The sequence below is a fragment of the Enterococcus dongliensis genome (genome assembly GCF_031927985.1).
In the GTDB taxonomy this organism is placed as follows: domain Bacteria; phylum Bacillota; class Bacilli; order Lactobacillales; family Enterococcaceae; genus Enterococcus_A; species Enterococcus_A dongliensis.
In genome coordinates, this window is sequence record NZ_JARPZC010000002.1 from 1 (window position 1) to 57,671 (window position 57,671).

Below are 57,671 nucleotides of genomic sequence, written 5' to 3' on the forward strand. Positions count from 1 at the left end.
GATTGTTTCCGATTAGCTATTGAACAATCAAAAAAATCTAATAGTGAAAGGTCTATTTGTTGTACTCATTTTTTGGAATTAACTGTTATAAAATATTTTTTTGATTTAGCTAATTTTCACTTGACTCTATATAGTTAGTCTTTCTCATATTGTGATAATAACACAATTATAATTGATGAAAAAGAAATAATCAACCCTACTTTTTTGAAAACCAATTTAAAGCTTTACTACTTTTACTTACATAATAAAGGCAGGTGCAGTATAAACTTTTTTAAATAGGTCTTCTTTAACGAGCAGGTAGCGTCAGTTAAAGTAGATAATTTAAGATCGAAATCATATTATAGATATTCCGAAATTGGGCGTGATTGTTGCAGGTCAAAAGCTTAATTCCTCGATAAAATAAAAAGGAATTAGTTTTTTTATTTGTGGTACATTCTTCTGACCGTAATCAATTGTCATCTAATAATTACATTGTATTTTTTCATTTGATTTAACACGTTAAATATATGTTCTTAAAGTAAAAACATTGATGTTAATGGATTTTTAGTAATTTACTCTTGATAAGACCTACAGCCCTCGCAAAATGATCTGGAATTTACTTATCGTGTGCGAGAATGCGGTGCAATGATGGGAATCGAATTATTGGATCATATTATTGTAGGTGAGAACAAGTATTTCAGTTTACGAGAAGAAAAGTACTTAAAGTAGTTATTGAAAACCCTTGCGCGTAGAATAAAACCAATGTTAAACTATTAATGTAATCTTGTTTGAGTTGCGAGTTGGTATACAGATGTTTCCCTTTTCGTCAGCTAGCAATGTTACAATCAATAAGTGCGCAGGCACGAGGAGGATTTTATTCATGGAAAACGGAACAGTAAAATGGTTTAATGCAGAAAAAGGTTTTGGCTTCATCACTCGTGAAGACGGCAGCGATGTATTCGTACATTTCTCAGCTATCCAAGGTGAAGGATTCAAAACACTAGAAGAAGGACAAGCAGTAACTTTCGACGTTGAAGAAAGCGACCGCGGACCTCAAGCAGTTAACGTAAATAAACAATAAAGACGACAAAGCCTTAGAGAATTTTCTCTAAGGCTCTTTTTATGGCTTAGAAAATAAAAGAGGAGCTTGTTCCAGCAGCGAAGAGTTAGTTTTCCAATGAAAATTGAAAGAAACGATCTTCTTCTAAATCTGGAGTATGATTAGCGTTATTAATAGCTAAGGCAGCTTTACCGATGCAATACTGCCAGAAAAAGTCAAAAAAGAGATCATTGTTCTTCTCCAATTTGTTTGCAGTGAAAACTTCTTTTGTCACTTGTTTGACTAACTGAATAGTGTCAGAATCTTGCAAGAAAAAACGCTGGAATTCTTCTGGATAATCTAAGGCGTAGTTCATAATAGTGTTTGAAAGGGTTTGCAATGATTTAGGCTCTTAGTCTTCTAAAAAATCGGAATATTTTACTAAGATCCGATTGGTTAAAACTGTTTTTAATTCAGCTAGGTTAGCAAATTCGCGGTAGATTGGCTGTGTGGAACAGGCAATGTGTTGGGCGATATTGCGAGCATGAAATTTTTTGAAGCCTTCATTAATGATCAGTTGATAAGCGCCATCAATAATCTGGCTTCGGAGCACACGTTGTGTTCGTACCATAATTAATCTTCCTTTATTCTTAATTGATTATATAATAACTAATAAAAGTCATTACATTTTCTTCGCTAATCTTTATTGTGCAAATAAATGAGTTGTTTGTCAATTATTTTTTAAATATATCTAAAAATAATCTTTTTTATGAAGAATTATCAGTTTTTGGATTAGAAGTAGTTTTTGCAAGTTATAATAAAAAAACACCTATCTGATATTTAGATAGGTGTTTGTCTTAATTAATTATCTGGCGTCATGATCATTGGTAGGATCATTGGATGACGCTCTGTTTGATCAAATAGGAATGGTTGCAAAGCAGCGACCATAGCATTTTTTAATTTTGTCTCCGTACATCCGGCTTCATTTAGCGCTTCACGTAAGGCATGGAACAAAATCCGTTGTCCTTCATTAATCATATCACCAGATTCACGCATATAGACGAAACCGCGTGACAAGATGTCAGGACCTGCAAGGATTTCTTTTTTTGCAATATCAACAGTTGCTACGGCAAGGACTAGTCCTTCTTCAGAAAGAATCCGGCGATCGCGTAAGACGACATTACCGATGTCGCCAATGCCGCTGCCGTCGACATAAACATCGCTAGCATTGAAATGACCTGCACGACGCGCGCTATCTGCTGTTAGAGCGAGCATATCCCCATTTTCCATGATGAAACAATTTTCTTCAGGAACGCCAGTATCTTGTGCGAGACCTGCATGGATTTTCAGCATGCGAAACTCACCATGAATCGGAACAAAATATTTTGGTTTCATTAAACGCAACATTAATTTTTGTTCTTGTTGACTACCGTGACCAGAAGTATGAATGTTGTTCACTTTTCCATGAATCACTTCAGCGCCAGCTTCAGAAAGCAAGTTGATCAAATGATTGACGCTAGTAGTATTTCCAGGAATCGGTGAGCTTGAAAAAATTACCGTGTCATCTGGTTGAATCTGAATTTGTCGATGAGTCCCATTAGCGATCCGTGATAAAGCTGCCATCGGTTCGCCTTGAGAACCAGTACATAAAATCATCAATTCATTTGCTGGCAGATGATTGATCTCGTGAGCAGCAACAAATGTCCCATCAGGAACGGTGATATAGCCTAATTTTTGACCATTAACGATTGCATTTTCCATACTACGACCAAATACTGCGATTTTTCGTCCAGTTGCAACTGCGGCAGATGCAGCTTGTTGCAAACGTGAGATATTGGAAGCAAATGTAGCAAAGATGATTCGGCCTTTGATTTTTTCCATAATCCGTAAGATCGATTGGCCGATTGTTTGCTCAGATTTAGTGAATGTAGGTACTTCCGCATTTGTACTGTCAGAAAGTAAACACAGCACGCCTTCTTCACCAAGTTTTGCCATACGATGCAAGTTTGCAGGTTGGCCGACAGGCGTGAAGTCGAATTTGAAATCCCCTGTTTCCACGACATTACCAGAAGGTGTTTTGACAACGACACCTAAAGGATCGGGAATACTATGGGTAGTACGGAAAAAGCTTACGGACGTTTTGCGGAAACGAATCACAGTGTCTTCGTCAATCTCGTGTAATTCGGCATCACGCAATAGACCGTGCTCATCCAATTTATTTTTGATCAGTGCTAAAGCTAACGCGCCAGCGTAGATCGGGATATTGGCTTGTTTTAATAGATAAGGCACACCACCGATATGATCTTCATGTCCGTGTGTGATTACCACTGCTTTGACTTTATTGATGTTTTGGATAACGTAACTAAAATCGGGAATGACATAATCAATTCCTAGTAGATCATCTTCGGGAAATTTGATTCCGACATCGATAATGATAATCTCATCTTGAAATTGAACCCCATACATATTTTTTCCGATTTCGCCCAATCCACCAATGGCAAAAACCCCAGTTTCATTGTTTTTCAGCGAGAGTTTCATATTAGAACTCCGTTAACTTGAAGTCGGCATTTTCTTTTTCATATTCTAAGTGATTGCCTTCTAAAAGTTGGATATATTCCACGTTATATGGGGTATTATCGCGTAATAAGTTGTGAACCATTTCTTCACCATCTGCTTCTACATAAAGTGATTGTGTTTGTTCGCGTTTTGGGTTACGTTCCTTGGTTTCTTGATAATAAACTTTGTAAATCATTGATCTATCTCCTTTATTTGCATAATAGCAATTTTTTCCACGACAAAATGAGGGGCGACTGCCACCTATTTTTTTATGCTCAACGTCTTAGTTTTAGTAAAGCGCCGAGAAGAAGCCTCGTCTTTGCTTCTTGCTTGAAAAAACAATTTCACCGTTCATTGGGTTGTTCTTACAACAATTACTTGTAGTTTATCACAGAATATATAAGAAGTATAGAAACTAGGAAGTGAAATGAGGATTCCTTAAAACTTTTCAGAAAGTCTAAAAACTAAAATAAAAAACTCATTACTAAGAAGGCAGAAAGAATCTATTTATGCTATATTGGAAACATTACGGTATAGAAAGAGGCGAGAGAAATGAAGTTGATGTTGCGGTATACTTTACGCTATAAAAAGTTATTATTGTTTGATTTTATCAGTGTTTTTGGGTTCATCTTGATTGAATTAGGCTTACCGACGATTTTGGCTAGAATGATTGATCGAGGAATTGGAGAGAACGATTTTAATTATATACAAAAAATGGGCATCTTAATGATTGTGATTACAGTCATAGGCATTATCATGAACATCTCGTTGCGCTACTTCAGTTCTCAGATTACCTCTAGAATGGTCGCAGCGATTCGAGATGATCTTTTTGAAAAAGTTCAGACATTTTCACATTCGGAATATGAGCAAGTCGGAGTATCCTCACTGATCACTAGAACAACAAACGATGCGTATCAAATCATGTTGTTTATGCAAAATATTTTAACAACGGGATTTATGACCCCCATGATGTTTGGGATGAGTTTGTATTTAATCATGCGTACGAGTCCAGGGTTAGGGTTTTATGTATTGTTGGCATTGCCGATATTATTGTTAGCGGTCATTTTGATTGCAAAGTATTCAGAACCATTGTCTACAAAACAGCAAAAAAATCTGGACAATATCAATGGAATCTTAAGAGAAAATTTGTCGGGATTGCGAGTTATCCGTGCTTTTGTTAATGAAAAATTTGAAGAGATGCGTTTTCGTTTAGTGAATGACGCCTACACCAATAGTTCTAAGAGTTTGTTCCATTTGATGGCTGTAGCACAGCCGGGCTTTTTCTTTCTATTTAATATAGTGATGGTCTTGATCATTTGGAATGGGACCGTTCAAATCAGTCATGGAACTTTAGCGGTGGGAACATTAATTGCATTTATTGAATACATTTTCCATGCGTTGTTTTCATTCATGCTGTTTGCCACTGTTTTTATGATGTATCCTCGAGCAAATGTTTCAGCGCAACGGATCCAAGAAGTTTTTGACCTGGATCCTTTGATCAAAGACAATCCTGATAAAACGGCAGACCTAACGATGAAAAGTTCACTAGAATTTCGTGACGTTACGTTTGCTTACCCAGGACATGCGGAAAGTCCTGTCATTCGGAATGTTAGTTTTACAGCAAATCCGGGAGAGACAGTTGCTTTTATCGGCAGTACTGGTTCAGGAAAGTCCACATTGATCCAATTGATTCCGCGTTTTTATGATGTGACAGAAGGCCAAGTTTTAGTGAATGGGCGGGATGTTCGAGACTATCGCTTAAAAGATTTGCGACAAAAAATCGGCTATATTCCGCAGAAAGCTCAATTATTCACTGGAACAATCGCTGAAAACTTACGTTACGGAAAAAAAGATGCAACGCAAGAAGAGATGGAACGAGCAGCTGAAATTGCTCAAGCGGCAGAATTTATTGCGCAAAAACCAGAGGGATATCAAGAAAAATTAGCAGAAGGCGGCAGTAATTTTTCTGGCGGACAAAAACAACGATTGGCGATTGCCCGAGCAGTGATCCGCCAACCAGAAATCTATATTTTTGACGACAGTTTTTCTGCATTGGATTATCAAACAGATGCTAAACTGCGGGCACGGCTAAAAAAAGAGACGACTGAATCGGCTGTTTTGATAGTCGCTCAGCGCGTTGGAACAATCATGCATGCTGATAAGATTGTCGTGTTAAATGAAGGAGATGTCGTAGGGATTGGGACTCATCGTGAACTATTAGAAAATTGTCCGATTTATTACGATATCGCCGCATCACAATTATCGAAGGAGGAATTAGCATGAGAAAATATACTTCTTCTTTGAAACGCTTGATGCATTATATTGATCCTTACAAAAAGACTTTTATTTTGGTTTTGATCCTCGCAATCGGAACCTTGATTCTCGGGACATTGTTGCCCTATTTAACAGGGTTGCCGACTACAGAGGTCAGCAAAAATATTGCTCAAGGAGAAGCGGTCAATTTTGATTATGTCTTTCAATGGCTGCTCGTGATTGTACTTGTTGGGGTCGTTTATTGTGTCACACAGCTAGGAACAGGTTGGTTGATGGCAACGGTCGTTCAATCGGCGATGCGAGATCTACGGGAAGACATCGAAGCAAAAATAAATCGGTTGCCAGTATCTTATTTTGATCGTAACCAACAAGGTGATATTTTATCACGAGTCACAAATGATGTGGATGCGGTCAGCAACGCGATGCAGCAGGCAATCATTAAATCTATCAATGCAGTTTTAGGAATCTTATTAGCCGTTGCGATGATGTTTTATATCAATCCAATGATGGCGATTTTGTCTGTGATCATGATTCCTTTGTCACTTGTCATCTCACGAAAAATCGTTCAAGTCTCTCAAAAAGATTTTCAAGGAATGCAAAATTCCCTTGGCGAGTTAAACGGCTTTGTTCAAGAAAACATGACAGGATTTAGTGTTTTGAAATTATATGGTCGTGAACAAGAAACATTGGCGGGATTTAGCGAGGTCAATCATAAATTGCGTCATTTTGGTTTTCGGGCTGCGTTTGTTTCTAGTTTGATGCAGCCGCTTGTTCAAATGACTGCTTATGCAACCTATATCGCGATGGCGATCCTTGGAAGTTGGAACGTAATCCATGGAGTGATCTTAGTTGGTCAGTTGCAAGCCTTCATTCAATATATTTGGCAAGTTAGTCAGCCGATGGGAGAAATTACACAGCTCTCTTCAATGATCCAAAGTGCCTCGGCTTCTGCTAAACGAGTGTTTGAAATTTTAGATGAACCCGAAGAAGAATTAAACGAGCAAGACATCCCATTGCCAGAACCTGTCCAAGGAAATGTTGTCTTTGATCATGTCAAATTCAGCTATGATCCAAAGAAACCATTGATTGAAGATTTGAGCTTTGAAGTCAAAGCGGGCGAGACAGTAGCAATCGTCGGTCCGACTGGGGCAGGAAAGACAACCTTAATCAATTTGCTGATGCGTTTTTATGACATTAATGGCGGAAAAATCTTGATTGATGGCGTAAATACCCAAGAAATGAAGCGGTCGGATGTGCGGTCATTATTTGGGATGGTTTTACAAGATGCTTGGTTATATGAAGGAACGATTGGAGACAATATTCGTTTTGGACGACTAGAAGCGACTGATTATGAGGTCGTCGATGCCGCGAAGACGGCGAATGTCGATCATTTTATCCGAACGATGCCTGATGGTTATGAAATGTCGATCAATTCAGAAGGAGACAACGTGTCTCTTGGGCAAAAACAATTATTGACGATTGCGCGTGCGGTAATTTCTGATCCAAAGATCTTAATTTTAGATGAAGCAACTAGTTCAGTTGATACCCGTTTAGAAGGTTTGATTCAAAAAGCAATGGATCGTGTGATGAGAGGGCGTACTAGTTTTGTGATTGCCCATCGTCTATCGACTATTCGAGATGCCGATCACATCTTAGTGATGAAAGATGGGCAAATCATTGAGCATGGTACACATAATGAATTGCTAGCACAAGGCGGTTTTTATGAACAGCTTTACAATAGTCAATTTATGGAGGAGTCCGAATAATTAAAGGCTGTGACAGTTGTCACAGCTTTTTTGTGTAATCAAACGACTAGAAGGAAATTTTTGACGCTTTTTTATTAAGGAAGTTGTATTTAATAAATGCTATACTAGTTTTGAAAAATGGTAGAACAAATGATGTGACAGCTTAATAAAGGAGAGATCGTAGTGGATTTTATTGCAGATAGTGCAGATGTGTATGGCGATGTAACGATTGGTGCGGGTTCAACAATTTGGTTTCAAAGCGTATTACGTGGTGACAGTAATCGGATCTCGATTGGAGAAAAAAGCAACATCCAAGATGGTACGATCGTTCATGTGGATGAAGGAGCGCCTACTTTGATAGAAGATGGTGTGACGATTGGGCATGGCTGTATTATTCATGGCTGTACGATTCATTCAGGTGCATTGATCGGGATGGGCTCAACGATTTTAAATAATGCGGTAATTGGTGAGAATAGCTTGATTGGTGCAGGGTCATTAGTGACAGAAAGAACTATCATCCCGCCCAATTCGTTAGCCTTTGGTTCACCAGCACGTGTGATTAGGCAATTGACACCAGCAGAGATCAAAAAAAATCATGAAAATGCGCAACATTATTTTGAACTTGGAAAAGCGTATGTAAATCAAGAAATTCAAGCGGTTAAAGGATCTGCTTATGAAAGAGACTAGTTTTTTACTGCTTCAAGCGCAATTACGTGAGTTGTTTCCTAATGAAGGCTTGCACCAGTTGGCAATTTATGAAGACCAAGCAGGAAATATTCTGATTTTTTCAACACGCGGTCTACATGTATTAGAAGAAGATGATTTAACAAAAAAACCACGAAATATTTATTTTACTCCAGATTGTTTGAAACCCTTTGCACTTAGGCAACGGGACGGTATTTTTGAACTAATTGTGGAAACGCTTAAAAATCGTGTATTTGTTTTAGCGTTTCCTGATCAAACAGATGCACATCAAGCACTTCAGACACTGGTTGATCTGTTGATGGAGAGGACGATTTAGTGTGCTTTTTTTTAGATTCCAGCTATAATCTTACTAAAAGGAAGTGATGGAAATGGACGGAGGTAAATTTGACCAAGAACCAGTAACTGAAGAACAATTATTGGCGCAAGGTTATCGCAAATATCAGGGTGAAGGCATTGATATTTATTACAATAAAGATATTTGCGCGCACATTGGAAATTGTGTACGAGGAAACTCAGAAATTTTTGAGGTGGGTCGCAGACCGTGGATCATTCCTGACAATGGCAGTGTTGCGAATGCTAGTTATGTCGTGGATACGTGTCCTAGTGGCGCCTTGAAATACGTGATCAAAAAATAAATCATTGATGTGAGGAGAAGGACTATGGAAATCAAAGAGGAAAAGGAACGCTTGGTATTATTAAATGATGCGGATGAAGAAGCTGGTGAAATGACTTGGTCAAACGCTGGACCAGATATTATGATTATTGATCATACATTTGTTGATCCGACTTACCGCGGTCAAGGACTAGCTGAAAAACTGGTTGCTGCAGGTGTAGACAAGGCACGTAAGGAAGGAAAAAAAATTATTCCACTATGTCCATTTGCTAAAAAAGAATTTGAAGAAAAGACAGAATACGAAGATGTCCTAAGAAAATAATTGAGAGCTTCGCTAGTCAAATCACTAGATTTATGCTAAAGTTGAGCATGAGGTAGTTTGGAAATAAGGAGGGTCATCTTTTGTATAATTTTATTTTGGGTGTTATCTTAGTTTTATCAGTGATCATCGTTATCACGATCATGATGCAACCTAGCAAACAAAATAGTGCGGCAAGTGCATTCACTGGCGGTGCAGATCAGTTGTTTGGAAAACAAAAAGCACGTGGATTTGAGGCTGTGATGCAACGATCTACCGCAATCTTAGGTGCGATTTGGCTGATTTTACTCTTCGTATTAATGTTTTTATCAAGCAAATAAAACGGCCTCTCAAGTGAGAGGTCTTTTTTATTTTGTATTTGTAGTAAATCAAGTACACTTTAAGATAGAAGACTTGGAAGTTACGAATCTTTAGTAAAAAGCTACGTTCAGCAAAATGGCAAACGAGGAGTGAAGAAAAATGCTTCAAGCACCTGATTCATTGTTTTTCCCGCACGGAAAACAAGCAGTTCTACTTTTACATGCCTATTCAGGGAGTCCAAATGATGTCCGAATGTTGGCACGTTTTTTAGAAAAATTAAACTACACGGTCTATGTTCCTTTATATACGGGGCATAAAACTGCGGATCCGTTGGATATCCTAAAAGAGACAGCTGAAAAATGGTGGCAAGATAGTCAGCATGCAGTAGCATTTTTGCATTCGAAAGGATATCACGACATCGCTGTTTTTGGTCTTTCGATGGGCGGAATCTTTGCTACTCGATTGTTAAGTACAATGCCTGATGAATTTGTTGGGGGTGGCTTTTTCTGTTCGCCGATTGCGCCAGTCAAAACCAATGTAACAGAAAATTTCCTATTATATGCTCGGCAAGTTTTAGAACGGACGGATGGGGAATCAATAGAAGAAAAGATCAACAGTTATCGTCCGCTAGTCGAACAACAATTGGCAACGATCGAAGAGCAGGCCCGCTATGCCTTTGAAAACTTGGCAGTAATCAATCATCCTTTTTTTATGGCACAGTCGGGAAAAGATGAAATGATTGAGGCAAAAGGTGTCTTTCAAACGGCTGAGCGTTTACGACAGACGGCGTTTACCTTAAACTGGTATCCGGAAAGTGGACATGTAATTACTGTTGGACCTGAAAGAAGACAATTTGAACAAGACGTAGCTGATTTTTTAGCTAGTCTTGGCTGGAGAGAAAATAATGGAGAAAAAAACAATTAAAGCAGAGATACTGGCTGGATTGAAGGCAGCCAATAAAAAGAGTCTTTCAATGGAAGAGTTAGCTGAAGCGTTGTCTATGCGTAAAAGCGACGACTTTAAATTACTTGTTCAAACAGTTGCGCAAATGGAACGGGAAAAAACACTAGAATTTAATAAAAAAGGGCGCATCAAATTACCATTCCAACCAATTGAAATTGAAGGGATTTTTCGTCGGAATGAACGAGGATTTGGTTTTGTGACGATTGATCCAGAAGAGCCGGATGTTTTTATACCAAAAGAGGCAACGAATTTTGCGATGGACGGCGATACTGTCATGATTGATATTCAAAAAACGGCGGATCTCTTTTCTGAACGTGGCGCAGAAGGACGTGTCGTTGCTATCAAAGAACGGAAGATTCAACAGCTTGTCGGTGAGTTTACAGCATTTGATGTTGGGGAAATTGCTGAATCTGATCTATTTGGTTATGTGACACCAAAAGATAAAAAAAGTGCGCAGTTTAAAGTTTTTATTGCAGCTGAAGGAATCCAACCAGTCGATGGCAGTATCGTAATCGTTGAGATTACTCATTATCCGGAAAAAGGGTATGCAACGAGTTTGGAAGGCATGGTGACTAAAGTAGTCGGTCATAAAAATGATCCTGGGATGGATATTTTATCCATTGTCATTGCACAAGGCATCCCGACTGCTTTTCCTGAAGAAGTACAAACAGCTTCTGAACAAGTCCCTGACCATATTTCAGAGTCTGACTTAGTTGGTCGACGTGATTTGCGTGATCAGCAGATTGTGACGATTGACGGCGCCGATGCAAAAGACTTAGATGATGCAGTTACGGTACGCAGATTAGAAAATGGGAATTATTTTTTAGGTGTCCATATCGCTGACGTATCTTACTATGTGACTGAAAATAGTTTGCTTGATAAAGAAGCATTTGAACGGGGCACAAGTGTCTACTTGACCGATCGAGTGATTCCGATGATTCCGCAACGTTTATCAAATGGTATCTGTTCTTTGAATCCGAAAGTTCCACGTTTAACGATGAGTTGTGAGATGGAAATTGATCCAACCGGAACGATCTTGAAGCATGAAATTTTTCAAAGTGTCATCCAAACAAGTGAACGAATGACGTATGCTGCTGTGAATGCACTTTTAAAAGAAGATCGTGAAATGATCCAACGGTATGAACCTTTGGTGCCGATGTTTCATTTAATGAAAGAACTTCATCAAATCTTAGAAGAACGCCGGAATCATCGTGGTGCAATTAATTTTGAGGATCGTGAAGCAAAAATCTTAGTCGATCCTGAAGGCCATCCAATCGATATCGAGTTAAGAGAACGAGGTGTCGGCGAACGTCTAATCGAATCGTTTATGTTAGCGGCGAATGAAACAGTCGCCAAACACTTTAATCAATTGAAACTACCGTTTATTTATCGGATTCATGAACAGCCAAAAGAAGAAAAGATGCAACGTTTCTTTGATTTTGCAGCGGCGTTGGGAATCTTAGTCAAAGGGACTAAAAACACGATTACACCAAAAGACTTGCAGCAAGTCATCGATGAGGTGGAGGATAAACCAGAAGCAGCGGTAATCAATACGATGTTGTTACGCAGTATGCAGCAAGCTCGGTATTCAGAAGATAACTATGGTCATTACGGCTTGGCGGCAGAGTACTATACGCACTTCACTTCACCTATTCGACGTTATCCGGATTTGATTGTTCATCGTTTGATCCGCTCATACAGTCAGGATCAAAGTGATGCGACCAAAGATAAGTGGGCAGAGTCTTTACCTGAAATTGCAGATCATAGCTCAAAAATGGAGCGTCGAGCGGTTGAAGCTGAACGTGAAGTTGATAGCATGAAGAAAGCAGAATTCATGGCTGAAAAAATCGGCGAAGAATTTGACGGAATCATTAGTTCAGTGACGAAGTTTGGGATCTTTATTGAATTGCCAAATACCGTTGAGGGACTGATCCATCTAAACGAGTTGAAACAAGACTATTTCCATTTTATTGAAAATCAATTGGCCTTGGTTGGTGAACGCACACGTCAAACGTTTAAAATCGGACAAAAAGTCCGAGTAAAAGTAACTAAATCGGATCCTGAGACACGTGAAATCGATTTTGAACTCTTAGAAGCAGAAGAAGTACCTGCGTTAGAAATACCGGGAAATAATCGTCGGACACAACGTCGCAGACCAATGAATGGTTCTAAAAATAAACAGAATTCTGAAAAGAAAACTGGAAAGAATTTTGAACGCGCTAAAAACGAGAGTGGCAAGAAAAAGAAAAAAGGGAAGAAGGCTTTTTACAAGTCTGTTCCTAAAAAGAAAAAACCAGGTAGAAAGAAGGGATAATATGCCAAAAGGCGAAGGAAAGTTAGTGGCGCAAAATAAAAAAGCGCGTCATGATTATACTATTACTGATACGATTGAAGCAGGGATCGTCTTGCAAGGCACTGAGATCAAATCCATTCGAAACAGCCGAATCAACTTAAAAGACGGGTTTGCACGAATTCGAAATGGTGAGATATTTTTATACAATGTCCATATCAGTCCTTATGAACAAGGAAATATCTTTAATCACGATCCCGTGCGCACACGTAAGTTACTGATGCATAAAAAACAAATCGCTCGTTTAGCTGGTGAAGTCAAAAATGCCGGGATTACGCTTGTTCCATTAAAGGTCTATTTAAAAGATGGGTATGCGAAAGTCTTGATCGGTGTTGCCAAAGGGAAACATCAATATGACAAGCGGGAAAGTTTAAAACGTAAAGATGTGGATCGTCAGATTAGTCGGACACTAAAAAATTACGCTCGGTAACAAAATATTCTTTTTCGCATATTTAGTGAGAATTTCTTTACACCATTATAAATTTTGATACGATTAGTTACAATCCGTACTCTTTATTTTAATGGTCAAATCGACTATTAAAGCCGTTTCAACCAGAATAAAATAACGATTGAAAAAAGTAATCTGAGTTATACGAAAAAATTTTAGGAAAATTCTTTGAAATTTTCTTTTTCTGGTGGTAACATACGATAGTATTTTGAGGAGCAGCGCTAAGCAGGCACGAGCTGACGCGAGTCGCTGGGAAGAGAGGTGAACTAGATTGGATGAAAAATCTTGGGTTTTCCATATTGGTCCCGTATGGTTTGATGGTACGGTTACGACAATGATTCTTGTGACATGTTTGATCGTCTTTTTTCTTGTCTATGCGTTTACGCGCAACTTATCATTGAAACCCAAAGGAAAGCAAAACGCAATTGAGTGGGTCATTGATTTTACTACGAACATTGTTGGTGACAACATGCCTCGTAAAGAAGTCAGAAATTTTAGTTTGTTCTCATTTACGTTGTTCTTATTTATTTTTGTAGCAAACCAAATTGGACTGATCACAAAAATTGTTACTGGTAATGAAGTGACTTATTGGAAAAGTCCGACAGCTGATCCATTTGTAACGATGGGATTAGCACTACTCGTATTGGTCTTAGCAAATTATCTAGGATCAGAAAAAATGGGCTTAGGCGGTTACATCAAAAATTCTTTTTTCACACCTTCAGGATTATTTCCTATTAAGTTGATGGAAGAATTTACGAATGTTATTACATTGGGCCTACGTCTTTACGGGAACATTTTTGCTGGGGAAGTATTGCTTTCGCTTATTGCCAGCATGGTTACAAGCACAGGATGGTGGACTTTGCCATTCGCGATCCCGCTTGAGATGATTTGGATCGCATTCTCATTATTTATCGGTAGTATCCAAGCATTTGTTTTCACTACTCTATCTATGGTTTATATCAGTCATAAAATCGAGGTAGAATAAAAAAATTAACATACTTTTAGGAGGAAATTTATTATGAACTTTATCGGTGCAGGAATCGCAATCATGGGAGCCGCAATTGGGGCTGGTTATGGTAACGGACAAGTAATTTCAAAAGCAATTGAATCAATGGCGCGTCAACCAGAAATGTCAGGACAAATTCGTTCAACAATGTTTATCGGTGTTGGTTTGATCGAAGCTGTGCCAATTCTAGGTGTTGTATTAGGTATGTTGATGGTTTTCCAAGGTTAATAATTGACGCTTTTTTGTTGAGACTCAAAAGGAGTCTACGGGCCGCCTAATGGTCCTCAAATGAGGAAGACGAACAGAAAGGAAGACCGAGTATGCTGAATCTAGTTATTGCTGAGGCTGTCAACACAACGCTCGGTAATTTAATTGCCGTTACAGGAGCTTTTGTGATCCTAATGGCATTATTGAAAAAATTCGCGTGGGGTGCCGTTCAAGACATCTTAAGTAAACGTGAAGAAAAGATCGCCAATGATCTAGATTCTGCCGAACAATCACGAATCAAAGCAGCTGAATTAGAAAAAGAACGTGAAACTCAGCTAGCTAGTTCTCGTAGTGACGCGGCAGAAATCATCAAAAATGCGAAGGAAAGTGGCGAGTTAAGTCGTCAAAACATCATCAAAGATACAAAAGAAGAAGTTTCACGTCTAAAAGATCGTGCAGAAACTGAGATCAAAGACGAACGCGAAAATGCATTAATTTCTGTTAAAGATGATGTAGCAACGCTTTCCCTACAAATCGCAGAGAAAATCTTGAGTAAAGAGCTCTCACAAGGTGCTCATCAAGAATTGATTAACGACTACATGGATAAGCTAGGAAACACAGAACATGAAGCTTGATAAATATACTGTTGGTAAACGTTATGGAAGAGCTTTGTTTGAATTGGCGATCGAAAATAAAGCCGCCGATGCCGTTTATCAAGAGTTGTTGACAATCCGAGAAATCTGTAAAGAAATTCCTGATTTAGGAAATATTTTGACCGATGTTCGTTTAGAAGGTTCTGAAAAAAAAGCGATTATGGATGCTTTTATCGGTGGTTTCGATGGAATCGTCAAAAATTTTCTATTAGTTGTTTTCGAATACAATCGTAGCGATGATCTTCCTTTTATGATTGAAGAATTTGAACGTCGTTATGATGCATTAAATAAAATTGCACACGGGACAGTTACAACAGCCGTGCCGCTCTCTGAAGAAAAGAAACACGAACTTGAAGCAAAAGTCGCTGATGTTTTTGGCTACCAGAAGGCCACATTAACCCCGTTAGTTGACGAATCAATTCTCGGCGGTGTCATTGTTGAAACCGATCATCAAGTGATCGACGGCAGCCTCGCCAGCCAATTAAATGGTCTACGAGCAGCACTTAGTAAAAAGTAGAGAAGAAGAGGTGAAATGAATGGCCATCAAAGCAGAAGAAATCAGTGCTTTAATCAAAGAACAGATTCAAAATTTTGATAATAAACTGTCGGTTGAAGAAATCGGAACAGTCACATACGTTGGGGATGGAATCGCCCGTGCCCACGGTTTGGAAAATGCAATGAGTGGAGAACTTTTAGAGTTTTCTAACGGCTCTTATGGAATGGCACAAAACTTAGAAAGCAATGATGTCGGTATTATTGTACTAGGTGAATTTGAGTCCATTCGTGAAGGAGACAAAGTAAAACGTACCGGTAAAATCATGGAAGTCCCAGTCGGTGACAACATGATCGGTCGTGTGGTTAATCCATTAGGTCAACCAATTGATGGATTAGGTCCAATTGAAACAAGTAAAACTCGTCCGGTGGAAGCTATGGCTCCAGGTGTTATGCAGCGTAAATCAGTTTCAGAACCAATGCAAACGGGTTTGAAAGCTATCGATGCTTTAGTACCAATCGGCCGTGGTCAACGTGAATTAGTTATCGGTGACCGTAAAACAGGGAAAACTTCGATCGCAATCGATACGATCATCAACCAAAAAGGCCAAGATATGATTTGTATCTATGTTGCAATTGGACAAAAAGAATCAACTGTCCGTTCACAAGTTGAGACACTTCGTAAATTTGGTGCAATGGACTACACAATCGTCGTAACAGCTGGTGCTTCTCAACCTGCACCGCTATTATTTATCGCACCTTATGCCGGAACAGCGATGGGTGAAGAATTCATGTATAACGGCAAACATGTATTGGTTGTTTTTGATGATCTATCAAAACAAGCGGTTGCTTATCGTGAACTTTCTTTACTTTTACGTCGTCCGCCAGGTCGTGAAGCTTATCCAGGGGATGTCTTTTACTTGCATTCACGTCTATTAGAACGTGCGGCAAAACTTTCAGACGAATTAGGCGGCGGTTCATTGACTGCTTTGCCATTTGTTGAAACACAAGCTGGAGATATCTCTGCTTACATTCCTACAAACGTAATTTCGATCACTGATGGACAGATCTTTTTAGAAAGTGATCTGTTTTATGCTGGGATTCGTCCAGCTGTTGATGCAGGTCTATCTGTATCACGTGTTGGTGGTTCAGCACAGATCAAAGCGATGAAAAAAGTTGCAGGAACACTTCGTTTGGACCTTGCCAGCTATCGTGAATTAGAAGCCTTCACACAATTTGGGTCTGATTTAGATGCGGCAACTCAAGCAAAATTAAATCGTGGTCGTCGAACAGTTGAAGTCTTGAAACAAAAATTACATGATCCGCTTCCTGTTGAAAAACAAGTTGTGATCCTTTATGCCTTGACCCATGGCGTACTTGATAGTATTCCAGTCAACAGTATTTTAGATTTTGAAGCACGTCTATTTGAATATCTAGAAACCAATCACTCAGATTTATTTGCAACGATTCGTGATACAAAAGATTTACCAGATACAGATAAATTAGATGAGGCGATCCAAGAGTTCAAAGACATTTTTGACGCTTCCGTAGCTAACCAAGAAAAAGCATAATCGAGGTGAAAAAAAATCATGGCATCCTTAAATGAAATCAAAACACGGATTGCATCGACCAAAAAAACTAGCCAAATCACCAACGCTATGCAAATGGTATCAGCATCTAAATTAACAAAGACAGAGGCTTATTCAGCTAAATTCCAACTTTATGCTTCAAGAGTACGTGAGATTTTGACGCACTTAACAGCAAGTGAATTGACTGAGTTAGCTAATTCAGGTCGTGAGTTAGGCGGCATCAATTATCACAGCATGTTGTTGCATCGTCCAGTCAAAAAAACTGGTTATATCGTGATTACTTCTGATGGTGGATTAGTCGGCGGCTATAATAGCTCGATCTTGAAACAAACGATGACGATGCTTGAAGATGATCATGATTCTGCTGATGAATATGTTTTGTTAGCCATTGGTGGAACCGGAGCGGACTTTTTCAAAGCTCGCGGCGTTAAATTAGCTTATGAGTTACGCAATTTATCGGATCAACCAAGCTTTGATGAAGTACGAAAAATCGTTTCGATGACAACTAGTATGTATGAAAATCAAGTCTTCGATGAATTATATGTATGTTATAACCATCACGTGAATTCACTATCTAGTCAGTTCCGAGTAGAAAAAATGCTCCCAATCTCTGACTTAGATCCAAGCGAAGCACAAACATATCGCGAAGAATATCTATTTGAGCCTTCAAAAGAAGCCATTCTTGATCAGCTGCTTCCACAATATGCGGAAAGCTTGATCTATGGAGCCATCGTTGATGCTAAAACGGCAGAACACGCAGCTGGGATGACAGCGATGAAGACAGCAACAGATAATGCAAGTGCGATTATTGATGATTTAACGATTTCATACAACCGGGCTCGTCAAGCTGCGATTACCCAAGAGATTACTGAAATTGTCGGCGGGGCTTCCGCATTAGAATAATTTCGAGATTGGAGGAAGAAACATGAGTTCAGGCAAGATTGTTCAAGTTATTGGTCCCGTTGTCGACGTGGAATTTTCTTTAGATCAATCCTTACCAGACATCAACAATGCGTTGATTGTTTATAAAAAAGATAAAACAAAAGTCGTTCTTGAAGCTGCTTTGGAACTTGGTGATGGTGTTATCCGCACGATCGCTATGGAATCAACAGACGGTTTGCAACGTGGAACAGAAGTTGTCGATACAGGCAAACCAATCTCTGTTCCAGTAGGTAAAGAAACTTTAGGTCGTGTGTTTAACGTATTAGGTGAAACAATCGACAAAGAGGCACCTTTCCCAGAAGATGCAGAAAAAAGTGGCATCCATAAAAAAGCGCCTGCTTTTGAAGAACTTAGCACTAGTAATGAAATTTTGGAAACAGGAATCAAAGTCATCGACTTATTAGCTCCTTATTTAAAAGGTGGTAAAGTCGGACTATTCGGTGGTGCCGGTGTTGGTAAAACTGTTTTGATCCAAGAACTTATTCATAACATTGCGCAAGAACATGGCGGAATTTCTGTCTTTACTGGTGTTGGTGAACGAACACGTGAAGGGAACGACCTTTACTATGAAATGAAAGATTCTGGCGTTATTGAAAAAACTGCCATGGTATTTGGCCAAATGAATGAGCCGCCAGGTGCGCGTATGCGTGTTGCCTTGACTGGTTTGACATTAGCTGAACATTTTCGTGATGAAGCTGGACAAGATGTGTTGCTATTTATCGACAATATTTTCCGTTTCACTCAAGCTGGTTCAGAAGTTTCTGCCTTGTTAGGTCGTATGCCATCAGCCGTTGGTTATCAACCAACCTTGGCAACTGAAATGGGACAATTACAAGAACGAATCACTTCAACGAAAAAAGGATCAATCACTTCTATCCAAGCGATCTATGTGCCTGCCGATGACTACACTGACCCAGCGCCAGCGACAGCATTTGCCCATTTAGATGCAACAACCAACTTAGAACGTAAACTAACCGAACAAGGGATTTACCCAGCCGTTGACCCATTGGCGTCATCATCAAGCGCTCTAGCGCCTGAGATTGTCGGTGAAGAACATTATCGTGTAGCGACAGAAGTCCAACGTGTTTTACAACGTTACCGTGAATTACAAGATATCATCGCTATTTTAGGGATGGACGAATTATCTGACCAAGAAAAAGTAATCGTTTCTCGTGCTCGTCGGATTCAATTCTTCTTGTCACAAAACTTTAACGTAGCAGAACAATTTACTGGTCAACCTGGTTCATATGTACCAGTTGAAAAAACTGTCGAAGGCTTCAAAGAAATTCTTGAAGGAAAATACGATGACCTTCCTGAAGAAGCATTTCGTAGCGTAGGTACAATCGAAGACGTAGTAGAAAAAGCGAAAACTTTAGGCTACTAGAAAGAGGTGCCCGATGGAACAAGAAAAAAACAAAGTTCTAAAAGTGAACGTTGTTACTCCAGATGGTAACGTCTATGAACATAATGCAGCCATCGTCATTGCAAAAACGGTAGCTGGTGAAATCGGGATTTTACCTGACCATGCGCCAATCATTGCACCTCTTGCAATTGATGAGGTTCGTATTCGTCGAACGGATTCTGATACTCACGTAGACTGGATTGCAGTCAATGGGGGAATCATGGAAGTCCGAGACAACGTATTGACGATTATTGCCGACACAGCAGAACGTGAACGCGATATCGACGTCTCTCGTGCCGAAAGAGCAAAACAACGTGCGGAAGCACGGATTCAAGAAGCTCGGGAAAAGCAAGACATCGACCAACTTAGCCGTGCCGAAGTTGCTTTACACCGTGCCATGAATCGTATCAAAGTGTCAAAACATCGTTAATTATTAAAACAGCCTTTTCAGAATATTCTCTGGAATGCTGGATAGTTTGGGCTGTGTCATTTATTTGACACAGCTTTTTTTACAATAAAAAGAATTATTATTTACCAATTCATCGAACTGTCTGCTCCTTCGTTACTAGATCCAACATTTGTACGAAAGAAACTCTTGGAAAGTCGAAGTAGATCAAAATGATAGGTGAGAACAAATAGAAATTAAGTTTTTTAAAAGTTTCTGAACAGTTCTTTACGTGATCAATGTGTTCTTCTTTGTAGAAATCTGTGATATAATCCAAATGTTGATTTTTTTGAAAGGAAATAGATTATGCAAGTTTTTGGAATTGATGCAATCGTTAGAATCATCTCGCATTTTTCTTTTATTTATCTAGCTTTCTGGGCGCTAAGATCATTGCGGATTGAAAACTTATTCAAAGCTTTTAAAGAAGTGCAGGTTCGCATCGCGATTGTCATGTTAGCAATCGTCATAGGCTTTACTTGCAGCACATTTTTCCTAGAAATCATTCTTTTGAGTAAAAATATATTTTTGACGTTTAACTAAGGTACATATACGAGAAATCGATTAGCTTTTTTGGAGGGAATACAATGGAAGAAATCATCGTTCGTGGTGGCAAACAATTAAAAGGAACGGTACATATCGAAGGAGCAAAAAATGCTGTATTGCCAATTTTAGCTGCAACTTTATTGGCGGAGGAAGGAACTTCTACTTTAAGCAATGTTCCAATCTTATCTGATGTCTTTACCATGAATCAAGTGATTCGTTATTTGAACACAGATGTTGAGTTTAATGAAGAGACCAAAGAAATCACTGTGGATGCTACGCGTCAATTGAACGTGGAAGCTCCTTACGAATACGTTAGCAAAATGCGCGCATCGATCGTTGTGATGGGGCCTTTATTGGCTCGCAATGGTCATGCAAAAGTGGCAATGCCTGGCGGCTGTGCGATTGGTAAACGACCAATTGATCTGCACCTAAAAGGATTTCAAGCGTTAGGAGCAAAAATCATCCAAAAAAATGGCTATATCGAAGCAATTGCTGATGAATTAATCGGTGATACAATCTACTTGGATTTTCCAAGTGTAGGTGCAACACAAAATATCATGATGGCTGCGGTTAAAGCAAAAGGAACTACTGTGATCGAAAACGTTGCTCGCGAACCTGAGATTGTTGATTTAGCAAACTTTTTAAATAAGATGGGCGCTAGCATTCATGGTGCTGGTACAGAAACGATGCGAATCGAAGGTGTAGAGCACTTGCATGCTGTTTCTCATCCAATCGTTCAAGATCGAATCGAAGCAGGAACATTTATGGTTGCAGCTGCGATGAATGAAGGAAATATCTTGATTGATGGTGCGATTCCTGAACATAATCGTCCATTGATTTCAAAATTAATCGAGATGGGTGTTACAATCTCGGAAGAAAACGACGGGTTACGTGTAATCGGTCCTAAAGTGCTAAAGGCAACGGATATCAAAACGATGCCTCATCCTGGTTTTCCAACAGATATGCAAGCACAGATGACAGCTATTCAATTAGTTGCAGAAGGTGTCAGCACAACGACCGAAACAGTTTTTGAAAATCGTTTCCAACATTTGGAAGAAATGCGCAGAATGAACGCACAAGTTAAAATTGATAATAATGTTGCCTTGATCAAAGGTGCATCAGAATTACAAGGAGCAGAAGTCTATGCAACGGATTTACGGGCTGCAGCTGCTTTAGTATTAGCTGGTTTACGTGCAAAAGGAATCACACGTGTACGCAACTTGAAGTATTTAGATCGTGGGTATTATCAATTCCACAAAAAACTTCAACAATTAGGTGCGGATGTGGAACGGGTAGATAGTGACAGTAAGAAAGCTACGGACGCGGCAACTGTCTTAGCTTAAGGAGTGGATATATGAGTTCAGGTGAACATATCTTACGCAGCTTGATTCGGATTGTAGCAATTTTACTTGCGGGTATCCTTTTATTTATCATCGGCAGTATGATCGGTTATGGTGCAATGGGTGGCGGAAATCCTTTTAAAGTATTATTGCCCGACGTTTGGCGGCATATTTTGGAGTTTATCCATTAGTCATCACGTAAAAAAGAGATCGCCCGTTTTGGCGATCTCTTTTTTACGAAGGTTTCTTAGCATACGTCTAAATGTACTAAAAGAAATCAAAAACTAATCTTGAGGTGAGACAATGAGCATTTTAGGTAAAGGATTGATTTTATTCGTGCGAGGATACCAACGCTTCATCTCGCCGTTAACGCCGCCATCTTGTCGGTATTATCCCTCGTGCTCTAGTTATATGATCAAAGCGATTCAAGTTCACGGGGCATTTAAAGGTTTTTTGATGGGGACGTTTCGAATTTTGCGCTGCCATCCTTTCGCAAAAGCTGGATTGGATTATGTGCCAGTAACATTTTCATTGCGAAAAAATTTGATTGATCGTGAAGAACCCAACTACCCACAACTGAAAAAAAGCCAAACAACAAGTTAAAAAAAATTTAAAGATTTAACAATAGAATAAATTAGTTATTTTAACGGAATCTCTTCAACTATTTCATGGTTGAAGAGATTTTTTTAGTTATCTAATAAAAAAATCTTGGATTAAAAGCGATATAAATTGTTGCTAATTACAGAATTATTAAAATATTCAGAAAATTTAATTGACAGTGAGAGTTTTTTGATTTATATTCTTTAGTATCTTAACAGATTATCATCATTTTATTAGGGGGAAACGGTATGAAGAAAAGAACAGTAGCGGTTCTAGCAGCCGGTTTATTTTTATTTGGTGCATGTGGTTCACCTAAAGCAAAAGATAGTAGTGGTGGCGATGATGCCAAGACAATCAAAATCGGGGGAAATTTTGAATTGTCAGGTGCCACTGCAGCTTATGGAGAAGTAGAAAACGATGGAGCCAAATTAGCCGTCGAACAAATCAATAAAGATGGCGGAATTGACGGAAAGAAAATTGAATACATCTCAAAGGATAATAAATCAGATAATAATGAAGCAGCATCTGTTGCAGCGAATTTAACAACAAAAGATGAAGTTGTTGCAATTGTAGGCCCTGCAACATCAGGTGCAACAAAAGCAACGTTGCCAAATCTAACAAAAGCAAAAGTTCCAGCAGTAACACCTTCTGGAACAGACGATGCAATCACTGTTCAAAAAGGAAAAGTTCAAGATTATATTTTCCGAGCATGTTTCCAAGATAGTTTCCAAGGAATCGTGTTAGCAAAATATGCGGAAGAAAACTTGAAAGCTGATAAAGCTGTAATTCTTGGAGACAATTCAAGTGATTACGCAATCGGGTTAACAAAAGCCTTTAAAGATACTTACAAAGGCGATATTGTAGCAGAAGAAAACTTTACTGCAGGTGATAAAGATTTCCAAGCAGTCTTAACGAAGATTAAAGACAAAGATTTCGATGTGATCTATCTTCCTGGTTATTATACAGAAGCTGGTTTGATCATCAAGCAAGCTCGTGAAATGGGCATTAAACAACCAATTCTAGGAGCAGATGGTTTTGCTGATGAGAAATTAATCGAAACCGCAGGAGCAAGCAACGTCAACAATATCTACTACACAGGTCACTTCTCAACGAAAGCACCAGCAACGGATAAAGTAGAACCATTTGTTAAAGCTTACGAGAAGAAATATGGCAAACAGCCATCTTCATTCAATGCGTTGGCATATGATGCAGTGTATATGATCAAACAAGCAATTGAAGACGAAGGCGAAGCAACACCAGCGGCAATCCAAAAAGGTTTAGCTAACTTGAAGGACTTCGAAGGTGTGACTGGTAAAATCTCGATAGACAAAGATCACAATCCTGTAAAATCAGCTGTTGTTCTTGGTTTGACAAACGGAAAAGAATCTTCTGCTGAAACCGTAAATCCATAATTACTCGGAAAAAGCAGGCAATAGGGTGTGCCAATAACAGTTGGTGCACCCTTTTTAAAAATCAAAGAGATACGACCACTCTATTTTCTAGAAAAGTGATGTGATAAAAATGGAAGTATTTGTTCAACAAATCGTTAACGGGCTTTTCCTAGGTAGTGTCTACGCATTGATGGCGTTAGGCTATACCATGGTATATGGAATCATCAAACTGATTAACTTTGCCCACGGTGAAATTTATATGATTGGTTCGTTCATCGGCTATTTTTTGATTAATCAGTTCAATATGGGATTTTTCCCGGCATTAATCTTATCAATGGCAGGAAGTGCAATCTTAGGTGTTGTGATTGAATTTTTAGCATATCGTCCGTTGAGAAACTCGACTCGGATCGCAGCTTTGATTACAGCAATCGGTGTTTCGTATTTATTACAAAATACGATGATTTATTTTTTCAGTTCCACAACCAGACCGTTTCCGCAAGTCATTGAATTACGCGTCTTCAAACTTGGTTTTTTAAGTGTTTCAAATATTCAATTACTGATTTTAGGCCTGTCATTGTTCTTGATGATTGCGCTAAATGTGATTGTTCAAAAAACTAAAATGGGAAAAGCAATGCGGGCAGTAAGTGTAGATACTGATGCGGCACAATTGATGGGAATCGATGTGAACCGTACGATTTCATTCACCTTTGCGTTGGGTTCAGCGCTAGCGGCAGCTGGTGGGATGATGATTGGATTGTATTACAATTCGATTGATCCGATGATGGGATATATTCCAGGATTGAAATCATTTATCGCAGCTGTTTTAGGCGGTATTGGAATTATTCCTGGTGCGGCAATCGGTGGTTTTGTTATCGGTTTGATCGAAACATTGACTACAGCGTTAGGTTTTTCAGATTTCAAAGATGCTGTTGTGTATATCGTACTAATTTTAATCTTATTAGTTCGTCCAGCCGGTATTTTAGGTAAACATGTAAAAGAGAAAGTGTAGGTGAGTCAAATGAAAAAGAATTTAAAATATAATTTGATTTGGCTGGCTTTGATTGTAATCGGCTATGCATTGTTATACATCGCTTATTCTGCTGGGATGGTCAACTTATTTTTAGATAATATTTTAGTACAAATCGGAATCAATGTTATTTTAGCAGTCGGATTGAATTTGATTATTGGATTTTCTGGTCAATTTTCTTTAGGACATGCGGGATTTATGGCAATCGGTGCGTATGCGGCAGCGTTGATCTCGATGAATACACCAACCTATGGTGGGTTTTTCCTAGGGATGGCTGTAGGAGTCATTTTAGCTGGAATCGTTGCTGTTGCAGTGGGTATCCCGACATTAAGATTAAGTGGTGATTATTTAGCTATTGCGACTTTAGGAGTGGCGGAAATCATTCGGATCTTATTGATTAACTTTAAAGATATCACGAATGGTCCTTCAGGTTTATTTGGAATCGAGCCGTTTGTGGATTGGCAGATGGTTTATGGATTTATGGCGATTACTACCTTGTTTATCGTCAATTATATTCGTTCTGGTGCTGGCCGTGCGACGATGTCAATCCGTGAAGATGAAATCGCGGCTGAAGCAATGGGGGTAAATACGACGAAATACAAAGTCATAGCCTTTACCTTTGGTGCGATGACAGCCAGCATCGCTGGTTCGCTTTATGCAGGATATTTACAATCGATCGCACCAAAAGATTTTGCCTTCACTAAATCAGTAGATATTTTGATTCTTGTGGTATTAGGTGGTATCGGGAGTGTGACTGGAACGTTTATTGCAGCTGTATTGTTAGGAATCATCAATATGTATTTACAAGATTTTGGGACATTACGGATGATTATTTATGCTTTGGCATTGATTATTTTGATGATTTTCAAACCAGGCGGATTATTAGGAACAAAAGAATTATCAGTGAAAAAAATAATCGACAAGTTTAAAAAAGGAGATGACCAGAATGCCTCTGTTGGAAATTAAGGAATTAACTAAAAACTTTGGCGGCTTGGCGGCGGTCTCCAATGTCAACATCGCATTAGAAGAAAATCAATTAGTTGGGTTGATTGGACCAAATGGTGCGGGAAAAACAACGTTGTTCAATCTGATCACTGGAGTGTATGAACCAAGTGAAGGCGATGTGTTGCTGAATGTCGATGGAAAAAGTCACCGGCTAAATGGCCAAAAACCTTACGCAATCGCAGATCTTGGATTGAGCCGAACATTTCAAAATATCCGTCTATTTAAAGATCTAACTGTTTTAGATAATGTATTAATTGCTATGAATAGTAAAAATAAGGAAAGTTTCTTCTCTAGTATTTTACGTTTGCCGACTTTTTATGCCAATGAAAGTCGTTTGAAAGAAGAGGCAATGAAGTTGTTGACTATTTTTGATCTGCAGGATAAAGCAGAGAATTTGGCTCGTAACTTACCTTATGGGGAGCAGCGTCGATTAGAAATTGTACGAGCACTTGCGACAAAGCCTAAGATCCTTTTCTTAGACGAACCAGCTGCAGGGATGAATCCACAAGAAACAGCAGAGTTGACCCTGTTGATTCGAAAAATCCAAAAAGAATTTCAAATCACGATTTTATTGATCGAACACGATATGAGTTTGGTAATGGATGTTTGTGAGCGAATTTATGTCTTAGAATATGGACGCATCTTAGCTGAAGGGATCCCAGAAGAAATAAAAAATGATCCAGAAGTAATCAAAGCATATCTTGGGGGTGACTTATAATGCTGAAAATTGAAAATCTTTCGGTTCATTACGGTATGATCCAGGCAGTGAAAGATGTTAGCTTTGAAGTGAAGGAAGGCGAGATTGTCTCCTTGATTGGAGCAAATGGTGCAGGAAAAACAACGATCTTGCGGACGATTTCAGGCTTGAATCATCCTTCTAAAGGTACGATTACTTTTGAAGGAGCTCAGATTCAAAAAAAGGCACCAAGAAAAATCGTTGCTCAAGGAATCTCACAAGTTCCAGAAGGCCGCCATGTCTTTTCTGGATTGACTGTTTTAGAAAATTTGGAAATGGGTGCTTATTTACGTAAAGACAGTGAGATGCAAAAAGATTACGAACATATTTATGAAAAATTTCCAATCTTAAAAGAACGGTTGAATCAAGATGCTTCGACACTCTCTGGCGGAGAACAACAGATGCTGGCTATGGGGCGGGCATTGATGTCCAAGCCGCGTTTGTTATTGCTAGATGAACCATCGATGGGATTAGCTCCGATTTTTATCCAAGAGATTTTTAATATCATCCAAGAGATTCAAAAACAAGGAACAACCGTACTATTGATTGAACAAAATGCCAAGATGGCCTTGTCAATTGCTGATCGAGGGTATGTATTAGAGACAGGCAAAGTAGTCTTGTCAGGAACGGGTCAAGAATTACTAGAAAGTGAAGAAGTGAAGAAAGCTTATCTAGGAGGGTAAAAAATGAGTGTAAAAGATTTTATGACAGAAAACTTAGTGACGGTCACACCTGAGACCAAAATATTTGATGCGGTTGATTTAATGAAAAAATATGACATTCACCGCTTGCCAGTTGTTGCTAATGATCAATTGGTAGGTCTGATCACCGAAGGAACGATTCAGGAAGCTCTTCCTTCAAAAGCGACGAGCCTAAGTGTTTATGAAGTCAATTATTTGTTGAATAAGACAGTCGTAGCTGATGTGATGATCAAAGAGGTCAAAACAGTTGCTCCCGATGCAGAACTAGAAGATGGTATCTATTTAATGCGGCAAAACAAAATCAATGTATTGCCTGTTTTAGCAGGAGATAAATTAGTAGGGATTATTACTAATAATGATATTTTTGATGCTTTCTTAAAATTGACTGGGTATTACGAAGGCGGGACACGGATTCAACTAAAGATCTTAGAAGACAAAAAAGGTGTGCTTGCTAGAGTAGCCAAAGTTTTAGCAGATCATGATTTTAGTATTTTGACGGTAATCGTGGATCATCAAGCAAACGCCACGATTTTAGAAATCCAATTGGCTAGCAAAGAGACAGAAAAAATCAAACAACTTCTGACTGATAATGGTTATGAAGTTTTACGTGCAGCATCTACACAACCATCGTTTTGATGATAAAGGACAACTGAGTGATCGGTTGTTCTTTTCTTTTGTTCTATGCTAAACTATTCAAGACGGAGGGAATTATATGACTAAAAAAAATAAAGATATTCAAGTTCAGATCAAGGAAGAAGAACGAGTGATTAACGGCAATAAACAAACAGTCACTCAATTAGTAATTGGTAAAAAAATTATTGGTGAAATTTTACCGGATAATAAGAATTTTCAAGCGTATAATGACGGGCACTTACTTGGAAATTTCAAGTCGTTAGATGACGGAATCGAAGCACTGATTCGCAACTGGAATTTGCACAAATAATTTTTAGAAAAGTACTTGCATTTTTTTTTGAGATTAGGTATTATAACTAAGTCAGGTTTTTAAGTAATAAAAAAACCTAGCTGGAGGAGTAGCGAAGTGGCTAAACGCGACGGACTGTAAATCCGTTCCTTAGGGTTCAGTGGTTCGAATCCACTCTCCTCCACCATTGGGGTATAGCCAAGCGGTAAGGCAAGGGACTTTGACTCCCTCATGCGTTGGTTCGAATCCAGCTACCCCAGTCGCTTAGTGAGTTGCTTTAGTAACTCACTTTTTTTGTGCTTTTAGATAACAACTATTTAGAAAAAATCAGGATGGAAAAGCTGCTTTTTTTTCAAAATAAACGCGGAGTGATTCAAATAAAATCTATTTTTGACTTCGCAATGCTCCGCCTATTTTAATCGTAAAAGCCTCTTACTTGAAGCCTTTTAAAATTTACGCTACATTTAAGAAGAAGTCATTGATAATTGGAGAAAGGAGCTTGTGGAAATGAATAAAATTGATGAAGTCAAAGAATTATTGACCGATACAGTCGCAAAAATCTACACTACGATTAAAGACAATTCGTTAGAAGTGACAAAAGAAAAAGGACAAGCACCTCGTGTGCGTACAATTCGTCCAACTCGTCATACAATCAAATGGAAAGCTAAAAATCATTAAAAGAATTGGATAACTAAAAAAACTGTCCGAACTATGCACCATAGTTCGGGTAGTTTTTTTATCAGCGGGGAATATCGTGATGGTTAATGATCAATCTCAATACCTAAAATAGTCAAATGACCATTTCCTACTAATTTGATCACTAATTTAGCAAGACTGTCAGCGTCCATGGTGGTGTCACTAGTAATCCACCAATGCAAGGTGCCGACAAAGATCGAGGTCATATATTCGATGATAAAGTCTAAAGGTACTTCGATGTCATTTTCCGTAATCTTTAAACGATTGAAGATATGAGAATATTTCTCGTCTAAAATCTCTGCGATTTTTTTGCGGAGGATTTCATTGCCTGAAGCATCCATAATCGTCAAAAAGAATTTTCGATTGTCTTGGATTTGTTCGTAGATATTTTTTAAAACCATTTCAATTTTGCGGACCTTCAAACGATTGCCTTGAACAATCTGATCAGGATCAAGAACTGAAGCAAACGCATCGATGGCTTGTTTGAAAATAAAATCATAGAGATCTTGTTTGTCTTTGTAATGAGCATAAAACGTTGCGCGATTGATCATTGCTTCATCAGCGATTTCTTGTACGGTGATATTATCGAACCCTTTTGCTTCCACTAGATGAATGAAAGCTTCCATAATCATTTTGTTGGTTCGTTTAACTCGCAGGTCAATTTTTTTAGGCATAATAAAATCCTTTCATTTTTACAACAAACTTTGTGAGATTGTTGCTTATCACACGAATGAAATAGTTTTGAGTATTGCATAACGTTCGAAATGTTTTTAGAATATACGTGAGTAGTATAACAAACACTTTGTAAGTTAATCAACAAGTGTTGTTAAAAAGGGAAGGTAGGAATGATTATGGCATTACGAGCAGGGATTGATGTTGGCTCTACAACCGTCAAGTTGGTCATTTTGAATGAACAAAACGAAAGTCTTTTTGCGAAGTATGAACGTCACTTTTCAGATGTGAAAAATGCCACAGAACGTATATTACGGGAAGCCAAGACAATAATCGGGAACCAAGAAATGACAATGAGTATCACAGGCTCTGGTGGTATGGGTCTGGCAGATGTTTTGGAAATTCCTTTCGTTCAAGAAGTAATTGCGTGTACACGTACAGTTGAAGAAATTATTCCTGAGACAGATGTAGCTATCGAACTAGGCGGAGAAGATGCGAAAATCACCTTCTTTGAAGGATCGCTAGAACAGCGGATGAATGGAAGCTGTGCTGGCGGCACAGGTGCGTTTATTGACCAGATGGCTGTTTTATTGAAAACGGATGCTAACGGCGTCAATGAATTAGCAAAAGAATATAAAACGATTTATCCGATTGCTTCACGTTGCGGTGTGTTTGCAAAAACTGACGTACAACCGCTGATCAATGAAGGAGCAGCTAAAGAAGACATTGCAGCGAGTATTTTCCAAGCAGTTGTTAATCAAACAATCGCAGGCTTAGCTTCTGGTCGGAAAATCAAAGGAAAGATCGCGTTTCTCGGCGGTCCGCTATTTTTCATGTCTGAATTACGGCAACGTTTTATTGAGACGTTGAATATTACACCAGAAAATGTGATTTTCCCAGAGAATCCTCAACTTTTTGTGGCGATGGGGGCGGCTTTTTATTCTGAAGAAGCAAAGAGCACCTCGCTAGAAGAATTATTGCAACGATTATTGACAGCAGATGAAGGACACTTATCGCCTTCAGATACATTGGATCCATTATTTGAAGATGAAGCTGATTTGGCGGAATTTCGGATGCGTCATGGTCAGGCACAAGTAAAAGAAAAAGATTTAGCTCAACATGAAGGCGTGGCATTTTTAGGAATTGATGCTGGTTCGACCACTACGAAAGTGACGCTGATTGATGACAGCGGGAATTTGATGTATTCATTTTATGGCAACAACCAAGGGCAACCACTGGAAACGACCATGAAAGTATTAAAAGATTTATACACAAAATTACCTGAGAATGTCTTCATCGGTAAAGCGGCTGTAACAGGCTATGGTGAACAGTTGATTAAAAATGCTTTGAAAGTTGACATTGGCGAAGTGGAAACGATGGCCCACTATAAAGCAGCAAATTATTTCCAACCAGGTGTTGACTTTATTTTAGATATTGGCGGACAAGACATGAAAGCTATGACAATCAAAGATGGCGCCTTGTCTTCAATCCAATTGAATGAAGCCTGTTCTTCAGGTTGTGGATCATTTATTGAAACATTCGCAAAATCGTTGAATTATAATGTAGAAGATTTTGCTCAAGCAGCGTTAAAATCAAAAGCACCGGTTGATTTGGGTTCACGTTGTACGGTCTTTATGAATTCTAAAGTAAAACAAGTTCAAAAAGAAGGAGCTTCAGTGGGTGATATCTCCGCAGGCTTGTCTTATTCAGTCATCAAAAATGCGATCTATAAAGTAATCAAAGTTCGTCGTCCTGAAGAACTAGGTGAAAAGGTTGTCTGTCAAGGCGGAACTTTTTATAATGAAGCAGTCTTGCGAGCCTTTGAAGTCGTTTCAGGTCGTCAAGTCGTTCGACCATCGATTGCTGGTTTAATGGGTGCTTTTGGTGCAGCATTGATTGCTTTGGAAAATTATGAAGTGGGTGAAAAAACTGCGACTCTTTCTTTAGCAGAAATCGATACTTTTACGGCAGAAAAAGAATTTACTCATTGTGGTTTGTGTGAAAACAATTGTATGTTGACAGTGACTATGTTCTCTGATGGGCGTCAATTCATTACGGGAAATCGTTGCGAACGTGGTGCACAAATCAAGGTGAAACGGGAAGATAAAAAAGTTAATTTAGTGGATTATAAATATCGTCGTCTATTCAAGTATCGGCCATTACGTAAAAAAGAAGCTGTTCGAGGTGAAATCGGTATTCCTCGTGTCTTGAATATGTATGAAAATTATCCGCTGTGGCATACATTTTTCAGTGATTTAGGTTTTCGGGTAAAATTGTCACCACGTTCGAATAAAGCATTATACGAACAAGGGATGGAGACTATCCCAAGTGATACGGCTTGTTATCCAGCAAAGATTACTCACGGTCATATCCAAGCGTTGATCGATAGCGGTGTTCCGCGAATCTTTTATCCTGGGGTCGTATTTGAACGCGAAGAATCAAAAGAAGCAGATAATCATTTCAACTGTCCGATTGTTCAAAGTTATCCGGATGTAATTCGCAATAACGTTGATGATATCCGTGACGGCAAAGTAGATTATCGAAATCCTTATTTAAATTTGGCCAATGAAGCGTCGGTTGCGAAAGTTTTGGGTCGTTGTTTCCAAGATTTAGGAATTACACAAACAGAGATTGACCAAGCATTGCACCATGCGTATGAAGAATTAGAAAAATTTAAAGCAGATATTCGTCAAAAAGGTGAAGAAACCTTGTTGATGCTTAATCAAAAAGGGCAACGCGGAGTCGTTCTTTCGGGGCGTCCGTACCATTTAGATCCTGAGATCAATCATGGAATTGCTGAAGTAATCACGCAAGAAGGATTTCACGTATTAACTGAAGACAGCGTATCGCATCTAAGCGATGTCGGGAATCTTCGAGTAGTGAACCAATGGGTCTATCATTCTCGATTATATGCAGCTGCGCGTGTCGTAGCCAAATCAAAAAATTTGGAACTTGTTCAATTGAACTCCTTTGGCTGTGGACTAGATGCAGTAACGACGGATCAAGTAGAAGAAATCATGGAACAGTATGGAAAAATCTACACCGTGTTAAAAATCGATGAAGGCTCCAACTTAGGCGCTATCAGAATTCGCTTGCGTTCATTAAAAGCGGCAGTCAATGAGCGGGAAAAATCGAATTTTGAACCAGTCAAGCGGTTTGAAGAACCAGAAAAAATTGTCTTTACTAAAGAAATGCGGAAGAAACACACATTGCTCTTACCAATGCTTAGTCCAATCCATCAATCAGGTTTGTTTGATGTTGCGCTAGAAGCTTCCGGATACAATGTCGTTTGTTTGCCAGCGATGGATCGTGAAGCCATCAATGTTGGATTAAAATTTGTCAACAATGATTCGTGTTATCCAGCAATCATCTCTATTGGGCAATTAGTTGAAGCGTTGCAAAGCGGAAAATATGATTTGAACAATACTAGTGTGATGATGAGTCAAACAGGCGGCGGTTGTCGTGCAACCAATTATATTCCGTTGTTGCGAAAAGCATTGAATGATGCTGGCTTCCCGCAAGTTCCAGTTGTTTCTGTTTCACTAGGAAATAAAGGTGTTGAGAGCAATCCTGGATTTAAATTCACATTGCCAATGCTAAAACGTATCGTCGTTGCCATACTTTATGGAGATTTATTTGAGCGGATGGTTTATCGGACACGACCTTATGAATTAGAAAAAGGTCAAATTGATGGCTTGCATGAAGAATGGTTGAAAAAAGTGGAAAGCAATGTACGAAGCGGATCATTGACAGTCTTTAATCGTAACATGAAAAAAATCATCAAAGATTTTGATACGATTCCGATCTCAAATGAAATCAAACCAAAAGTTGGCGTCGTGGGTGAGATTTTAGTCAAATACTCGCCAACTGCCAATAATGATATTGTTCGTTTATTGGAAGCAGAAGGTGCCGAAGCTGTCGTTCCAGATTTGATCGGATTTATGAACTATTCGTTGTATAATCAAATTTGGAAATATGACAACATGGGCATGCCGAAGAAAAATAAAACAATCGCTGAATGGGCCATCAAATTGATTGAAGTAGTAGAAAAACCAATGGATAAAGCTTTGCGTGCTTCTAAACGCTTTACAGGGATTCACTCAATCTATCAATTGGCGGAAGATGCCAGCAAGATTCTTTCAATTGGGAACCATACAGGCGAAGGGTGGTTCTTGACAGGCGAAATGATCGATCTATTGAAGACAGGTGTTAACAACATCGTCTGCATGCAACCATTTGGATGTTTGCCAAATCATGTAGTAGGTAAAGGTGTAATCAAGGAATTACGTCACCAATATCCAAAATCAAATATTGCTGCAATTGATTATGATCCAGGAGTTTCAATCGTCAACCAATTGAATCGGATTCGTTTAATGATGGCTACTGCCAATAAACAGTTAAAAGAAGAAATCAAAAGTTAATTGAAAGAGTAGACCAATTAGAATGGTCTACTCTTTTTTTCTAGTAATTTTTGAAAGACAACCATTATGAGAATAACTGATTGATTTGCAATAGATGGTCTATCAAGGAAAATAAAAAACAAAGTAGAAAATAATAGAAGAGTTATTGTTGTACATTAGGTATATACCAGTTATAATAGAAGAAAATTAAACGAGGTGAAAAAACGTGGCGAATCAAGTGCCAGTTTATATTCAAATACATGATCAATTAAAAAATGAAATTGAAAACGGCGTATGGAAGATCGGCGCTCGCCTGCCTTCTGAACGAGAATTATCCTTACGTTTTGGTGTCAGTCGGATGACGCTTCGTCAAGCAATCCAAACATTATCTGACGAAGGAATATTAGAACGTAAAATCGGTTCAGGTACTTATGTAGCAAGTAAAAAAGTTCAAGAAAAAATGAGTGGCACGACAAGTTTCACTGACATTATGGAATCCCTTGGGAAAGTTCCTTCCAGTAAAACGATCTCATTTTTCCATTCACGGGCTAGCTCAAGTGAAGCTGAAAAATTAGGTTTAGAAAAAGGGGAACAAGTTCTGCGAATGGAACGTATCCGTTATGCAGATGATGTGCCGATCTGCTTTGAAGTCGCAAGTATCCCCGCAAAATTGATTGAAGGATTCAGTAAAGAAGAGATCACAGAATCTTTTTATCATAGTTTACAAGAAAAAGGCTTTGAGATTGGACCGGCCAATCAAACTGTCTCAGCAATTTTAGCAACAGAACAAATTGCTGAATATTTAGTAATAAAACGTGGTGATGCGATCTTACGATTGCGTCAAATCTCGTATCTAGCTGATGGACGTCCATTTGAATATGTGCGTACGCAATACGTGGGTAGCCGCTTTGAATTTTACTTAGAAAAATAATCCAAGCGGCTAGGCTTCTTGGATCTGTTCATGATACATCATTTCGCCCGTTTCAAAATGAACTTGGCCATTTAATAAATCAGTGACTTGTGTTTCAAAAGAAATTCGTTGGTTTTCATCAACCAAACAAGTCACGATGACCTGATCGGTAAATTGAGTATCTTTGACAGCTATTTGTGCATTTGTGAGGAAATTTTCCATTTTGCCCCAATTCGGATAATCTAATTGGACAAAAATTTCTTGTTGCAGCCGACCTTCAACAATACCGATCTCAGCGATTGCTTGGGAAACTGCTCCGGAGTAAGCACGAATCAATCCGCCGGCCCCGAGTTTGGTTCCGCCGAAGTAACGAGTAACAACAGCACAAACATTGATTAAGTCATTTTTTTTCAATACTTCCAGCATAGGAACACCGGCAGTTCCGCTAGGTTCGCCATCATCTGATGAGCGTTGGATTTCGTTGCGATCCCCTAAGACAAAGGCACTGCAATTATGATTGGCTTTCCAATGATCCTTTTTGATTTGTTGAATGAAGGCTTTGGCTTCTTCTTCAGACGTGATTCGTTTTAAAAAACAAATGAAACGGGATTTTTTGATTTCGATTTCATGTTGGTGATCTTTTTTTATAGTACGATAATTTTGCAGCATGATTTTGCCTCACTTTATTTTCTCTTCTTTGTTAGTATAGGAGAAAAGTGGGGCGAGTTTCAACTAAATGTTTCTTTATAGGAATTTGCTTGAAGGTGAGGGAGAAGCGTGACGCGGACAAAAAATATGATGGGATTACACATTATTTAAAAAGTAATAATGGCTCACAAGTGACACTGACTTTTACACAATTTGACGAGTTATTGTTTCCCCGCAGCGGCCTGCCGCAGACTGCTCGTCAGGATCTAGACTGGTGGGCAAATGATTATCGTCATCCAGAAAAAGGTGCTTACGGTTGGTTGAATGCAAATTATGAGGTCGTTCAGGTCAACCTTGAAAAAGAATATGTGGTCTTCAACAAATTAGTGAAATCAAGTTGGTTGATTTAGTAAGACCAAAATTATTTAGATAACTAAAGATGAAAAAGTACGGCTTATTAGCGGTGCTTTTTTTTGTGTATTGCGTATTTTTTTTTAAAGGAGGCAGGTGTATGGAAATTATTGGTCAGCGATTATTAAAAAAAGAGTGGGAAGTTTTTTATCCCCAGATGGATCTAGGTCAGGCTAAAAAGATACCAGCAATGGTGAAATCAGGAAATAGCTGGTTATGTCAGCGTTGCGGGGAGCTATCTGCTGAAAAAGTGCCAGCTGGCTTTTTCTACTGTCCGGCTTGTTTAGCATTAGGCCGAATAGACAGTCGTTCATTTCTCTACTATTTTCCAGTAAGAAAGCTGTCTACTAGAAAAGTAACACTCATTTGGAAAGGCGAATTATCTGCTGCACAAGGGAAAATCGCTGAGTGCCTGCTCCAAGATCAACTAAAAGCTCAGACATTTTTGCTTTGGGCTGTAACCGGAGCAGGAAAAACAGAAATCTTATTTCCATTATTAAAAAATTCCCTGGAACGAGGGAGGAAAATCGCTCTTACTTCTCCTCGAATAGATGTTTGTAACGAAGTTTTTCTTCGTTTTTACCAAGCATTTCCGCAAGAAAAAATCAGTCTCTATCATGGACAAAAACGTCAAGATGCTGGAGATGTTTTCGTTGTGTGTACCGTACATCAACTTTTACGGTATCACAGCTATTTTGATTTAGTGATTATTGATGAAGTGGACGCGTTTCCTTATGCAAAAGATCCGTTATTGCATCGCGCGGCAGTTCGGTCGCTAAAAACAACCGGCAAGCGCGTGTATTTGAGCGCGACACCTGATGAACAGTTAAAAAAGACGGTCGATTGTTTGTATTATTTACCAGCGCGCTATCATCGGCGCAGTCTGCCTGTCCCCAAAGTATTATTTTCTTGGCATTTAGAAAAGTATTTACATAAAAGGTGTTTGCCGAGGAAAGTCATAGCACACCTTAGATTGTTGTTGGAAAAAAATAATGTATTACTTTTTTGTCCGAGTGTCTCCTTGCTGCAAATGATAGCAAACAGTATTCAAAAATCATTTCCGCAAGTAAAATTAACAACTGTTTTTTCAAAAGATCAAGAACGCCTTCTCAAAGTCGAACAGATGCGGGCGGGGAAGTATCATTTGCTTTTGACTACTACGATTTTAGAGCGGGGAGTTACTTTTGAAAAGGTATCCGTTATCGTATTACAGGCATCACATCAGATCTATAGTAAAGCAGCTTTAGTCCAAATGGCTAGGCGAGCTGATCGCAAAGGGAAGTACACCAACGCTGAAGTCATTTTTATCACAAGTGAACTGACAGCTCCGATCAAAGCCGCAATCAATGAAATCAAAGAAAATAATCAAAAAGCACTATCTTTGGGATTGATCGATGAAGTGTAGTTGTTGCCAAAAAGAATTGATCCGCAATTTGACTTTACGTGAATTGTTTTTTTCGACATCTCTAAGGTGTTATCATTGTGAGAAACAATTTACTAAAATCGACCAAAAGACAGCTTGTCCTGGTTGCGGGCGTGGAAATACACCGAAATTGTGTCAAGATTGCCATATATGGCAGCAAAAATTAGGCTTTGTTTTAAATAATAAAAGTTTGTATCAGTATGATGAAGGTTTTCGCCAGTGGATCAAAGCATATAAGTTTACAGGCGATTATCGATTGCGAGGAGCGTTTGTGACAGAACTTGAACAATTGCTAAAAATATATCGAACCTACCTGATCTGCCCGTTGCCATTATCCAAAGAACGATTTGAGCAGCGGGGGTTTAATCAAGTTAGTGGTTGTTTAGAATTAACGAAGGTTTCTTTTGCCCCGTTATTAAAACGAAAAGAGTTATCACCGCAATCAGAAAAAACGCGAACTGAGCGTTTGTTGATGGAGCAGCCCTTCTTGTTAGCTGTGACAAGTGAAAAAATTAAAAATCAAAAAGTTTTATTAGTAGATGACGTGTACACGACGGGAAGAACCTTGTTTCATGGGGCAGAATTATTGTATAAAAATGGAGCGGAAACGGTGAAAAGCTTGACTTTTGCTCGGTAAAATGCTTTGTTTTTGCTTGTAAAATTGATAGCGATTTACTTTGCAAAAGAATGAGATTTCGCTATAATAGAGATAAGAAGAAGAGGTAAGAGTGGTCCTTCCTCCTATCTTCAGTTGGCAAGACGAAAGGGGCAATACGTATGTTCAAATATAATGTTCGTGGGGAAAACATCGAAGTTACCGAAGCTATCCGCAGCTACGTTGAAAAGAAAGTAGGCAAATTAGAACGCTACTTCACTGATGTTCCGGATGCAACTGCTTATGTCAATTTAAAAGTTTATACAGAAAAAACGGCAAAAGTTGAAGTAACGATTCCATTACCTTACTTGGTTCTTCGGGCGGAAGAAACTTCACCAGATTTATATGCAAGTATTGATTTGGTTGTGGATAAATTAGAACGTCAAATCCGCAAATTTAAAACAAAAATTAATCGTAAAGCTCGTGAAACTGGCGTACCTGAACGTGAAGTAGACGTGCTAGTGAACGCGGAAGATTCAGAAGAATCTGAATTAGAAATCGTTCGTACAAAACGCTTATCCTTGAAACCAATGGGTAGCGAAGAAGCCGTTTTACAAATGAACATGCTAGGACATAATTTCTTCATCTTTGAAGATGCTGAAACAAATGGCACAAGTATTGTTTATCGCCGTAAAGACGGAAAATATGGGTTAATTGAAACTGATTGATAGCAAAAACCTTCCAACTACTGTTGGAAGGTTTTTTATTTGGTGTTTTGGAACTTTCAGCAGTTAAAAAAGTCTAAAAATGGTTAATCATTGTATAAGTCGCCCTTTATTTGATACGAGAAGTTTCTTTTCTCAACGACTAATGCTAAAATATACTAGCGGGTTTCTATCAAAAAATAGAAAATGATAAGAAATAAAGGAGTAAGATAAACGAATGGCAAACTTTCTGAGACGAATGATTGAAAACGATAAAAAAGAATTGAAACGATTGAGCGGGATTGCTGACAAAATTGAAGAATATGCTAGCGCCATGGAAGCATTGTCAGATGAACAATTGCGCGGCAAGACCGATGAATTTAAAGCTCGCTATCAAGCCGGCGAAACGCTAGATGAATTATTGCCAGAAGCATTTGCAGTAGTTCGTGAAGCTGCAAAAAGAGTCTTAGGACTGTATCCATACCACGTTCAATTAATGGGGGGGATCGTTTTACACGATGGCAACATCCCAGAAATGAAAACTGGTGAAGGAAAAACATTGACGGCAACGATGCCGGTTTATCTGAATGCTTTAACTGGTGAAGGAGTCCATGTAGTTACAGTCAACGAATATTTGGCAACGCGTGACTCAAATGAAATGGGCGATCTATATAACTTTTTAGGATTAAGTGTAGGCTTGAATATTAATTCAAAGACAGCAGATGAAAAACGTGAAGCTTATAATTGTGACATCACTTATAGTACAAATAATGAATTAGGTTTTGATTACTTACGGGACAACATGGTAGTTTACCAAAGTCAAATGGTCCAACGTCCTTTAAATTACGCAATCGTCGATGAAGTCGATTCGATCTTGATCGATGAAGCTCGGACACCGTTGATTATTTCTGGTGCGGCAGAGAAGTCTACAGCATTGTATACGCGGACGAACAATTTTGTGAAGCGTCTGAAAGAAGAAGAAGATTTCAAAATCGACATCCAATCAAAAACAATTGGTTTGACGGAACAAGGAATCGAAAAAGCCGAAGAGAACTTCGGCTTAGAAAATCTATATGATTTAGATAATACGGCATTAACTCATCACTTGGATCAAGCCTTGCGAGCAACATTTATTATGATTCGCGACATTGATTACGTAGTTCAAGAAGGAAAAGTTTTGATTGTTGACCAGTTTACTGGACGGATTATGGATGGCCGTCGTTATTCTGATGGATTGCATCAAGCAATTGAAGCAAAAGAAGGCGTAGAAATTGAAGATGAGACCAAGACGATGGCGACTATTACCTTCCAAAACTATTTCCGGATGTATAAAAAATTAGCTGGGATGACTGGTACAGCAAAAACAGAAGAAGAAGAATTTCGTGAAATCTACAATATCGAAGTTATTCAAATCCCAACAAATCGTCCAGTCATTCGAGAAGATCATTCAGATTTATTATACCCAACATTGGAAAGTAAATTCCACGCGGTGGTCCAAGACATCAAAGAACGCCATCGTAAGGGACAACCAATTTTAGTTGGTACAGTAGCGGTTGAAACATCTGAGTTGCTTTCAAACTTATTGGATCACGAAAAAGTCCCTCATGAGATCTTAAATGCGAAAAATCATTTTAAAGAAGCGGAGATTATCATGAATGCTGGGCAAAAAGGCTCAGTTACGATCGCCACCAATATGGCTGGTCGAGGAACGGATATCAAGTTGGGTCTGGGAGTTGTTGAGTTAGGCGGATTAGCTGTCATCGGTACAGAACGTCACGAATCACGTCGAATCGATAATCAGCTCCGCGGTCGTTCAGGTCGTCAAGGAGATCCTGGTGTTTCGCAATTTTATCTGTCACTTGAAGATGATTTAATGAAACGATTTGGTTCTGAACGAATCAAAGCGTTCTTGGATCGTATGAAAGTAGAAGACGAAGATGCTGTGATTCAAAGTAAAATGCTGACTCGTCAAGTAGAATCTGCTCAAAAACGAGTGGAAGGAAACAACTATGATACACGTAAAAATGTTTTGCAATACGATGATGTTATGCGTGAACAACGAGAAGTGATTTATAAACAACGGCAAGATGTCATCATGGGTGAAAAAGATTTGACACCGAATTTATTGAATATGGTACGTCGGACGATTTCACGTGTTGTTGACAGTCATACTCAATTAGAAAAAGAAAATTGGAATCTTGAAGCGTTGGCGGATTTTGCCGGTTCAACTTTGGTGCATGAAGAATCTATTTCAAAAACTGATTTTGAAGGCAAGACAGCCCAAGAAATCAAAGACTATTTGTATGATCGCGCCAAAGAAGTGTTTGATACAAAAGTCTCACAATTACAAAGTCCAGAACAATTATTGGAATTTGAAAAAGTTGTGATTTTGCGGGTCGTTGACACAAAATGGACTGATCATATCGATGCGATGGATCAATTACGTCAATCAGTCGGCTTGCGGGCATATGGACAAAACAATCCACTTGTTGAATATCAAACAGAAGGTTATAAGATGTTTGAGGACATGGTCGGTGCGATTGAATTTGAAGTGACACGTCTCTTCATGAAAGCAGAGATTCGTCAAAATGTTCAGCGGGAACAAGTTGCACAAAATCAACAAGAACATCCGGTCGAAGCAGATGGTGATCCGAAGAATTTGACCCACACGAAACAAAAACCAGTCCATGTTGAAAAAGTCGGACGCAATGATCCATGCCCATGCGGCAGTGGGAAAAAATATAAAAACTGTCATGGTAAGGAACAATAATTTTTTTGTGAGAAAAAATGAACGGACGGGGCATAGTTATTATGTCTCGTCTTTTGCCAGTCTTTTACAGTTTATGAGTTATCATGAATTTTGAAATGATTCGTTGATAGAGTAGTAGAAAGAGTTGTCGATCAGAAAGAAGGAAAAGATTTGGAAAACGCGGAAATACAAAATTTACTAAATACGATGGAAGAACAAGTCGTAAGCTTCAGGGGGTCTCTTTGACCTAGAGCAATTAGAAGAAGACATCGCCGAAGCAGAGAATCAAATGACTGCACCTGATTTTTGGGATGATTCAGAAAAAGCCCAGAATTTGATTAATCGGAACAATGCGATAAAAGAAACTTATGATCAATTTCAAGAGATTGCTAATGAGACCGAGGAATTAACGGTTATGTGGGAAATGCAGCAAGAAGAATTTGATGCTGAATTGCAAACGGAGTTGGAAGAACGTTTAAGACACTTGCAAGAAAAAGTGGCTAGTTTTGAATTGTCCTTGTTGTTAGACGATCCTTATGATAAAAATAATGCCATCGTGGAATTGCATCCGGGAGCTGGCGGGACTGAATCACAAGATTGGGGTTCGCTGTTGTTAAGGATGTATACACGTTGGGCGGAGCAGCATGGTTTTTCTGTCGAGACGATTGATTATCAATCAGGTGACGAGGCGGGGATCAAAAGTGTGACACTTATGATCAAAGGAATTAATGCATATGGGTACTTGAAATCAGAAAAAGGCGTGCATCGTTTGGTACGCATTTCTCCTTTTGATTCAGCAAATCGACGCCATACTTCATTTTGTTCCGTGGAAGTTATGCCTGAACTTGATGAAAATATTGAAGTCGAGATCAATCCAGATGATCTAAAGGTAGATGTTTATCGTGCCAGTGGAGCTGGCGGCCAACACATCAATAAAACTTCTTCAGCGGTGCGTATCACGCATTTGCCTACTGGGACAGTTGTTGCCAGCCAAGCACAACGTTCGCAATTTCATAATCGTGAGACTGCGATGCAAACGTTGAAGGCCAAGTTGTATCAACTAGAGATTGAGAAAAAAGAACGTGAAGCGGCGGCTTTACGAGGCGAACAAAAAGAAATCGGATGGGGTTCACAAATTCGCTCCTATGTTTTTCATCCATACACGATGGTGAAAGATCATCGTACCGATTATGAAACGGGAAATGTCCAAGCCGTAATGGATGGTGAATTAGATCCTTTTATTGATGCTTATTTGAAATGGCGCTTGGCACAAGATGCCTAAGTGTTAAAATGAAATCAAATTGTAAAGTAATGAAAGCCAGTTGCAATGTTGGCATGCTATAATAACAAAGAATTTAAGAGGATTTGGAGAGATAAGCATGATTGAAATGCAGGATGTAACAAAAAAATATCCTAATAAGACAACTGCTGTACGTGGAATTTCCGTCCACATCAAACAAGGCGAGTTCGTCTATGTCGTTGGTCCTTCAGGTAGCGGAAAATCTACTTTTATCAAATTGATGTATCGCGAAGAAAAAGCAACTTCTGGGAAAAAATTAGAAGTTGTAAACCATGATCTATTGAAAATAAAAAATAAGGAAGTTCCTTATTTGCGCCGTGATATTGGTGTTGTTTTCCAAGATTTCAAATTATTGCCTCGCAAGACTGTTTATGAAAATGTCGCCTATGCGATGCAAGTAATTGGCCGTAAACCACGAGAAATCAAAAAACGAGTTATGGAAGTATTAGATTTAGTAGGATTGAAACACAAGGTCCGTGTTTTTCCGAGTGAATTATCTGGCGGAGAACAACAGCGAGTATCGATTGCACGTGCAATTGTCAATACACCCAAAGTATTGATTGCTGATGAACCAACGGGAAATCTAGACCCAGATACTTCATGGGAAATCATGAAGTTATTAGAACGAATTAATAATCAAGGAACCACGATCGTAATGGCCACACATAATAAAACGATCGTAGATACCATGCGCCATCGCTTGATCGCGATTGAAAATGGGCTGATCGTTCGGGATGAAGCGGAAGGAGAATATGAGTTTGATGATTAGAAATTTCTTCCGGCACTTATTAGAGAGTGTCAAAAGTGTCAAACGTAATGGCTGGATGACTTTAGCATCTGTTAGTGCGGTGACAATCACATTGACGATGGCAGGGATTTTCTTAGCTGTAATCATGAATGCAACAAAACTAGCTCAAGATGTTGAAGGAAATGTCGAGGTGACGGTTTTTGTCGACATCGGCACCAAAAACAAAGAATTAAAGAAATTGAAATCTGAATTACAAGAAATTAATCATGTAGATGAAGTGACTTTCTCAAGCAAACAAGAACAATTGAAGAAATTACAAAAACAAATGGGCGAGGCTTGGGATTTATTTGAAGGGGACAGTAACCCGCTTTACGATGTCTATGTCGTAAAAGCAACAGATGCGGAATATATTCGTCCGGTAACACGAGAAGCTAGTCAACTGACAAACGTCTTCCGAGCAAATTACGGTGGAAATTCTGCCGACCGAATCATCCAAATGTCGAAAGTTGTTCGAACTTGGGGCTTAGCAGCGGCAGCGTTATTAGTTTTTGTAGCGATTTTCTTGATTTCAAACACTATTCGGATCACAATCATTTCACGCAAAACCGAGATTCAGATTATGCGTCTTGTTGGTGCGAAAAATGGCTATATTCGTTGGCCGTTCTTCCTTGAAGGCGGGTGGATTGGTTTGATTGGATCGATTGTACCGATTTTGATTCTAACTTATGGGTACTCACAAGTTTATGGGTTAGCGGCACCGTATTTGTTGCAATCAAATCTAGCTTTATTACGTCCAAGCCAAATCGTATGGATTCTAGATATTATCATGGCAGTTGGCGGCTATCTGATTGGATCTATCGGTTCAGTTATTTCTATGCGTCGTTTCCTAAAGATTTAAAAAACTTCTCCGAAATTTTTCGGAGATTTTTTTTATTAAAGAAAAGTTTTTAAAAATAACATCTGTTCTTACATAGTTGTTAAAAGTAATGATTTTTATTTTGCTAGTTACTTTAAACAGTGCTCATAATTCATGAAATCGACTTGCCCTTTTTGAAAAAAAGTTCTAGAATAGCAAGTAATTGAATCATCTGCTGCCGAGCAAGGGAGCCAATTTCGTTAGGTCTTTGAAGAAATTGGACGCCCTTTTTTTGTTGTTCTACGTTTTATTGATAAAAGACTCCGTTGTTTTAAAGATGGCGGAGGTGTCTGTAGTTGATGAAAAAATCAAGGAGGAGTATAAAGATGATAGCATGGATATTTTTAGTTGTCGCAGGTATATTTGAAATGTTTTGGGCAACGATGATGAAGTTAAGTGAGGGGTTCAGTAAATGGAACTATTCTCTTTTAACGGTAATCGGAATGATTGCGAGTTTTTATTTTTTAGCAAAATCGTTGCATTCATTGCCGATGAGTCTGGCGTATCCGATTTGGACAGGGATTGGTGCAGTCGGCTCTATTTTGATTGGTGTCTTCTTTTTTAAAGACCACCTGTCACTTCTGACTAGTTTTTTTGTTGCCCTTTTGATTGTAGGGATCATTGGGATCAAAGTTACGAGTGGACATTAAAAAATAATTAATAGTAAAAATTTAGGAGGATCGTATGATCAAATCAACCGATGAATTGACCACACAGGAATTAATAACAATTTTTCAGGCACGTACGGAAGTTTTTGTAGTAGAACAACATTGTCCGTATCAAGAAGTTGATGAAGCAGATCGCCAGGCAGTACATGTATGGTTAGAAGAAAAGGGAGAATTACAAGCCTATACCCGTATCTTAGCAACAGATGATGAGATTCATTTTGGAAGAGTTCTAGTTGTAAAGAAGTTTCGCGGGCATCAATTAGGACGAAAAATTGTGGCAAAAACCTTAAAAGAAATCGAAAGACGTTATCCAAACTATCCGATTAAAATTTCGGCGCAAGCCTATTTAGTTGATTTTTACCGTTCGTTTGGTTTTAAATCAAACTCTGAAGTATATTTAGAAGATGGAATCCCTCATATTGAGATGTGCTTACCAAAAGCTGTCAATCAGTCAGATAGCTAGTTTACATTCGGCTCCGTCTCAGCTATCCTTTAGTAGAAGGGGTGTAGAAGCATGTCTTTTGTGACAGAGCACTTAGGGTTGTTTTTTTTAAGTATCAACACAATTTTATCATTTATTATTGTTTTTCGAGAGCGAAAGGATACAGTCAATACGTGGGCCTGGTTGCTAGTATTGACGTTCATCCCGGTTCTCGGCTTTATTTTGTATATTTTTTTTGGTAAGGGGATTTCTAAGGAACGCATTTTTGATTTGAAAATGCAGACGAAGATTGGAATGAATGTCGAAGTCCAGCAACAGCAGCGAGCGTTGGCGCGAGGTCTGTTTCCTAAACCGACGACCAACCAAGTCGATCCTAGACAATTGATCTACATGTTGACGATGTTTGAAAGTTCGCTGTATACGACAGATAACGAAGTGATTCTTTATACTGATGGACGCGAGAAATTTGATGCATTGATTGAAGACATTCGGCAGGCTAAATACCACATTCATATGGAATATTATATTTATCGTGCAGATGCGTTGGGCCTTGAAATGAGAGAAGCACTAGTAGCTGCTGCTGCTAGAGGTGTCAAAGTCAGACTATTGTTGGATGCGTGGGGATCTACACAAGTCAATCGTCGATTTTTAGCGCCTTTAATCGAAGCAGGCGGCGAAGTCGTATTTTTCTTCCCATTATTTTTACCTTACTTGAATCCACGAATGAATTATCGCAATCATCGAAAAATCGTTGTGATAGATGGTGAGATTGGTTATACTGGCGGGTTCAATGTGGGAGATGAATATCTTGGTCTAGTCAAAAAATTCGGCTATTGGCGAGACAATCATCTGCGAATCCGTGGACAAGCAGTTTATACGTTACAGAATCGTTTCTTGATGGATTGGAATTCACAGCAAAAATATGAATTGGTTTATCAGCCAGATTATTTTCCTGAGATTTCTTCGGAAGGAAATCTAGCGTTACAGATTGTCAGCAGCGGTCCTGATAATGAACACGAGCAAATCAAATTAACCTACTTAAAAATGATTAATTTAGCCAAGAAAGAGATTTTGATCCAGACGCCGTATTATATTCCAGATGCATCGATTCATGAAGCGTTGAAGTTGGCGCTGCTTTCGGGAGTAAAGGTTCGAATGCAGATACCGAACAAACCAGATCACCTCTTAGTTTATTGGGCAACATATTCATTTGCTGCGGAATTATTGGAATATGGTGCAATTATCGAAACGTATGAAAATGGATTTATCCATGCAAAAACGATGGTGATTGATGCAGGAATCGCTTCGGTAGGTTCTGCTAATATCGATGTTCGTTCATTCAAACTTGATTTTGAAGTAAATACGATTATTTATGATGCGAAGTTTGCAGAAAAACTGCGGGCGGAATTTCATAAAGATTCGAATAAATCAGATCTTTTGTCCCAAGAAAAATATGATCAACGTGGGACGGTCATTAAATTTAAAGAAGGAATCGCTCGGTTAATTTCCCCGCTCTTATAAAAATCATTTGCGCTTTCATGGTTTGATAGTATAAAATGAACTAGCTTGTTGAATGAAATGATTAAGGAGATTTTTCATGAAAAAATGGTTAATTCCCCTATTAGGAACGCTTTTATTATTGTCAGGCTGTTCAAAATGGATTGATCGTGGTGAATCGATCACAGCTGTCGGTTCCTCTGCATTGCAGCCATTAGTTGAGACTGTAGCTGAAGAATATCAAAGTAAAAACCCCGGCAGATTTATCAATGTACAAGGTGGCGGCAGTGGTACTGGATTAAGTCAAGTCCAATCAGGTGCAGTTGAGATTGGTAACTCAGATTTATTTGCTGAAGAAAAAAATGGGATTGATGCAAATAAATTGGTCGATCACAAAGTTGCAGTTGTCGGTATTACGCCAATCGTTAATAAGAGTGTTGGTGTGACGAATATTTCATTAGAGAATTTGCGTAAAATCTTTTTAGGTGAAATCAAGAACTGGAAAGAAGTTGGCGGAAAAGACCAGGCGATTGTGATTTTAAATCGTGCGACCGGTAGCGGGACGCGTTCAACTTTTGAACAGTGGGTCTTAGATGGAAAAACAGCGATTCGAGCCCAAGAACAAGATTCAAGCGGCATGGTTCGCCAAATCGTTTCCGATACGCCAGGTGCAATCAGTTATACCGCATTTTCTTATGTGACCAAAGATGTTCAAACATTGAATGTCGATAATGTCGAACCAACTGACGAAAATGTGACGACTAATCAGTGGAAAATCTGGGCATATGAGCATATGTACACGAAAGGACAACCAACTGAATTAGTCAAAGATTTTCTTGACTACATGTTATCAGAAGACGTTCAAGGAAAAGTTGTTCCCCAACTTGGCTATATTCCGATCTCAGATATGAAAGTAGAACGGGATTGGCAAGGAAATCAAATTAAATAACTATTGGATCAATAGTAAAAAGGTTATGACCTTAAAGGTCATAACCTTTTTTTATAATCAGCAGTTTAGCAAATGAGCAGAATAACAGCTTTTTGGATCAAAGCTAGTTATACTTTTAGGATAAGATAGTTTTGATTGATGATTGAGCAATCCGCTATAGTTTGTCCCTATTTTAGCATTTACTAGACATAAATAAATCAAATGCATGGTCATAAAAATTGTCAAAAGGTGTTGCGATGACCGGGTGATAAAAAAATACTTTTTTGAAAGAAGTTACTTATTTTTCCCAAAGTTCAATGATAGAAAGAACAATCAAAACGAGAGGTGAGAAATATGAAACTAGCAGATAAAATCATACAAGAACGAAAGAAAAAGGGTTGGACACAAGCAGAATTGGCGGAGTTAGTGAATGTCCCACTTCAATCTATTTTAGAATGGGAGAACGCCCAAGTAATTCCAGATATTAAGAAAATCATACGATTATCCGAACTATTTGGGGTCAGTACCGATTATCTTCTTAAAGATGATTGGAACGAGTCAGGGGAGCGTCCAGAAAATAAAATAGATTCTATTCGAAAAGTCACTTTGGAAGAAGCACAAGCATTTTTGACTATCAAAGAAAAAACGGCTAGATGGATCGCTTTAGGCGTAGCATTTTGTATATTGTCTCCGATTGGGTTGATGCTTTTAAGTGCAGGTGATACAATCCTATCAGAAAATCAGGCAGTTGGACTAGGCTTATTACTATTGGTCGGCTTGGTTACACCAGCGGTGGCATTATTTATTTATAGCGGTTCAAAAACGGCGCCCTTTGCTTATTTAAATGATGAATTTTTTGAGGCGGAACAGCGTGTGACAAAGATGGCAGATGAACAAAAAAAGAATTACTCTAGCCGCTACACGCGTAACAACATTCTTTCAACTTGTTTATGTCTTTTAAGTACGATTCCTCTATTTCTTAGTTTTTTTTCTGAAAATGATTTTTACAAAGTTGCAGCAGTCTGTCTGTTGTTGGTAATGGTGACTTTTTCTGTGGTGATCTTTATCATCAATGGAATTCGTTGGGAAAGTTTATTGAAATTACTACAAGAAGGCGAATACAGTCAAAAAGCGAAAAAACGTTCCTCTGTTTTAGAAGAAGTCGCGACGGTTTATTGGCTACTTTTGACTGGTCTTTATTTAACATATAGCTTTTTAACAGGAAACTGGCAAATCAGTTGGATTGTTTGGCCAATCGGCGGAGTCTTTTATGGCATAGTGGTTGCATTGGTCAATTTATTTGTAAAAAAATAAGAATCAAACAGAGTGAGTAATAGTTCTCTGATTTACACGTTCTTTACAATTGTCATGGAAGCGTTACACGAGGTTAAAAGGAAATTGATTTTAAACAAGTAAAATAAGTTTGTTGGTTATTAAAACCGAATGGATTTAGTTAGAAGGAATCAGGAGGAGTAGGCCTTGGATAATGAAGATGTAAAAAGAGCACTTACAACGAAATCAAAACGTGCACGGATCGAACAGCGAGGACGTTTTGTCAGTTTCATTTGTATTGCGTTGATTGTATTCGTCGTAGGAGCGATTTTCTACTTTGTAGCAAGTAAAGGATTATCAACCTTTTTTGTAGATAGGATCAATGTATTTGATTTTTTATTTGGGACAGTGTGGAATCCTAGCGCGACTGGACCAGATGGCAAGCCGCTAGTCGGCGCATTGCCAATGATCTTAGGTTCATTTATGGTGACTTTTTTATCAGCTATCGTAGCAACGCCTTTTGCGATTGGTGCGGCAGTTTTTATGACAGAAATTTCTCCAACGAAAGGTCAAAAGTTTTTACAGCCAGTCATTGAATTACTGGTAGGAATTCCTTCAGTTGTGTATGGATTTATTGGATTATCTGTGATTGTTCCGTTTATTCGATCCATTTTTGGCGGAACTGGTTTTGGGATTTTATCCGGAACATTTGTATTATTTGTCATGATTTTACCGACAGTTACGACGATGACAGTCGACACATTAAAATCAGTGCCACGTCATTATCGTGAAGCATCATTGGCATTAGGCGGAACACGCTGGCAAACAATCTATAAAGTGGTGTTGCGTGCGGCTGTTCCGGGAATTTTAACAGCTGTGGTATTTGGGATGGCTCGTGCTTTTGGTGAAGCATTAGCGATTCAAATGGTAATCGGAAATGCGGCACTAATTCCAACAAGCTTAACAACACCAGCATCAACGTTAACTTCGATTTTGACGATGGGAATCGGAAATACGATCATGGGAACAGTAGAAAATAATGTCTTATGGTCATTAGCCTTAATTCTATTGTTCATGTCGCTAGTCTTTAATATCTTGATTCGCTATATCGGAAAGAAAGGAGACATTACGAATGGATAAAGCAAAACGCGCAGATAAGATCGCAACAGGTATTCTTTATACGATTTCTGGCTTGATCGTTGCGATATTAGCTTTTCTATTACTTTATATTTTGATTCGTGGGTTGCCGCATGTCTCTTGGGAATTTCTAACTTCGCCATCAAAAGCTTACCAAGAAGGTGGCGGGATCGGGATTCAATTATTCAATTCTATTTATCTATTGGTGATCACGATGATCATCAGCTTACCGATCTCATTAGGGGCTGGTATTTATTTATCGGAATACGCAAAGAAAAATTGGCTGACGAATCTGATCCGCACCTCGATTGAGATTTTAAGTTCGTTACCTTCAGTTGTTGTAGGTTTATTCGGATTCTTAATTTTAGTTATCCAGTTTGGTTATGGTTTTTCAATTCTTTCTGGTGCCTTGGCACTGACCTTATTCAATTTGCCTCTGTTGACCCGAAACATTGAAGAATCACTGCGAGCGATTCATTATACACAGCGTGAAGCAGGATTAGCTTTGGGTCTATCACGTTGGGAAACAGTCACTAAAATCGTTGTTCCCGATGCTTTACCAGGAATCTTGACTGGTGTGATTTTGAGTTCTGGGCGGATTTTTGGTGAAGCAGCTGCCTTGATTTATACGGCTGGACAAAGTGCACCAGCTTTGGACTTCACAAATCTCAACCCGTTGAGTGTGTCGAGCCCGTTAAGTATTTTCCGACAAGCTGAAACGTTAGCAGTTCATATTTGGAAAATCAACACAGAAGGAACGATGCCAGATGGCAATGCTGTTTCTGCTGGTGCATCGGCTGTTTTGATTTTAGCAGTTTTATTGTTTAACTTTGGTGCACGAGCTCTCGGCAATCGATTGCATAAAAAAATGACGTCAACTTAGTAAATGGACGAATAATAAATAAGAACTATAATTTTTACAATTAAAAAAAATGCCAAATGAGTGACTAGATGACAGTTGATCCATTTTTTTAATGGATACTTTGAGACAAATTAGGAGCAATTCAATGAAAGAATACAATTGGGATGAACGCAACGTGATCACTATGCCTGGTGAAATCGCGTTGCATACAGAAGATCTACACGTTTTTTATGGAGACAATGAAGCCATTAAAGGCGTCGATTTAGAATTTGAGAAAAATAAAATCACTGCGTTGATTGGCCCTTCTGGTTGTGGAAAATCAACATATCTACGTTCGCTAAACCGGATGAATGATGGAATTGCAAGTGCTCGAGTCAATGGGAAGATCATGTATAAAGATGTAGATGTTAATGCGTCAAACATTGATGTCTATGAGATGCGTAAACGAATCGGTATGGTGTTCCAACGCCCCAATCCTTTTAGCAAATCGATTCGCGACAATATTACTTTTGCATTGAAACAGCATGGAATGCGTGATAAGCAGCAATTAGAGGAAGTCGTTGAAACAAGTTTGAAGCAAGCGGCTTTGTGGGATCAAGTGAAAGATAACTTAGATAAAAGTGCGTTGGCTCTTTCTGGTGGACAACAACAGCGCTTATGTATCGCACGAGCAATCGCAATGAAACCAGATATTTTATTACTCGATGAACCCGCCAGTGCGTTGGATCCGATTTCGACTGGTACGGTGGAAGAAACATTGGTTCAATTGAAAGAAAATTATACAATCATTATCGTGACACACAATATGCAACAAGCTGCTCGAATCAGTGATTACACCGCCTTCTTTTACTTAGGACACGTCATTGAGTATGACGAGACAGCAAAAATCTTTACGCGGCCGAAAATCCAAGCGACGGAAGATTATGTATCAGGACATTTTGGTTAAGAGACGGAGGAAATTGAATGTCGAAGATTATTACTTCCAAAGACCTTCATTTATATTATGGTAAAAAAGAAGCTTTAAAAGGCATTGATATGGAAATTGAAAAAGGGGAGATCACGGCGATGATTGGCCCTTCTGGTTGTGGAAAATCAACGTATTTACGATCATTGAACCGAATGAATGATTTGATTCCTGGTGTGACCATCACCGGGAGTGTCATGTATAAAGGCAAAGATATCTACAGCCCTAAGACAGATACCGTTAACTTGCGTAAAGAAATTGGTATGGTTTTCCAACAACCGAATCCCTTTCCCTTTTCAATTTACGAAAATGTCATTTATGGGTTAAAATTAAAAGGTGAAAAGGATAAAAATAAACTGGATCAAGTAGTGGAAGAAAGTTTGAAAGCTGCTTCGGTCTGGGATGATGTGAAAGACAAATTGCATGAAAGTGCCTTATCACTGTCTGGTGGACAGCAACAGCGGGTGTGTATCGCACGGGTGTTGGCAGTAAATCCTGAAGTGATCTTAATGGATGAACCAACAAGCGCATTAGATCCTGTATCAACAGGTAAGATCGAGAATATGTTGTTGGAACTAAAAGAAAATTATACAATCATCATCGTAACGCATAATATGTCTCAAGCTTCACGGATTTCCGATCGAACGGCCTTTTTCTTACAAGGAGAATTGATCGAATTTGATCAAACGAAGAAAATTTTCTTAGCTCCAGCAAAACAAGAGACCGAAGATTATATCTCAGGAAAATTCGGCTAAGATACCCACGAGCAGATCTCGTCTACTTGATGGATTATTCTGGTGAGCAGCCAGATCTTTTTATCAAGAAGATAACTATATTACTATAAGGAGGGCAACGATGTTACGTACACAATTTGAAGAAGAACTGTTGAATCTTCACAATCAGTTTTATGAAATGGGTATGATGGTTTCAAGTGCGGTGCATAAATCAGTTCGTTCATACATTGACCATGACAAAAAAATAGCGCAAGAGGTTATCGATCACGATATCGAGATCAATGACATGGAAGTCCGCCTAGAGAAAAAAAGTTTTGAAATGATCGCGTTGCAACAACCAGTCACAACAGATCTACGCACAATCATCACGATTATGAAAGCTAGTTCAGACTTAGAACGGATGGGAGATCATGCAGTATCTGTTGCTAAATCAACCATTCGTTTAAAGGGACTGCCGCGAATTTTAGAAGTCGAAAAAGAAATCAACGAGATGTCCAACTATGTTAAAAAAATGGTAGACAATGTTTTGATTGCCTATGTGAAGACTGATGAAAAAGATGCTCGCATGATTGCAAAAATGGATGAGCGCGTCAATGATTATTTCCAAAAAATTTATGATATGACTACGAATAAAATGGAAAAAGACTCAGAGACAATCATCAGCGGAACGGATTATCTGCACGTTGCAGGTTATTTAGAACGCGTAGGTGATTACGTGACCAATATTTGTGAATGGATTGTTTACTTAGCAACAGGCAAGATCACAGAACTTAACAGCAATCGCAATGAGACCTTTTAAAAAAAACGCCAGCTGGATTATTCTAGCTGGCGTTTTCTAAACTAATTATATGGATATTTTAAAATGGCAGACTGAATCGGAGAAGAGACTCTTTATGAAGTCGGATAAAAAGATGGGTCTTTAGTCCTATGACAAATACTCAGAAACATTGCATAATATGAATGTAAACAAAAGTAAGCTATTTGCTTTTTGAAGGAGGCAATTTCTATGAATGAAAGACAACGAATTTTAGAATTAGTTAAAAAAGGTATCCTATCCACTGAAGAAGGTTTAGATTTATTAGAAAGTATGGCAAAGGCAAAAGATGAAGCACAGATTAAACAAGCAGCAGATAAAGTAGATTCTTACCATCGCGACCAAGCAACAAATTTAGTCGATGAATGGGAAACAGAGACTGATGAAGACTCAAGGTCCGAAGAACAGGACTTGGAAGACCTTGAAGCATATTTCGATGATTTAGCAACAGAAGCGAATCAGATCTCAGTACATATCGATGAGATCAATCAAAAGAAAAAAGAATTGCATGCGGTACTTCATGAAAAAGAAGAAATTCTGATGGAATTAGATACAAAAGAAGAATTAGATACATTGTCAGAAGAAGACGAAGCGATTCGTGAGAGCGTGGAAGCTGAAGTTACCGGTTTGAAAGAACAACTTGCTGACTTGGATGACCAAGCACGCGAACAAGAAGAAGAATTAAAAAATGTCCAATCCAATCAAAACGACACTCGTAAAGAACGCAATCGAGCACGTTTTGATATACCGGATGATTTGAAAGATCAAGCGAGTGAAACATTCTCGCAAGTGGGTGAAAAATTAGGCGAAGCAGGAATTCAATTAGGTCGATTGATGAAAAAAACATTGAAGACAGTTTCTGATACAGTTGAAGAAAATGTTGATTGGAAAGACTTCAACGTCAAGGTTCCAGGCCTAGTGACTTCTAAATTTGAACACCAATTCTTATACACCGATGTTGAACCGACATTGCTAGATATCAAATTAGCCAATGGGAAAGTCATCTTAAAAACGTGGGATGATGCGGCGATTAAAGTAGATGCGAAAATCAAACTTTATGGTAAAATGAATGAGGCAACACCACTCCAATCTTTACTAGAACGCAGTCAAATCGAAGTGAATGATGAACATATCTCATTCCAGATTCCAAATAAACGGGTCCAAGCAGAATTAGTTTTCTACTTGCCAAAACGCACCTATGATCATGTAGCGGTAAAATTACTAAATGGTGATTTGAATGTGGAAAAAATGGATGCTAAAGATGTTTATGCCAAATCAACAAACGGCAATATCAGCTTTAAACAGATCAATGCTACGATGCTTGAGATTCAAGGAGTCAACGGCAACATCGAGATTCGTGAAGGAGAGATTTTAGACTCCATCATTGAAACGGTCAACGGCAGTATCGCAACTAAAGCAGCAATTCAAAATTATGGTATTTCATTAGTCAATGGTGATGTGAAAATAACTGCAGGTCATGATAATTTGCAAAAAATCAAAGCTAGTTCTGTTAATGGGAATGTTAAAGTATCCTTGAATAAAACGATTGGTCTTGAAGGTCTAGCTAAGACGAATCTAGGTAGTATCAATGACCGTCTGTCAGATTATGAAGTGATCAGAGAAAAGAAAGAAAAAACGAATCGCTTGTTGCAATTCCGTCGAGTGTCAGATAAAATGGCAAAAATCGATGTGTCAACAACGACAGGAAGTATTTTCTTGAAAGATTTTGATAATTAAGAATACTAAGGAAGGAAGATTCATATGCGAAAAAGATTACAAAAGTCACGAACAAATGTGGTACTGACAGGTACCTTAGCCGGGATCGCCGAGTACTTTGGTATTGATCCAACGATCGTTCGTGTGATTTATGTTTTCTTAAGTTTCGGTTTGATCGGTGCGCCGATCGTATTATACATCTTGTTAGCATTAGTGATTCCCGCCAACCCAAGAGGTCGGGATTCTTATGGCCATAACAATCCCTATTATGGAAATAATGACTACAACAACTATGAGAAGAAGACATCCCGCCAACGTAAAAAAGCGGATAAAATTGACGATGACGACTGGAGCGACTTTTAATGACATACTTACAGCGTTTGATAGCTAATGCACTGATTTTTATTTCACTATCTGTGCTCTTCCCCGAGCATATTTATGTGGAAAGTCTGGTGATGGCTATTGCCGCAAGCTTTGTTCTCTCAATCTTGAATACATTAGTGAAACCGATCTTGATCTTGCTTTCACTGCCGTTGAATATTTTGACACTTGGACTGTTTAGCTTTGTGATCAGCGCTGGTATGTTGCAATTGACTTCTAACTTATTAGGAAATTATCGCTTTGGTTTCTCTAGTTTCACTGTTTCGATTCTAGTAGCAGTTGTGATGGCGATCATCAATGCGATCGTTTCAGAGCACAATATCGATAAATACGCGGATAGGTAAATAACCTATCCGTTTTTTTATAGGCAGGATCTTTTGGTTTATTGTAAATAAATCAAAATTTTAGATGAAATCAGGGATACTAAGCAAAATCATTTTTACTTTCATTGATCAGTTCAACACTCACTTTTTTGATTCTTATTGGAGAAGGTTGCCTGAGCCTAGTCACTCTGTGGATAAAATGATAAAATAAAGCAGAAGCGTAGAAAAGAGGGATTATATGGCTGAAACAATTAGAGTAAAAGAGTTAGTTGATAAACTTTCATTGGAAGTAGTAACTGGTGATGAGGAAAGTCTTACACGAATCATCACTACTGGTGATATTTCTCGTCCGGGATTGGAATTGACGGGTTATTTTAATTACTATTCTCATGACCGTTTGCAACTTTTTGGAAATAAAGAAATCACCTTTGCAGAACGTATGATGCCGGAAGAACGGTTGATGGTTTTGCGGCGGATGTGCAGCGATGATACTCCTGCATTTATCGTGTCTCGAGGATTAACACCACCTAAAGAAATGATTACAGCTGCGAGTGAGCGAAATATCCCAGTACTGAGTTCACCAATTTCTACCTCACGTTTATTAGGCGAGATTTCCAGCTTTTTAAATGGCGGCTTAGCACCGCGGACTAGTGTTCATGGCGTGTTGGTAGATGTTTATGGGTTAGGCGTATTGATTCAAGGAGATAGCGGCATCGGTAAAAGTGAAACGGCTTTGGAACTGGTCAAGCGTGGACATCGGCTGATCGCAGACGACCGTGTCGATGTCTATCAACAAGATGAGTTGACTTTGGTGGGGGAACCGCCTAAAATTTTACAACATTTGATTGAAATTCGTGGAATCGGTATTATCGATGTGATGAATCTCTTTGGTGCAAGCGCTGTTCGTGGTTCGATGCCGGTCCAATTGGTAGTCTATTTGGAAAGCTGGTCGAAAGATAAAAAATACGATCGCTTAGGAAGCGGCAATACGGAAGTTGAGATTGCTGAAGTAAAGATACCTCAAGTAAAAATCCCAGTAAAAACTGGTCGAAATGTCGCAATCATCATCGAAGTTGCGGCGATGAATTTCCGGGCACGTACGATGGGGTATGATGCGACGAAGACCTTTGAGAATCGCTTGACCCAATTAATCGAAGAAAATTCGGGCCAGTAATATGTTAGCACAAGTAAATCGTGTGGCCTTTGACTTGTTTGGTCTACAAATCTATTGGTACGCGATCATTATTGTTTCAGGCATTGCCCTAGCTTTATGGCTGTCCACTCGAGAGGCATTAAGAGTGGGTCTAAAAGAAGATGATATGACCAATTTCATTCTTTGGGCATTACCGATTGCAATTATCGGAGCACGTTTATATTATGTTTTATTTGATTTGGAGCCGTATTTGGCTGATCCAGTTCAGATTTTTAATATTCGCAATGGCGGATTAGCTATCTATGGCGGCTTGATC

62 protein-coding genes, 2 tRNA genes and 1 pseudogene (1 of these 65 running past the window's edge) are annotated in these 57,671 nt (G+C 38.8%); 59 read left to right on the top strand and 6 right to left on the bottom strand.

The genetic code is table 11. The features are described from left to right. Positions 1-573: 573 nt before the first annotated feature. Together P7D84_RS01565 and P7D84_RS01570 are read left to right on the top strand one after the other, a co-directional pair. Positions 574-708: pseudogene (locus tag P7D84_RS01565) on the top strand (JAB domain-containing protein); the annotation flags it as partial. 151 nt (positions 709-859) lie between these two features. Continuing rightward, positions 860-1,060, top strand: coding sequence for a cold-shock protein (locus P7D84_RS01570; protein ID WP_137604048.1), 201 nt, complete (start codon positions 860-862; stop codon positions 1,058-1,060). An 85-nt stretch (positions 1,061-1,145) separates the two neighbouring features. On the opposite strand, the gene P7D84_RS01575 is transcribed toward P7D84_RS01570, so the two are convergent. The 4 genes from P7D84_RS01575 to P7D84_RS01590 all read right to left on the bottom strand — a co-directional run bounded on the left by P7D84_RS01575 (position 1,146) and on the right by P7D84_RS01590 (position 3,770). Beyond that, positions 1,146-1,418, bottom strand: coding sequence for a hypothetical protein (locus P7D84_RS01575; RefSeq protein WP_311804793.1), 273 nt, complete (start codon positions 1,416-1,418; stop codon positions 1,146-1,148). Between the two features lie 12 nt (positions 1,419-1,430). After that, positions 1,431-1,649, bottom strand: coding sequence for a TetR/AcrR family transcriptional regulator (locus P7D84_RS01580; RefSeq protein WP_311804794.1), 219 nt, complete (start codon positions 1,647-1,649; stop codon positions 1,431-1,433). 230 nt (positions 1,650-1,879) lie between these two features. Then, a complete protein-coding gene (rnjA, locus tag P7D84_RS01585) occupies positions 1,880-3,556 on the bottom strand; it encodes a ribonuclease J1 (protein WP_311804795.1) in 1,677 nt (558 codons plus the stop codon). 1 nt (position 3,557) lies between these two features. Continuing rightward, on the bottom strand, positions 3,558-3,770 hold the full coding sequence (locus tag P7D84_RS01590) for a DNA-directed RNA polymerase subunit epsilon (protein ID WP_137604045.1): 213 nt from the start codon (positions 3,768-3,770) through the stop codon (positions 3,558-3,560). Positions 3,771-4,126: 356 nt separating this feature from the next. Between P7D84_RS01590 and P7D84_RS01595 the strand changes: the two genes are divergently transcribed. The 32 genes from P7D84_RS01595 (at position 4,127) to P7D84_RS01750 (ending at position 28,970) form a co-directional block, all read left to right on the top strand. Next, entirely contained in the window at positions 4,127-5,857 is a 1,731-nt protein-coding gene (locus P7D84_RS01595; RefSeq protein WP_311804796.1) for an ABC transporter ATP-binding protein, read from the top strand. Continuing rightward, positions 5,854-7,614 (top strand): ABC transporter ATP-binding protein, encoded by a 1,761-nt coding sequence (locus tag P7D84_RS01600; RefSeq protein ID WP_311804797.1) that lies wholly within the window; start codon positions 5,854-5,856, stop codon positions 7,612-7,614. The genes P7D84_RS01595 and P7D84_RS01600 overlap by 4 nt, the downstream gene beginning before the upstream one ends. 156 nt (positions 7,615-7,770) lie before the next feature. Further along, on the top strand, positions 7,771-8,280 hold the full coding sequence (locus tag P7D84_RS01605; protein WP_137604042.1) for a gamma carbonic anhydrase family protein: 510 nt from the start codon (positions 7,771-7,773) through the stop codon (positions 8,278-8,280). Next, entirely contained in the window at positions 8,267-8,614 is a 348-nt protein-coding gene (locus P7D84_RS01610) for a hypothetical protein (RefSeq protein WP_137604041.1), read from the top strand. Before P7D84_RS01605 ends, P7D84_RS01610 begins: the two co-directional genes overlap by 14 nt. A 52-nt stretch (positions 8,615-8,666) precedes the next feature. Continuing rightward, on the top strand, positions 8,667-8,933 hold the full coding sequence (locus tag P7D84_RS01615; protein WP_311804798.1) for a (4Fe-4S)-binding protein: 267 nt from the start codon (positions 8,667-8,669) through the stop codon (positions 8,931-8,933). 24 nt (positions 8,934-8,957) lie between these two features. After that, the gene (locus P7D84_RS01620; protein WP_137604039.1) at positions 8,958-9,233 is read left to right on the top strand and encodes a GNAT family N-acetyltransferase; all 276 of its coding nucleotides are present in this window, start codon (positions 8,958-8,960) and stop codon (positions 9,231-9,233) included. 80 nt (positions 9,234-9,313) lie between these two features. Then, positions 9,314-9,550: a preprotein translocase subunit SecG gene (secG, locus tag P7D84_RS01625; protein WP_137604038.1), complete on the top strand. Its 237-nt coding sequence runs from the start codon at positions 9,314-9,316 to the stop codon at positions 9,548-9,550. 139 nt (positions 9,551-9,689) lie between these two features. Continuing rightward, complete coding sequence (locus P7D84_RS01630; protein WP_311804799.1) at positions 9,690-10,454, top strand: alpha/beta hydrolase; 765 nt, start codon at positions 9,690-9,692, stop codon at positions 10,452-10,454. After that, positions 10,435-12,807: a ribonuclease R gene (gene rnr, locus P7D84_RS01635; RefSeq protein ID WP_311804800.1), complete on the top strand. Its 2,373-nt coding sequence runs from the start codon at positions 10,435-10,437 to the stop codon at positions 12,805-12,807. Before P7D84_RS01630 ends, rnr begins: the two co-directional genes overlap by 20 nt. 1 nt (position 12,808) lies before the next feature. Then, on the top strand, positions 12,809-13,273 hold the full coding sequence (gene smpB, locus P7D84_RS01640; RefSeq protein WP_137604035.1) for an SsrA-binding protein SmpB: 465 nt from the start codon (positions 12,809-12,811) through the stop codon (positions 13,271-13,273). Positions 13,274-13,562: 289 nt separating this feature from the next. Beyond that, the gene (gene atpB, locus P7D84_RS01645) at positions 13,563-14,276 is read left to right on the top strand and encodes a F0F1 ATP synthase subunit A (protein ID WP_311804801.1); all 714 of its coding nucleotides are present in this window, start codon (positions 13,563-13,565) and stop codon (positions 14,274-14,276) included. Between the two features lie 33 nt (positions 14,277-14,309). After that, the gene (gene atpE / locus P7D84_RS01650) at positions 14,310-14,525 is read left to right on the top strand and encodes an ATP synthase F0 subunit C (RefSeq protein WP_010746753.1); all 216 of its coding nucleotides are present in this window, start codon (positions 14,310-14,312) and stop codon (positions 14,523-14,525) included. A 92-nt stretch (positions 14,526-14,617) separates the two neighbouring features. Next, positions 14,618-15,139, top strand: a complete 522-nt coding sequence (gene atpF / locus P7D84_RS01655) for a F0F1 ATP synthase subunit B (protein ID WP_137604033.1) — start codon at positions 14,618-14,620, stop codon at positions 15,137-15,139. Then, positions 15,129-15,674 (top strand): ATP synthase F1 subunit delta, encoded by a 546-nt coding sequence (gene atpH / locus P7D84_RS01660; protein ID WP_311801258.1) that lies wholly within the window; start codon positions 15,129-15,131, stop codon positions 15,672-15,674. Before atpF ends, atpH begins: the two co-directional genes overlap by 11 nt. A 19-nt stretch (positions 15,675-15,693) precedes the next feature. Next, positions 15,694-17,220, top strand: a complete 1,527-nt coding sequence (atpA, locus tag P7D84_RS01665; protein ID WP_137604031.1) for a F0F1 ATP synthase subunit alpha — start codon at positions 15,694-15,696, stop codon at positions 17,218-17,220. Positions 17,221-17,235: 15 nt separating this feature from the next. Beyond that, complete coding sequence (locus tag P7D84_RS01670; protein ID WP_137604030.1) at positions 17,236-18,141, top strand: F0F1 ATP synthase subunit gamma; 906 nt, start codon at positions 17,236-17,238, stop codon at positions 18,139-18,141. A 22-nt stretch (positions 18,142-18,163) separates the two neighbouring features. Beyond that, positions 18,164-19,564 (top strand): F0F1 ATP synthase subunit beta, encoded by a 1,401-nt coding sequence (atpD, locus tag P7D84_RS01675; RefSeq protein WP_137604029.1) that lies wholly within the window; start codon positions 18,164-18,166, stop codon positions 19,562-19,564. Between the two features lie 13 nt (positions 19,565-19,577). After that, positions 19,578-20,012 carry a F0F1 ATP synthase subunit epsilon gene (locus P7D84_RS01680; protein WP_137604028.1) on the top strand — a complete coding sequence of 145 codons (435 nt, stop codon included), beginning with the start codon at positions 19,578-19,580 and terminating at the stop codon, positions 20,010-20,012. 321 nt (positions 20,013-20,333) lie between these two features. Further along, entirely contained in the window at positions 20,334-20,567 is a 234-nt protein-coding gene (locus tag P7D84_RS01685) for a DUF1146 family protein (RefSeq protein WP_137604027.1), read from the top strand. 44 nt (positions 20,568-20,611) lie between these two features. Beyond that, a complete protein-coding gene (gene murA, locus P7D84_RS01690) occupies positions 20,612-21,913 on the top strand; it encodes a UDP-N-acetylglucosamine 1-carboxyvinyltransferase (RefSeq protein WP_311804802.1) in 1,302 nt (433 codons plus the stop codon). An 11-nt stretch (positions 21,914-21,924) separates the two neighbouring features. Further along, entirely contained in the window at positions 21,925-22,101 is a 177-nt protein-coding gene (locus P7D84_RS01695) for a DNA-directed RNA polymerase subunit beta (RefSeq protein WP_137604025.1), read from the top strand. 112 nt (positions 22,102-22,213) lie between these two features. Next, a complete protein-coding gene (gene yidD, locus P7D84_RS01700; RefSeq protein WP_311804803.1) occupies positions 22,214-22,513 on the top strand; it encodes a membrane protein insertion efficiency factor YidD in 300 nt (99 codons plus the stop codon). 245 nt (positions 22,514-22,758) lie between these two features. After that, positions 22,759-23,922, top strand: a complete 1,164-nt coding sequence (locus P7D84_RS01705; RefSeq protein WP_137604023.1) for an ABC transporter substrate-binding protein — start codon at positions 22,759-22,761, stop codon at positions 23,920-23,922. Between the two features lie 109 nt (positions 23,923-24,031). Further along, complete coding sequence (locus tag P7D84_RS01710; protein WP_137604022.1) at positions 24,032-24,910, top strand: branched-chain amino acid ABC transporter permease; 879 nt, start codon at positions 24,032-24,034, stop codon at positions 24,908-24,910. A gap of 9 nt (positions 24,911-24,919) precedes the next feature. Beyond that, a complete protein-coding gene (locus tag P7D84_RS01715) occupies positions 24,920-25,894 on the top strand; it encodes a branched-chain amino acid ABC transporter permease (protein ID WP_137604021.1) in 975 nt (324 codons plus the stop codon). Beyond that, a complete protein-coding gene (locus tag P7D84_RS01720) occupies positions 25,875-26,651 on the top strand; it encodes an ABC transporter ATP-binding protein (protein WP_311804804.1) in 777 nt (258 codons plus the stop codon). Before P7D84_RS01715 ends, P7D84_RS01720 begins: the two co-directional genes overlap by 20 nt. Beyond that, entirely contained in the window at positions 26,651-27,352 is a 702-nt protein-coding gene (locus P7D84_RS01725) for an ABC transporter ATP-binding protein (RefSeq protein ID WP_311804805.1), read from the top strand. The genes P7D84_RS01720 and P7D84_RS01725 overlap by 1 nt, the downstream gene beginning before the upstream one ends. A gap of 3 nt (positions 27,353-27,355) precedes the next feature. Continuing rightward, on the top strand, positions 27,356-28,006 hold the full coding sequence (locus tag P7D84_RS01730) for a CBS and ACT domain-containing protein (protein ID WP_137604018.1): 651 nt from the start codon (positions 27,356-27,358) through the stop codon (positions 28,004-28,006). Between the two features lie 76 nt (positions 28,007-28,082). Next, the gene (locus tag P7D84_RS01735; RefSeq protein WP_311804806.1) at positions 28,083-28,313 is read left to right on the top strand and encodes a DUF2969 domain-containing protein; all 231 of its coding nucleotides are present in this window, start codon (positions 28,083-28,085) and stop codon (positions 28,311-28,313) included. 82 nt (positions 28,314-28,395) lie between these two features. Then, positions 28,396-28,479 (top strand) — tRNA-Tyr (locus tag P7D84_RS01740). Between the two features lies 1 nt (position 28,480). Beyond that, positions 28,481-28,552 (top strand) — tRNA-Gln (locus tag P7D84_RS01745). 247 nt (positions 28,553-28,799) lie between these two features. Continuing rightward, the gene (locus tag P7D84_RS01750) at positions 28,800-28,970 is read left to right on the top strand and encodes a hypothetical protein (protein ID WP_170999794.1); all 171 of its coding nucleotides are present in this window, start codon (positions 28,800-28,802) and stop codon (positions 28,968-28,970) included. A gap of 83 nt (positions 28,971-29,053) precedes the next feature. Here P7D84_RS01750 and P7D84_RS01755 read toward each other — a convergent pair whose 3' ends face one another. Continuing rightward, entirely contained in the window at positions 29,054-29,662 is a 609-nt protein-coding gene (locus P7D84_RS01755) for a TetR/AcrR family transcriptional regulator (RefSeq protein ID WP_137604016.1), read from the bottom strand. Between the two features lie 177 nt (positions 29,663-29,839). On the opposite strand from P7D84_RS01755, the gene P7D84_RS01760 reads away from it, so the two are divergent. Together P7D84_RS01760 and P7D84_RS01765 are read left to right on the top strand one after the other, a co-directional pair. Beyond that, on the top strand, positions 29,840-34,081 hold the full coding sequence (locus P7D84_RS01760; protein WP_311804935.1) for an acyl-CoA dehydratase activase-related protein: 4,242 nt from the start codon (positions 29,840-29,842) through the stop codon (positions 34,079-34,081). Positions 34,082-34,286: 205 nt separating this feature from the next. After that, the gene (locus tag P7D84_RS01765) at positions 34,287-34,991 is read left to right on the top strand and encodes a GntR family transcriptional regulator (RefSeq protein WP_137604015.1); all 705 of its coding nucleotides are present in this window, start codon (positions 34,287-34,289) and stop codon (positions 34,989-34,991) included. 9 nt (positions 34,992-35,000) lie between these two features. On the opposite strand, the gene P7D84_RS01770 is transcribed toward P7D84_RS01765, so the two are convergent. Continuing rightward, positions 35,001-35,639, bottom strand: coding sequence for a YigZ family protein (locus tag P7D84_RS01770; protein ID WP_311804807.1), 639 nt, complete (start codon positions 35,637-35,639; stop codon positions 35,001-35,003). 95 nt (positions 35,640-35,734) lie between these two features. On the opposite strand from P7D84_RS01770, the gene P7D84_RS01775 reads away from it, so the two are divergent. The 23 genes from P7D84_RS01775 to lgt form a co-directional block, all read left to right on the top strand. After that, a complete protein-coding gene (locus tag P7D84_RS01775; RefSeq protein ID WP_376716906.1) occupies positions 35,735-36,028 on the top strand; it encodes a DUF7662 domain-containing protein in 294 nt (97 codons plus the stop codon). A gap of 101 nt (positions 36,029-36,129) precedes the next feature. Then, positions 36,130-37,434: a DEAD/DEAH box helicase gene (locus P7D84_RS01780; RefSeq protein ID WP_311804808.1), complete on the top strand. Its 1,305-nt coding sequence runs from the start codon at positions 36,130-36,132 to the stop codon at positions 37,432-37,434. Further along, positions 37,424-38,089 carry a ComF family protein gene (locus P7D84_RS01785; protein WP_311804809.1) on the top strand — a complete coding sequence of 222 codons (666 nt, stop codon included), beginning with the start codon at positions 37,424-37,426 and terminating at the stop codon, positions 38,087-38,089. Before P7D84_RS01780 ends, P7D84_RS01785 begins: the two co-directional genes overlap by 11 nt. Positions 38,090-38,229: 140 nt before the next feature. Beyond that, positions 38,230-38,775, top strand: a complete 546-nt coding sequence (gene hpf / locus P7D84_RS01790) for a ribosome hibernation-promoting factor, HPF/YfiA family (protein WP_137604011.1) — start codon at positions 38,230-38,232, stop codon at positions 38,773-38,775. Positions 38,776-38,989: 214 nt separating this feature from the next. After that, positions 38,990-41,521, top strand: a complete 2,532-nt coding sequence (gene secA / locus P7D84_RS01795) for a preprotein translocase subunit SecA (protein ID WP_137604010.1) — start codon at positions 38,990-38,992, stop codon at positions 41,519-41,521. A gap of 150 nt (positions 41,522-41,671) precedes the next feature. Beyond that, positions 41,672-42,782 (top strand): peptide chain release factor 2 gene (gene prfB / locus P7D84_RS01800; protein ID WP_311804810.1). Its coding sequence is split into 2 segments (ribosomal slippage): positions 41,672-41,743 and positions 41,745-42,782, totalling 1,110 coding nucleotides; the frame shifts between segments, so codons are not numbered across the junction. Positions 42,783-42,879: 97 nt separating this feature from the next. Then, on the top strand, positions 42,880-43,569 hold the full coding sequence (gene ftsE / locus P7D84_RS01805) for a cell division ATP-binding protein FtsE (RefSeq protein ID WP_137604008.1): 690 nt from the start codon (positions 42,880-42,882) through the stop codon (positions 43,567-43,569). After that, the gene (gene ftsX, locus P7D84_RS01810) at positions 43,562-44,446 is read left to right on the top strand and encodes a permease-like cell division protein FtsX (protein ID WP_137604073.1); all 885 of its coding nucleotides are present in this window, start codon (positions 43,562-43,564) and stop codon (positions 44,444-44,446) included. The genes ftsE and ftsX overlap by 8 nt, the downstream gene beginning before the upstream one ends. Positions 44,447-44,793: 347 nt before the next feature. Continuing rightward, complete coding sequence (locus tag P7D84_RS01815; RefSeq protein WP_137604072.1) at positions 44,794-45,114, top strand: DMT family transporter; 321 nt, start codon at positions 44,794-44,796, stop codon at positions 45,112-45,114. 34 nt (positions 45,115-45,148) lie between these two features. Further along, positions 45,149-45,595 carry a GNAT family N-acetyltransferase gene (locus tag P7D84_RS01820; protein ID WP_137604007.1) on the top strand — a complete coding sequence of 149 codons (447 nt, stop codon included), beginning with the start codon at positions 45,149-45,151 and terminating at the stop codon, positions 45,593-45,595. Between the two features lie 51 nt (positions 45,596-45,646). Next, positions 45,647-47,095 (top strand): cardiolipin synthase, encoded by a 1,449-nt coding sequence (cls, locus tag P7D84_RS01825; protein ID WP_137604006.1) that lies wholly within the window; start codon positions 45,647-45,649, stop codon positions 47,093-47,095. A gap of 76 nt (positions 47,096-47,171) precedes the next feature. Continuing rightward, positions 47,172-48,020, top strand: a complete 849-nt coding sequence (locus P7D84_RS01830; protein WP_311804811.1) for a phosphate ABC transporter substrate-binding protein PstS — start codon at positions 47,172-47,174, stop codon at positions 48,018-48,020. Between the two features lie 333 nt (positions 48,021-48,353). Further along, entirely contained in the window at positions 48,354-49,313 is a 960-nt protein-coding gene (locus P7D84_RS01835) for a helix-turn-helix domain-containing protein (protein WP_311804812.1), read from the top strand. 165 nt (positions 49,314-49,478) lie between these two features. Further along, a complete protein-coding gene (pstC, locus tag P7D84_RS01840) occupies positions 49,479-50,411 on the top strand; it encodes a phosphate ABC transporter permease subunit PstC (protein ID WP_137604003.1) in 933 nt (310 codons plus the stop codon). Next, on the top strand, positions 50,404-51,291 hold the full coding sequence (gene pstA / locus P7D84_RS01845; RefSeq protein WP_137604002.1) for a phosphate ABC transporter permease PstA: 888 nt from the start codon (positions 50,404-50,406) through the stop codon (positions 51,289-51,291). The genes pstC and pstA overlap by 8 nt, the downstream gene beginning before the upstream one ends. Positions 51,292-51,415: 124 nt before the next feature. Beyond that, the gene (gene pstB / locus P7D84_RS01850; protein ID WP_137604001.1) at positions 51,416-52,216 is read left to right on the top strand and encodes a phosphate ABC transporter ATP-binding protein PstB; all 801 of its coding nucleotides are present in this window, start codon (positions 51,416-51,418) and stop codon (positions 52,214-52,216) included. A 17-nt stretch (positions 52,217-52,233) separates the two neighbouring features. Next, positions 52,234-52,989 (top strand): phosphate ABC transporter ATP-binding protein PstB, encoded by a 756-nt coding sequence (gene pstB / locus P7D84_RS01855; RefSeq protein ID WP_137604000.1) that lies wholly within the window; start codon positions 52,234-52,236, stop codon positions 52,987-52,989. A gap of 100 nt (positions 52,990-53,089) precedes the next feature. After that, complete coding sequence (gene phoU, locus P7D84_RS01860) at positions 53,090-53,767, top strand: phosphate signaling complex protein PhoU (protein WP_311804813.1); 678 nt, start codon at positions 53,090-53,092, stop codon at positions 53,765-53,767. A 207-nt stretch (positions 53,768-53,974) separates the two neighbouring features. Beyond that, the gene (gene liaX / locus P7D84_RS01865) at positions 53,975-55,519 is read left to right on the top strand and encodes a daptomycin-sensing surface protein LiaX (protein ID WP_311804814.1); all 1,545 of its coding nucleotides are present in this window, start codon (positions 53,975-53,977) and stop codon (positions 55,517-55,519) included. A 24-nt stretch (positions 55,520-55,543) separates the two neighbouring features. Continuing rightward, on the top strand, positions 55,544-55,861 hold the full coding sequence (locus P7D84_RS01870) for a PspC domain-containing protein (protein WP_137603997.1): 318 nt from the start codon (positions 55,544-55,546) through the stop codon (positions 55,859-55,861). Beyond that, positions 55,861-56,223, top strand: coding sequence for a phage holin family protein (locus P7D84_RS01875; protein WP_137603996.1), 363 nt, complete (start codon positions 55,861-55,863; stop codon positions 56,221-56,223). The genes P7D84_RS01870 and P7D84_RS01875 overlap by 1 nt, the downstream gene beginning before the upstream one ends. Before the next feature lie 217 nt (positions 56,224-56,440). Next, on the top strand, positions 56,441-57,376 hold the full coding sequence (gene hprK / locus P7D84_RS01880; RefSeq protein ID WP_137603995.1) for an HPr(Ser) kinase/phosphatase: 936 nt from the start codon (positions 56,441-56,443) through the stop codon (positions 57,374-57,376). A gap of 1 nt (position 57,377) precedes the next feature. After that, positions 57,378-57,671, top strand: partial view of a prolipoprotein diacylglyceryl transferase gene (gene lgt / locus P7D84_RS01885; protein WP_311804815.1) — the beginning only. Its footprint extends 537 nt past the window's final position; 294 of the gene's 831 nt are visible here — the first part of the coding sequence; it begins with the start codon at positions 57,378-57,380; its stop codon lies off the right edge, out of view.

Bases quoted from the DNA above. Each gene is read 5' to 3' on its own strand.
- P7D84_RS01630 (WP_311804799.1), top strand. From the start codon at position 9,690: ATGCTTCAAGCACCTGATTCATTGTTTTTCCCGCACGGAAAACAAGCA.
- P7D84_RS01870 (WP_137603997.1), top strand. From the start codon at position 55,544: ATGCGAAAAAGATTACAAAAGTCACGAACAAATGTGGTACTGACAGGT.
- P7D84_RS01785 (WP_311804809.1), top strand. From the start codon at position 37,424: ATGAAGTGTAGTTGTTGCCAAAAAGAATTGATCCGCAATTTGACTTTA.
- P7D84_RS01730 (WP_137604018.1), top strand. From the start codon at position 27,356: ATGAGTGTAAAAGATTTTATGACAGAAAACTTAGTGACGGTCACACCT.
- murA (WP_311804802.1), top strand. From the start codon at position 20,612: ATGGAAGAAATCATCGTTCGTGGTGGCAAACAATTAAAAGGAACGGTA.
- P7D84_RS01875 (WP_137603996.1), top strand. From the start codon at position 55,861: ATGACATACTTACAGCGTTTGATAGCTAATGCACTGATTTTTATTTCA.
- smpB (WP_137604035.1), top strand. From the start codon at position 12,809: ATGCCAAAAGGCGAAGGAAAGTTAGTGGCGCAAAATAAAAAAGCGCGT.
- pstA (WP_137604002.1), top strand. From the start codon at position 50,404: ATGGATAAAGCAAAACGCGCAGATAAGATCGCAACAGGTATTCTTTAT.
- P7D84_RS01570 (WP_137604048.1), top strand. From the start codon at position 860: ATGGAAAACGGAACAGTAAAATGGTTTAATGCAGAAAAAGGTTTTGGC.
- P7D84_RS01680 (WP_137604028.1), top strand. From the start codon at position 19,578: ATGGAACAAGAAAAAAACAAAGTTCTAAAAGTGAACGTTGTTACTCCA.
- atpE (WP_010746753.1), top strand. From the start codon at position 14,310: ATGAACTTTATCGGTGCAGGAATCGCAATCATGGGAGCCGCAATTGGG.
- P7D84_RS01705 (WP_137604023.1), top strand. From the start codon at position 22,759: ATGAAGAAAAGAACAGTAGCGGTTCTAGCAGCCGGTTTATTTTTATTT.
- cls (WP_137604006.1), top strand. From the start codon at position 45,647: ATGTCTTTTGTGACAGAGCACTTAGGGTTGTTTTTTTTAAGTATCAAC.
- P7D84_RS01695 (WP_137604025.1), top strand. From the start codon at position 21,925: ATGAGTTCAGGTGAACATATCTTACGCAGCTTGATTCGGATTGTAGCA.
- rnjA (WP_311804795.1), bottom strand. From the start codon at position 3,556: ATGAAACTCTCGCTGAAAAACAATGAAACTGGGGTTTTTGCCATTGGT.
- P7D84_RS01580 (WP_311804794.1), bottom strand. From the start codon at position 1,649: ATGGTACGAACACAACGTGTGCTCCGAAGCCAGATTATTGATGGCGCT.
- hprK (WP_137603995.1), top strand. From the start codon at position 56,441: ATGGCTGAAACAATTAGAGTAAAAGAGTTAGTTGATAAACTTTCATTG.
- pstB (WP_137604000.1), top strand. From the start codon at position 52,234: ATGTCGAAGATTATTACTTCCAAAGACCTTCATTTATATTATGGTAAA.
- liaX (WP_311804814.1), top strand. From the start codon at position 53,975: ATGAATGAAAGACAACGAATTTTAGAATTAGTTAAAAAAGGTATCCTA.
- atpA (WP_137604031.1), top strand. From the start codon at position 15,694: ATGGCCATCAAAGCAGAAGAAATCAGTGCTTTAATCAAAGAACAGATT.
- P7D84_RS01685 (WP_137604027.1), top strand. From the start codon at position 20,334: ATGCAAGTTTTTGGAATTGATGCAATCGTTAGAATCATCTCGCATTTT.
- P7D84_RS01590 (WP_137604045.1), bottom strand. From the start codon at position 3,770: ATGATTTACAAAGTTTATTATCAAGAAACCAAGGAACGTAACCCAAAA.
- pstB (WP_137604001.1), top strand. From the start codon at position 51,416: ATGAAAGAATACAATTGGGATGAACGCAACGTGATCACTATGCCTGGT.
- P7D84_RS01720 (WP_311804804.1), top strand. From the start codon at position 25,875: ATGCCTCTGTTGGAAATTAAGGAATTAACTAAAAACTTTGGCGGCTTG.
- ftsE (WP_137604008.1), top strand. From the start codon at position 42,880: ATGATTGAAATGCAGGATGTAACAAAAAAATATCCTAATAAGACAACT.
- P7D84_RS01615 (WP_311804798.1), top strand. From the start codon at position 8,667: ATGGACGGAGGTAAATTTGACCAAGAACCAGTAACTGAAGAACAATTA.
- phoU (WP_311804813.1), top strand. From the start codon at position 53,090: ATGTTACGTACACAATTTGAAGAAGAACTGTTGAATCTTCACAATCAG.
- P7D84_RS01760 (WP_311804935.1), top strand. From the start codon at position 29,840: ATGGCATTACGAGCAGGGATTGATGTTGGCTCTACAACCGTCAAGTTG.
- P7D84_RS01610 (WP_137604041.1), top strand. From the start codon at position 8,267: ATGAAAGAGACTAGTTTTTTACTGCTTCAAGCGCAATTACGTGAGTTG.
- P7D84_RS01750 (WP_170999794.1), top strand. From the start codon at position 28,800: ATGAATAAAATTGATGAAGTCAAAGAATTATTGACCGATACAGTCGCA.
- rnr (WP_311804800.1), top strand. From the start codon at position 10,435: ATGGAGAAAAAAACAATTAAAGCAGAGATACTGGCTGGATTGAAGGCA.
- P7D84_RS01710 (WP_137604022.1), top strand. From the start codon at position 24,032: ATGGAAGTATTTGTTCAACAAATCGTTAACGGGCTTTTCCTAGGTAGT.
- P7D84_RS01600 (WP_311804797.1), top strand. From the start codon at position 5,854: ATGAGAAAATATACTTCTTCTTTGAAACGCTTGATGCATTATATTGAT.
- atpF (WP_137604033.1), top strand. From the start codon at position 14,618: ATGCTGAATCTAGTTATTGCTGAGGCTGTCAACACAACGCTCGGTAAT.
- atpH (WP_311801258.1), top strand. From the start codon at position 15,129: ATGAAGCTTGATAAATATACTGTTGGTAAACGTTATGGAAGAGCTTTG.
- P7D84_RS01820 (WP_137604007.1), top strand. From the start codon at position 45,149: ATGATCAAATCAACCGATGAATTGACCACACAGGAATTAATAACAATT.
- yidD (WP_311804803.1), top strand. From the start codon at position 22,214: ATGAGCATTTTAGGTAAAGGATTGATTTTATTCGTGCGAGGATACCAA.
- P7D84_RS01595 (WP_311804796.1), top strand. From the start codon at position 4,127: ATGAAGTTGATGTTGCGGTATACTTTACGCTATAAAAAGTTATTATTG.
- P7D84_RS01780 (WP_311804808.1), top strand. From the start codon at position 36,130: ATGGAAATTATTGGTCAGCGATTATTAAAAAAAGAGTGGGAAGTTTTT.
- P7D84_RS01725 (WP_311804805.1), top strand. From the start codon at position 26,651: ATGCTGAAAATTGAAAATCTTTCGGTTCATTACGGTATGATCCAGGCA.
- ftsX (WP_137604073.1), top strand. From the start codon at position 43,562: ATGATTAGAAATTTCTTCCGGCACTTATTAGAGAGTGTCAAAAGTGTC.
- P7D84_RS01755 (WP_137604016.1), bottom strand. From the start codon at position 29,662: ATGCCTAAAAAAATTGACCTGCGAGTTAAACGAACCAACAAAATGATT.
- P7D84_RS01715 (WP_137604021.1), top strand. From the start codon at position 24,920: ATGAAAAAGAATTTAAAATATAATTTGATTTGGCTGGCTTTGATTGTA.
- atpD (WP_137604029.1), top strand. From the start codon at position 18,164: ATGAGTTCAGGCAAGATTGTTCAAGTTATTGGTCCCGTTGTCGACGTG.
- hpf (WP_137604011.1), top strand. From the start codon at position 38,230: ATGTTCAAATATAATGTTCGTGGGGAAAACATCGAAGTTACCGAAGCT.
- secA (WP_137604010.1), top strand. From the start codon at position 38,990: ATGGCAAACTTTCTGAGACGAATGATTGAAAACGATAAAAAAGAATTG.
- P7D84_RS01830 (WP_311804811.1), top strand. From the start codon at position 47,172: ATGAAAAAATGGTTAATTCCCCTATTAGGAACGCTTTTATTATTGTCA.
- P7D84_RS01835 (WP_311804812.1), top strand. From the start codon at position 48,354: ATGAAACTAGCAGATAAAATCATACAAGAACGAAAGAAAAAGGGTTGG.
- P7D84_RS01770 (WP_311804807.1), bottom strand. From the start codon at position 35,639: ATGCTGCAAAATTATCGTACTATAAAAAAAGATCACCAACATGAAATC.
- P7D84_RS01620 (WP_137604039.1), top strand. From the start codon at position 8,958: ATGGAAATCAAAGAGGAAAAGGAACGCTTGGTATTATTAAATGATGCG.
- P7D84_RS01735 (WP_311804806.1), top strand. From the start codon at position 28,083: ATGACTAAAAAAAATAAAGATATTCAAGTTCAGATCAAGGAAGAAGAA.